Origin of the sequence: Oceanimonas sp. MB9, assembly GCF_011319775.1 — a bacterium.
GTDB classification, from domain to species: Bacteria; Pseudomonadota; Gammaproteobacteria; order Enterobacterales; family Aeromonadaceae; genus Oceanimonas; species Oceanimonas doudoroffii.
Map to the genome: position 1 here is coordinate 1,297,975 of NZ_VFBE01000005.1, position 55,036 is coordinate 1,353,010.

The 55,036-nt window shown below is 58.3% G+C and carries 57 protein-coding genes and 3 tRNA genes (2 of these 60 running past the window's edge); 24 read left to right on the plus strand and 36 right to left on the minus strand.

All coding sequences use genetic code 11. From position 1 onward, the window contains the following. The 3 genes in view from minE to minC are tightly spaced (at most 27 nt apart) and all read right to left on the minus strand, a layout consistent with a single transcriptional unit that may run on beyond the window. Positions 1-70, minus strand: partial view of a cell division topological specificity factor MinE gene (minE, locus tag OJHNALOF_RS09400; RefSeq protein WP_094199329.1) — the beginning only. It extends 209 nt beyond the left edge of the window; only the first 70 of its 279 coding nucleotides appear in the window; the start codon lies at positions 68-70; its stop codon lies off the left edge, out of view. 3 nt (positions 71-73) lie between these two features. After that, a complete protein-coding gene (gene minD, locus OJHNALOF_RS09405; RefSeq protein ID WP_094199328.1) occupies positions 74-886 on the minus strand; it encodes a septum site-determining protein MinD in 813 nt (270 codons plus the stop codon). 27 nt (positions 887-913) lie between these two features. Then, positions 914-1,591 carry a septum site-determining protein MinC gene (gene minC, locus OJHNALOF_RS09410; RefSeq protein ID WP_094199327.1) on the minus strand — a complete coding sequence of 226 codons (678 nt, stop codon included), beginning with the start codon at positions 1,589-1,591 and terminating at the stop codon, positions 914-916. Between the two features lie 108 nt (positions 1,592-1,699). Here minC and OJHNALOF_RS09415 point away from each other — a divergent pair, with 108 nt between their 5' ends. Genes OJHNALOF_RS09415 through OJHNALOF_RS09425 form a run of 3 tightly spaced genes read left to right on the plus strand, consistent with a single transcriptional unit; the run spans position 1,700 to position 3,096 of the window. Continuing rightward, on the plus strand, positions 1,700-1,987 hold the full coding sequence (locus OJHNALOF_RS09415) for a YcgL domain-containing protein (protein ID WP_165661846.1): 288 nt from the start codon (positions 1,700-1,702) through the stop codon (positions 1,985-1,987). 11 nt (positions 1,988-1,998) lie between these two features. Next, entirely contained in the window at positions 1,999-2,661 is a 663-nt protein-coding gene (locus OJHNALOF_RS09420) for a fumarylacetoacetate hydrolase family protein (protein ID WP_165661847.1), read from the plus strand. Further along, on the plus strand, positions 2,662-3,096 hold the full coding sequence (locus OJHNALOF_RS09425; protein ID WP_165661848.1) for a YcgN family cysteine cluster protein: 435 nt from the start codon (positions 2,662-2,664) through the stop codon (positions 3,094-3,096). Between the two features lie 24 nt (positions 3,097-3,120). Here OJHNALOF_RS09425 and dsbB read toward each other — a convergent pair whose 3' ends face one another. After that, positions 3,121-3,633 (minus strand): disulfide bond formation protein DsbB, encoded by a 513-nt coding sequence (dsbB, locus tag OJHNALOF_RS09430; RefSeq protein ID WP_094199323.1) that lies wholly within the window; start codon positions 3,631-3,633, stop codon positions 3,121-3,123. Positions 3,634-3,755: 122 nt separating this feature from the next. On the opposite strand from dsbB, the gene fadR reads away from it, so the two are divergent. Then, entirely contained in the window at positions 3,756-4,469 is a 714-nt protein-coding gene (gene fadR / locus OJHNALOF_RS09435; RefSeq protein ID WP_165661849.1) for a fatty acid metabolism transcriptional regulator FadR, read from the plus strand. Between the two features lie 34 nt (positions 4,470-4,503). Here fadR and OJHNALOF_RS09440 read toward each other — a convergent pair whose 3' ends face one another. The 3 genes from OJHNALOF_RS09440 to OJHNALOF_RS09450 are packed head-to-tail and all read right to left on the minus strand — an operon-like array spanning position 4,504 to position 9,248. Then, positions 4,504-6,027, minus strand: coding sequence for a SpoVR family protein (locus OJHNALOF_RS09440; protein WP_094199321.1), 1,524 nt, complete (start codon positions 6,025-6,027; stop codon positions 4,504-4,506). Positions 6,028-6,035: 8 nt separating this feature from the next. After that, positions 6,036-7,304 carry a YeaH/YhbH family protein gene (locus tag OJHNALOF_RS09445; protein WP_094199320.1) on the minus strand — a complete coding sequence of 423 codons (1,269 nt, stop codon included), beginning with the start codon at positions 7,302-7,304 and terminating at the stop codon, positions 6,036-6,038. Positions 7,305-7,325: 21 nt separating this feature from the next. After that, positions 7,326-9,248, minus strand: coding sequence for a PrkA family serine protein kinase (locus OJHNALOF_RS09450; RefSeq protein ID WP_094199319.1), 1,923 nt, complete (start codon positions 9,246-9,248; stop codon positions 7,326-7,328). A gap of 683 nt (positions 9,249-9,931) precedes the next feature. On the opposite strand from OJHNALOF_RS09450, the gene OJHNALOF_RS09455 reads away from it, so the two are divergent. Beyond that, the gene (locus OJHNALOF_RS09455) at positions 9,932-10,522 is read left to right on the plus strand and encodes an FMN-dependent NADH-azoreductase (RefSeq protein WP_165661850.1); all 591 of its coding nucleotides are present in this window, start codon (positions 9,932-9,934) and stop codon (positions 10,520-10,522) included. Positions 10,523-10,579: 57 nt separating this feature from the next. On the opposite strand, the gene OJHNALOF_RS09460 is transcribed toward OJHNALOF_RS09455, so the two are convergent. Then, positions 10,580-11,884: an aminotransferase class III-fold pyridoxal phosphate-dependent enzyme gene (locus OJHNALOF_RS09460; RefSeq protein ID WP_165661851.1), complete on the minus strand. Its 1,305-nt coding sequence runs from the start codon at positions 11,882-11,884 to the stop codon at positions 10,580-10,582. A gap of 317 nt (positions 11,885-12,201) precedes the next feature. Between OJHNALOF_RS09460 and OJHNALOF_RS09465 the strand changes: the two genes are divergently transcribed. Then, positions 12,202-13,977 carry a cytochrome c peroxidase gene (locus OJHNALOF_RS09465; protein WP_094199316.1) on the plus strand — a complete coding sequence of 592 codons (1,776 nt, stop codon included), beginning with the start codon at positions 12,202-12,204 and terminating at the stop codon, positions 13,975-13,977. A 55-nt stretch (positions 13,978-14,032) separates the two neighbouring features. On the opposite strand, the gene OJHNALOF_RS09470 is transcribed toward OJHNALOF_RS09465, so the two are convergent. The 5 genes from OJHNALOF_RS09470 to OJHNALOF_RS09490 all read right to left on the minus strand — a co-directional run bounded on the left by OJHNALOF_RS09470 (position 14,033) and on the right by OJHNALOF_RS09490 (position 16,743). Then, a tRNA-Val gene (locus tag OJHNALOF_RS09470) sits at positions 14,033-14,109 on the minus strand. Between the two features lie 12 nt (positions 14,110-14,121). Further along, positions 14,122-14,198 (minus strand) — tRNA-Val (locus OJHNALOF_RS09475). A gap of 12 nt (positions 14,199-14,210) precedes the next feature. Then, positions 14,211-14,287: transfer RNA gene (locus tag OJHNALOF_RS09480), tRNA-Val, on the minus strand. A 91-nt stretch (positions 14,288-14,378) separates the two neighbouring features. Continuing rightward, a complete protein-coding gene (locus OJHNALOF_RS09485) occupies positions 14,379-15,410 on the minus strand; it encodes a DUF3080 domain-containing protein (RefSeq protein ID WP_165661852.1) in 1,032 nt (343 codons plus the stop codon). Continuing rightward, the gene (locus tag OJHNALOF_RS09490) at positions 15,355-16,743 is read right to left on the minus strand and encodes an MATE family efflux transporter (RefSeq protein WP_094199314.1); all 1,389 of its coding nucleotides are present in this window, start codon (positions 16,741-16,743) and stop codon (positions 15,355-15,357) included. The genes OJHNALOF_RS09485 and OJHNALOF_RS09490 overlap by 56 nt, the downstream gene beginning before the upstream one ends. A gap of 160 nt (positions 16,744-16,903) precedes the next feature. Here OJHNALOF_RS09490 and OJHNALOF_RS09495 point away from each other — a divergent pair, with 160 nt between their 5' ends. Beyond that, the gene (locus OJHNALOF_RS09495) at positions 16,904-17,512 is read left to right on the plus strand and encodes a riboflavin synthase subunit alpha (RefSeq protein WP_094199313.1); all 609 of its coding nucleotides are present in this window, start codon (positions 16,904-16,906) and stop codon (positions 17,510-17,512) included. 90 nt (positions 17,513-17,602) lie between these two features. Here OJHNALOF_RS09495 and OJHNALOF_RS09500 read toward each other — a convergent pair whose 3' ends face one another. From OJHNALOF_RS09500 to OJHNALOF_RS09510, 3 genes are read right to left on the minus strand one after another with little or no spacing between them, the layout of a single operon-like run. Beyond that, the gene (locus tag OJHNALOF_RS09500; protein WP_094199312.1) at positions 17,603-17,806 is read right to left on the minus strand and encodes a CPXCG motif-containing cysteine-rich protein; all 204 of its coding nucleotides are present in this window, start codon (positions 17,804-17,806) and stop codon (positions 17,603-17,605) included. A 28-nt stretch (positions 17,807-17,834) separates the two neighbouring features. Beyond that, a complete protein-coding gene (locus tag OJHNALOF_RS09505) occupies positions 17,835-18,581 on the minus strand; it encodes a pteridine reductase (protein ID WP_094199311.1) in 747 nt (248 codons plus the stop codon). Between the two features lie 8 nt (positions 18,582-18,589). Then, positions 18,590-19,453 carry a fructosamine kinase family protein gene (locus OJHNALOF_RS09510; RefSeq protein WP_165661853.1) on the minus strand — a complete coding sequence of 288 codons (864 nt, stop codon included), beginning with the start codon at positions 19,451-19,453 and terminating at the stop codon, positions 18,590-18,592. A gap of 87 nt (positions 19,454-19,540) precedes the next feature. Between OJHNALOF_RS09510 and OJHNALOF_RS09515 the strand changes: the two genes are divergently transcribed. The 9 genes from OJHNALOF_RS09515 (at position 19,541) to cobB (ending at position 27,983) form a co-directional block, all read left to right on the plus strand. Next, positions 19,541-19,981, plus strand: a complete 441-nt coding sequence (locus OJHNALOF_RS09515) for a TerB family tellurite resistance protein (protein ID WP_165661854.1) — start codon at positions 19,541-19,543, stop codon at positions 19,979-19,981. Between the two features lie 188 nt (positions 19,982-20,169). Next, positions 20,170-22,104 (plus strand): threonine--tRNA ligase, encoded by a 1,935-nt coding sequence (gene thrS / locus OJHNALOF_RS09520; RefSeq protein ID WP_165661855.1) that lies wholly within the window; start codon positions 20,170-20,172, stop codon positions 22,102-22,104. Continuing rightward, positions 22,101-22,643: a translation initiation factor IF-3 gene (gene infC, locus OJHNALOF_RS09525; protein ID WP_094199307.1), complete on the plus strand. Its 543-nt coding sequence runs from the start codon at positions 22,101-22,103 to the stop codon at positions 22,641-22,643. The genes thrS and infC overlap by 4 nt, the downstream gene beginning before the upstream one ends. Positions 22,644-22,717: 74 nt before the next feature. Further along, entirely contained in the window at positions 22,718-22,915 is a 198-nt protein-coding gene (rpmI, locus tag OJHNALOF_RS09530) for a 50S ribosomal protein L35 (protein WP_094199306.1), read from the plus strand. Between the two features lie 14 nt (positions 22,916-22,929). Beyond that, positions 22,930-23,286 (plus strand): 50S ribosomal protein L20, encoded by a 357-nt coding sequence (gene rplT, locus OJHNALOF_RS09535; RefSeq protein ID WP_094199305.1) that lies wholly within the window; start codon positions 22,930-22,932, stop codon positions 23,284-23,286. Between the two features lie 155 nt (positions 23,287-23,441). Then, positions 23,442-24,425, plus strand: a complete 984-nt coding sequence (gene pheS / locus OJHNALOF_RS09540; protein ID WP_165661856.1) for a phenylalanine--tRNA ligase subunit alpha — start codon at positions 23,442-23,444, stop codon at positions 24,423-24,425. Between the two features lie 15 nt (positions 24,426-24,440). After that, positions 24,441-26,828 (plus strand): phenylalanine--tRNA ligase subunit beta, encoded by a 2,388-nt coding sequence (gene pheT, locus OJHNALOF_RS09545; protein ID WP_165661857.1) that lies wholly within the window; start codon positions 24,441-24,443, stop codon positions 26,826-26,828. 4 nt (positions 26,829-26,832) lie between these two features. Next, positions 26,833-27,135 carry an integration host factor subunit alpha gene (locus tag OJHNALOF_RS09550; protein WP_094199302.1) on the plus strand — a complete coding sequence of 101 codons (303 nt, stop codon included), beginning with the start codon at positions 26,833-26,835 and terminating at the stop codon, positions 27,133-27,135. Between the two features lie 107 nt (positions 27,136-27,242). Next, entirely contained in the window at positions 27,243-27,983 is a 741-nt protein-coding gene (gene cobB / locus OJHNALOF_RS09555; RefSeq protein WP_165661858.1) for a Sir2 family NAD+-dependent deacetylase, read from the plus strand. A 43-nt stretch (positions 27,984-28,026) separates the two neighbouring features. Here cobB and OJHNALOF_RS09560 read toward each other — a convergent pair whose 3' ends face one another. Genes OJHNALOF_RS09560 through potA form a run of 4 tightly spaced genes read right to left on the minus strand, consistent with a single transcriptional unit; the run spans position 28,027 to position 31,789 of the window. Further along, the gene (locus tag OJHNALOF_RS09560) at positions 28,027-29,073 is read right to left on the minus strand and encodes an extracellular solute-binding protein (RefSeq protein ID WP_165661859.1); all 1,047 of its coding nucleotides are present in this window, start codon (positions 29,071-29,073) and stop codon (positions 28,027-28,029) included. 1 nt (position 29,074) lies between these two features. Beyond that, complete coding sequence (potC, locus tag OJHNALOF_RS09565; protein WP_165661860.1) at positions 29,075-29,842, minus strand: spermidine/putrescine ABC transporter permease PotC; 768 nt, start codon at positions 29,840-29,842, stop codon at positions 29,075-29,077. Continuing rightward, a complete protein-coding gene (gene potB, locus OJHNALOF_RS09570) occupies positions 29,839-30,696 on the minus strand; it encodes a spermidine/putrescine ABC transporter permease PotB (RefSeq protein ID WP_094199299.1) in 858 nt (285 codons plus the stop codon). Before potB ends, potC begins: the two co-directional genes overlap by 4 nt. Next, positions 30,683-31,789, minus strand: coding sequence for a spermidine/putrescine ABC transporter ATP-binding protein PotA (gene potA, locus OJHNALOF_RS09575; RefSeq protein ID WP_094199298.1), 1,107 nt, complete (start codon positions 31,787-31,789; stop codon positions 30,683-30,685). Before potA ends, potB begins: the two co-directional genes overlap by 14 nt. A gap of 230 nt (positions 31,790-32,019) precedes the next feature. On the opposite strand from potA, the gene OJHNALOF_RS09580 reads away from it, so the two are divergent. Both OJHNALOF_RS09580 and OJHNALOF_RS09585 read left to right on the plus strand, forming a co-directional pair. After that, positions 32,020-32,775, plus strand: a complete 756-nt coding sequence (locus OJHNALOF_RS09580; protein WP_094199297.1) for a hypothetical protein — start codon at positions 32,020-32,022, stop codon at positions 32,773-32,775. Beyond that, positions 32,772-33,371, plus strand: coding sequence for a DUF2987 domain-containing protein (locus OJHNALOF_RS09585; RefSeq protein ID WP_165661861.1), 600 nt, complete (start codon positions 32,772-32,774; stop codon positions 33,369-33,371). Before OJHNALOF_RS09580 ends, OJHNALOF_RS09585 begins: the two co-directional genes overlap by 4 nt. A gap of 58 nt (positions 33,372-33,429) precedes the next feature. On the opposite strand, the gene ttcA is transcribed toward OJHNALOF_RS09585, so the two are convergent. The 11 genes from ttcA to ccoN all read right to left on the minus strand — a co-directional run bounded on the left by ttcA (position 33,430) and on the right by ccoN (position 43,228). Beyond that, positions 33,430-34,350, minus strand: a complete 921-nt coding sequence (ttcA, locus tag OJHNALOF_RS09590; RefSeq protein WP_370462313.1) for a tRNA 2-thiocytidine(32) synthetase TtcA — start codon at positions 34,348-34,350, stop codon at positions 33,430-33,432. A gap of 66 nt (positions 34,351-34,416) precedes the next feature. Beyond that, on the minus strand, positions 34,417-35,331 hold the full coding sequence (uspE, locus tag OJHNALOF_RS09595; protein ID WP_094199294.1) for a universal stress protein UspE: 915 nt from the start codon (positions 35,329-35,331) through the stop codon (positions 34,417-34,419). Between the two features lie 22 nt (positions 35,332-35,353). Then, positions 35,354-36,097, minus strand: coding sequence for an FNR family transcription factor (locus OJHNALOF_RS09600; protein WP_094199293.1), 744 nt, complete (start codon positions 36,095-36,097; stop codon positions 35,354-35,356). A 63-nt stretch (positions 36,098-36,160) separates the two neighbouring features. Next, positions 36,161-36,844 carry a sulfite exporter TauE/SafE family protein gene (locus OJHNALOF_RS09605; protein WP_165661862.1) on the minus strand — a complete coding sequence of 228 codons (684 nt, stop codon included), beginning with the start codon at positions 36,842-36,844 and terminating at the stop codon, positions 36,161-36,163. Beyond that, entirely contained in the window at positions 36,828-37,040 is a 213-nt protein-coding gene (gene ccoS, locus OJHNALOF_RS09610) for a cbb3-type cytochrome oxidase assembly protein CcoS (protein ID WP_165661863.1), read from the minus strand. The genes OJHNALOF_RS09605 and ccoS overlap by 17 nt, the downstream gene beginning before the upstream one ends. Next, on the minus strand, positions 37,037-39,406 hold the full coding sequence (locus OJHNALOF_RS09615; protein ID WP_165661864.1) for a heavy metal translocating P-type ATPase: 2,370 nt from the start codon (positions 39,404-39,406) through the stop codon (positions 37,037-37,039). Before OJHNALOF_RS09615 ends, ccoS begins: the two co-directional genes overlap by 4 nt. A 2-nt stretch (positions 39,407-39,408) precedes the next feature. After that, positions 39,409-39,894 (minus strand): FixH family protein, encoded by a 486-nt coding sequence (locus OJHNALOF_RS09620; RefSeq protein WP_165661865.1) that lies wholly within the window; start codon positions 39,892-39,894, stop codon positions 39,409-39,411. Between the two features lie 92 nt (positions 39,895-39,986). Further along, positions 39,987-40,955 carry a cytochrome-c oxidase, cbb3-type subunit III gene (gene ccoP / locus OJHNALOF_RS09625; protein ID WP_094199288.1) on the minus strand — a complete coding sequence of 323 codons (969 nt, stop codon included), beginning with the start codon at positions 40,953-40,955 and terminating at the stop codon, positions 39,987-39,989. Further along, positions 40,952-41,167, minus strand: a complete 216-nt coding sequence (locus tag OJHNALOF_RS09630) for a cbb3-type cytochrome c oxidase subunit 3 (RefSeq protein ID WP_165661866.1) — start codon at positions 41,165-41,167, stop codon at positions 40,952-40,954. The genes ccoP and OJHNALOF_RS09630 overlap by 4 nt, the downstream gene beginning before the upstream one ends. An 11-nt stretch (positions 41,168-41,178) precedes the next feature. Next, entirely contained in the window at positions 41,179-41,787 is a 609-nt protein-coding gene (gene ccoO / locus OJHNALOF_RS09635) for a cytochrome-c oxidase, cbb3-type subunit II (RefSeq protein ID WP_094199286.1), read from the minus strand. 16 nt (positions 41,788-41,803) lie between these two features. Continuing rightward, positions 41,804-43,228: a cytochrome-c oxidase, cbb3-type subunit I gene (gene ccoN, locus OJHNALOF_RS09640; RefSeq protein WP_094199285.1), complete on the minus strand. Its 1,425-nt coding sequence runs from the start codon at positions 43,226-43,228 to the stop codon at positions 41,804-41,806. A 311-nt stretch (positions 43,229-43,539) separates the two neighbouring features. Here ccoN and OJHNALOF_RS09645 point away from each other — a divergent pair, with 311 nt between their 5' ends. Next, entirely contained in the window at positions 43,540-44,010 is a 471-nt protein-coding gene (locus OJHNALOF_RS09645; RefSeq protein ID WP_165661867.1) for a hypothetical protein, read from the plus strand. Here OJHNALOF_RS09645 and OJHNALOF_RS09650 read toward each other — a convergent pair. Further along, complete coding sequence (locus OJHNALOF_RS09650) at positions 44,004-44,804, minus strand: dienelactone hydrolase family protein (RefSeq protein ID WP_165661868.1); 801 nt, start codon at positions 44,802-44,804, stop codon at positions 44,004-44,006. The genes OJHNALOF_RS09645 and OJHNALOF_RS09650 overlap by 7 nt on opposite strands. A gap of 123 nt (positions 44,805-44,927) precedes the next feature. Here OJHNALOF_RS09650 and OJHNALOF_RS09655 point away from each other — a divergent pair, with 123 nt between their 5' ends. The 5 genes from OJHNALOF_RS09655 (at position 44,928) to fabA (ending at position 51,998) form a co-directional block, all read left to right on the plus strand. Next, the gene (locus OJHNALOF_RS09655; RefSeq protein ID WP_165661869.1) at positions 44,928-46,220 is read left to right on the plus strand and encodes a site-specific integrase; all 1,293 of its coding nucleotides are present in this window, start codon (positions 44,928-44,930) and stop codon (positions 46,218-46,220) included. A gap of 1,805 nt (positions 46,221-48,025) precedes the next feature. Continuing rightward, complete coding sequence (locus OJHNALOF_RS09660; RefSeq protein WP_094199282.1) at positions 48,026-48,328, plus strand: MTH1187 family thiamine-binding protein; 303 nt, start codon at positions 48,026-48,028, stop codon at positions 48,326-48,328. 229 nt (positions 48,329-48,557) lie between these two features. Beyond that, positions 48,558-49,331, plus strand: coding sequence for a phosphate/phosphite/phosphonate ABC transporter substrate-binding protein (locus OJHNALOF_RS09665; protein WP_165661870.1), 774 nt, complete (start codon positions 48,558-48,560; stop codon positions 49,329-49,331). 89 nt (positions 49,332-49,420) lie between these two features. Continuing rightward, the gene (locus OJHNALOF_RS09670; protein ID WP_165661871.1) at positions 49,421-51,376 is read left to right on the plus strand and encodes a Lon protease family protein; all 1,956 of its coding nucleotides are present in this window, start codon (positions 49,421-49,423) and stop codon (positions 51,374-51,376) included. Between the two features lie 91 nt (positions 51,377-51,467). Next, positions 51,468-51,998: a 3-hydroxyacyl-[acyl-carrier-protein] dehydratase FabA gene (fabA, locus tag OJHNALOF_RS09675; protein ID WP_014292546.1), complete on the plus strand. Its 531-nt coding sequence runs from the start codon at positions 51,468-51,470 to the stop codon at positions 51,996-51,998. A gap of 111 nt (positions 51,999-52,109) precedes the next feature. Here the strand turns inward: fabA and rmf are convergent, their stop codons facing one another. The 4 genes from rmf to rlmKL form a co-directional block, all read right to left on the minus strand. Then, complete coding sequence (rmf, locus tag OJHNALOF_RS09680) at positions 52,110-52,286, minus strand: ribosome modulation factor (protein ID WP_014292547.1); 177 nt, start codon at positions 52,284-52,286, stop codon at positions 52,110-52,112. Positions 52,287-52,547: 261 nt separating this feature from the next. Further along, positions 52,548-54,455: an ABC transporter ATP-binding protein gene (locus tag OJHNALOF_RS09685; protein WP_165661872.1), complete on the minus strand. Its 1,908-nt coding sequence runs from the start codon at positions 54,453-54,455 to the stop codon at positions 52,548-52,550. Further along, a complete protein-coding gene (locus OJHNALOF_RS09690; RefSeq protein ID WP_165661873.1) occupies positions 54,452-54,685 on the minus strand; it encodes a glutaredoxin family protein in 234 nt (77 codons plus the stop codon). The genes OJHNALOF_RS09685 and OJHNALOF_RS09690 overlap by 4 nt, the downstream gene beginning before the upstream one ends. Next, a protein-coding gene (gene rlmKL, locus OJHNALOF_RS09695) for a bifunctional 23S rRNA (guanine(2069)-N(7))-methyltransferase RlmK/23S rRNA (guanine(2445)-N(2))-methyltransferase RlmL (protein WP_165661874.1) crosses the window boundary here: on the minus strand, positions 54,682-55,036 show its end. The gene runs 1,748 nt beyond the window's last position; 355 of the gene's 2,103 nt are visible here — the last part of the coding sequence; the start codon falls outside the window, past its right edge; it ends in the stop codon at positions 54,682-54,684. Before rlmKL ends, OJHNALOF_RS09690 begins: the two co-directional genes overlap by 4 nt.

Consider the following 55,036-nt stretch of genomic DNA (forward strand, 5'->3'; position numbering starts at 1 on the left):
AACGCTCTTTGGCCAGCTTGGCGCTGCTCTGGTTCTTTCTTGAGCTAAAGAAATAGTCCAGTAGAGACATGAGTTAACTCCCAAAAAGTCGGCTGAAAAATCCCTTCTTCCCTTCTTCCAGGAAACGAAACTCCCGCTCTTCACCCAGCAGACGGGCCACGGTGTCGCCATAGGCCTGGCCGGCATCGGACTCTTCGTCCAGGATCACCGGCTCACCGGCGTTGGATGCCTTGAGCACGGCCTGGGATTCGGGGATCACACCCAGCAGCGGAATGGCCAGGATCTCCTGCACGTCTTCCACACTCAGCATGTCGCCCCGGTTAACCCGCTCGGGGGAATAGCGAGTCAGCAACAGGTGCTCCCGAATCGGCTCTAGGCCCTGCTCGGCCCGGCGGGACTTGGAAGAAAGGATGCCCAGAATGCGGTCGGAGTCGCGCACTGAGGACACTTCCGGGTTGGTGGTAACAATGGCCTCGTCGGCAAAGTAGAGCGCCATCAGGGCACCGCTTTCAATACCGGCGGGCGAATCGCAAATGATGTAGTCAAAGCCCATCTCATTGAGATCCCTGATGACTTTTTCCACACCATCGCGGGTGAGGGCTTCCTTGTCGCGGGTTTGCGAGGCGGGCAGAATATAGAGCTGCTCCACCCGCTTGTCGCGGATCAGGGCCTGGTTGAGGTTGGCGTCTCCGTTGATCACATTGACGAAGTCATAGACCACACGGCGTTCACAGCCCATGATCAAGTCGAGATTACGCAGGCCGATGTCAAAATCGATGACCACGGTTTTGTGGCCCAGTTTGGCCAGACCGGTGCTGATGGCTGCGCTGGAGGTGGTCTTGCCTACGCCTCCCTTACCAGAAGTGACGACGATTATCCGTGCCATAAAGTGCGTTCCTAAGTCGAGAAAAATTCAGAGTCTGTCCAGCTTGAGCTGCTCGCCCGCCAGATAGAGGCTGACCGGTTGTTCCCAGTGATCACCTTGCAGACCATCGCTGAGCTGATAGTGGCCGGCGATGGAGACCAGCTCGGGCATCAGTTGTTGACAGTAAATTCGTGCATGTTCGTTGCCCTTGGCTCCGGCCACGGCGCGACCGCGTAACGCGCCATATACATGAATGCTGTCGTCGGCGATGACTTCGGCGCCGTTACTGACCGCACCCAGCACCACCAGGGAGCCGTTAGGAGCGTAAATCTGCTGGCCCGAGCGAACTGGGCCGCGATGCACTCGGGTTCCAGGCTGATTGAGCAGGGCGGGCGAGGGGGAGGTTGCGGCGGCAGGCACCTTGCCGGTGGTCATCACCGCCAGGCCGGCGGCGCGCGCGGCGGCACGGCCCTGATCGTCGAGAATGCCGCTGACACCCACAGGCACCAGCTCCAGCTCGCGAACGACGGCGGCCAGGGCGGTAAAGTCGGGAATGTTTGACAGCTTTTCGATATTGATGACCAGTGGTGCGGCGCGGAAAAATTCCGGCGCCTGTGCGATTTTGTCCTGCAGTTGTTCTCTGACCCGTGCAATATCGGTTGAGGTAATATGCAGTACCGACAGCGTGAAGCTGCTGCCTTTTAATTCAATGCCACGCTCCGCCATAAGCGGTTGTCCCCCAAGGAAAGGTGATCCTTTTTGTTATTGGTCGTGCTGATGTTATAGTCTGCCATCCTGACTGGCAATTAAACCCGACGGATTATAGCAATTTCCATGTTGTGTGCAGTGTATAAAAGCCCCAAAAAGGCAGAGACCTATCTGTTTGTTGAACGGCGCGACGATTTTTCGCGTGTTCCCGCTTCCCTGATGGAGACCTTTGGCACGCCGCAGCTGGCGATGATGCTGAATCTGGCCAACAAGGTTCGACTGGGTATATCCGATATAGACAAGGTGCGTGAGGCCCTGCGAACCCAGGGGTTCTATTTGCAGCTGCCGCCACCCCCCAAAAACCTGCTCAAAGAGCACCTCGCCCGCCAGGTCGCCGAACGCGGCGGTGAATAAGGAGACAGCCCGTGTATCAGCATGTGGATCAGGAAGGTTTTGTCTTGCCCTATGCCACCGGCAAGGTGGTGTGTGTTGGACGCAGTTACCTTGAGCACGCCGCCGAGCTCAATAATCCGGTGCCTGATCAGCCGTTGTTGTTTATCAAGCCCGCCACCAGTCTGGTGCCGCTGGATGAGCCCCTGGTGCTGCCACAAGGGCAGGGCCCGGTGCATCATGAAGCGGAAGTGGCGCTGCTGATCGGCCGCCGCCTGTGCCGGGCATCGGCGACCGACGCCCTCAATGCCGTGGTTGGGGTAGGGTTGGCGCTGGATCTGACGCTGCGTGCGGTGCAAGATCAGCTCAAGGGCAAGGGACAACCCTGGGAGCGGGCCAAGGCCTTTGATGGCAGCTGCCCCGTGGGCCCCTTTGTGGCGCCGGAGCTGTTGTCGCCGTTGCAGCAGCTGGACTTCTCCCTCACCGTCAATGGTGCTTTGCGTCAGCAGGGCAACACCGGAATGATGCTGTGGCCCATGGGCGAGTTGCTGGCCGACATCAGCCACAGCTTTACCCTGATGCCCGGTGACATCGTGTTGACCGGCACGCCCAAGGGGGTGGGTGAACTGCGGGGCGGCGATGTTCTGACGCTGACCCTGGACAACACATTCGACGTTGAGGCGAAGGTAGCAAAGTAAATGCAGGCGAATTTCTGGCAGACCAAAACCCTGGACGACATGACCGACGAGGAATGGGAAGCCCTGTGCGACGGTTGTGGCAAGTGTTGCCTCAACAAGCTTATCGATGAAGACACCGAAGAGCTGGTGCACACCAATGTGGCCTGTGAGCTGCTCAACACTCATAGCTGTGCCTGCAGTGACTATGCCAACCGTTTTGCCCGAGTGCCGGATTGCCTGAAGATTACTCGCGATCAGCTTGATGAGTTTTACTGGTTGCCCTCGACCTGCGCCTACCGGGTATTGGCCGAGGGCAAGTCGCTGCCGTCCTGGCATCCGCTGCGCACCGGTTCGAAAAGCGCCATGCACCGCGCCGGCCAGTCGGTACGGGGCAAGGCGGTGCCGGAATCAAAGGCCGGCGACTGGGAAGATCATATTATTACCTGGGCCAGCTGATGAAACCGGGGCGATATCGTCGCCTCAGCCTTCACGCCTCACCATAGCCGCCACCCGCACACCAATAAAGAACGCCGCCAGGGCGGCCATTCCACCGAAAATGCCCATCAGCCACTGTGGCATCGATAAGCCCAGCCAGTGCCAGTCGATGGACGCACAGTCCCCACTGGGAAAGAACAGGGCCGGCCACCAGGCTTCCAGCTGAAACCAAACGGGAAACTCCGCCACCGTTGAGCACTGGTGAAAGGGAGAAGGATTGAGCTGATAGCCCACGTGCTCCTTTGCCAGCAAAAAACCTTCCACCGAAGCGAACAGCCAGCCCGCCAGCGCGACATGACTGACCACCCGGTGTGCCGGCGCCAGCCAGCCGAGCAGGCCGGCCACGATGATGCCGCAGAGGGCTGCGCGTTGATAAACACACATGACGCAGGGGGCATATCCTTCCAAATACTGGTAGTACAGTGCCGTCAGCAGCAGGCCGGTGCTGGACAGGGTGAGCAGGGCCCAGGCCGGGCGAGAGCGGGAGAACTGGTTCACGCCATTTCCTTTGTTGTTGATGACTGCGGTCGAGAGGGCCGTGCTTGTGACCAACTGGTCGGCTCTGTTATTATTTTGGGCGTTTTTCACCGTTTTTAACCTTTGCAATACAGAGTGGTTTCATGGTCATCAAGGCACAGAGCCCCGCCGGGTTTGCGGAAGAATATATCATAGAGTCCATCTGGAACAGCCGCTTTCCGCCCGGCTCTATTCTGCCAGCAGAGCGTGAGCTGTCGGAGTTGATTGGCGTTACCCGCACCACCTTGCGGGAAGTGCTGCACCGTCTGGCCCGCGATGGCTGGCTGACCATTCGGCACGGCAAACCGACCCGGGTCAACAATTTCTGGGAAACCTCCGGCCTCAACATTCTCGAGACCCTGGCGCGGCTCGATGCCGACAAGCGGCCCGAGCTTATCGAGCACCTGCTCTCGGCTCGCACCCACATCAGCACCATCTTTATTCGCGGTGCCATTCGCCATGATCCCGACGCCGCGCTTCAGGCCCTGGACGGCCATGACGATCTAAACAACGAGGCCGAGGCCTACGCCAGCTATGACTACCGCTTGCATCAGCGCCTGGCCTTTGCTTCTGGCAATCCCATCTACGGACTTATTCTGAACGGCTTTAAAGGTTTGTACTGTCGGGTGGGGCGATACTACTTTTCCCTTGGCGCCGCGCGGGCCCTGGCCGCCGACTATTACCGTGCCCTGGCCGCGCATGTGCGGGCAGGGCAGGCGGAGGACGTGGCGGAGCTGATTCGGGACTATGGCAAGGCGTCGGGTCGTCTGTGGCAGGACATGCGCGAGCAACTGCCCGACACCCTGGTGCAGCCCTAATAAACAACGCCTCTCGATGAGAGGCGTTTTTGGTTCAGGCCTTTGGCTCCTGCTTGGTGGGGCAGCGGCTCAGCAGGGTGCCGCTGCCATCGGCTTCTTCCTGCTCCAGCAACACATCAAAGCCCCACAGCCGGTGCACGTGTTTGATCACCTCATGGCAGGAATCCGACAGAGGAATACGATTGTGGGGAACGTGGCGCAGGGTCAATGAACGGTCTCCCTTGACCTCCACGTTGTACACCTGAATGTTGGGCTCCAGGTTGGACAGGTTGTACTGGTTCGACATGGTCTGGCGCAGGGCCCGGTAGCCGGATTCGTCGTGAATGGCGGAAATCTCCAGATAATTGCGGGTGTCGTCGTCGGCCACGGCGAACAGGTGAAAGTCACGCATGACCTTGGGGGAAAGAAACTGGCTGACGAAACTCTCGTCCTTGAAGTTTTCCATGGCAAAGTGCAGGGTTTTGACCCAGTCGGCTCCTGCGATATCCGGAAACCAGGCCTTGTCTTCCTCGGTGGGCTGCTCGCAGATACGGCGTAGATCCTGAAACATGGCAAAACCCAGGGCGTAAGGGTTGATGCCCGAGTAATACTTGCTGTTATAGGGGGGCTGATATACCACATTGGTATGGCTGTGCAGTATTTCCATCATGAACTTGTCGGTAACCAGGCCCTCGTCGTACATGTGCTGGCAGATGGTGTAATGCCAGAAAGTGGCCCAGCCTTCATTCATGACCTGCGTCTGTTTCTGCGGGTAGAAATACTGGCTTATCTTGCGCACGATGCGCACGATTTCGCGCTGCCAGGGTTCCAGCAGAGGTGCGTGCTTTTCAATAAAATACAGCAGGTTCTCTTCCGGCTCTCGAGGATAACGCAGCTTTTGCTTTTCTTTTGAATCATCCATGCGGGGCAGGGTGCGCCACAATTCATTGACCTGGGTCTGCAGGTAGGCTTCGCGGGCCTTCTGGCGCCGACGCTCTTCCGCCAGTGACAGTTTCTGCGGCCGTTTATAGCGATCCACCCCATAGTTCATCAGGGCATGGCAGCTATCCAGCAGGCTCTCCACCTCGGATACGCCGTACTTTTCTTCGCATTCGGTAATGTAGTGCTTGGCAAACAGCAGGTAATCGATAATCGACTCGGCATCGGTCCAGGTCTTGAACAGGTAGTTGTTCTTGAAAAAGGAGTTGTGGCCATAGCAGGCGTGGGCCATCACCAGCGCCTGCATGGGCATGGTGTTTTCCTCCATCAGGTAGGCGATGCAGGGGTTGGAGTTGATGACGATCTCGTAGGCCAGTCCCATCTGGCCACGCTTGTAGTTTTGCTCGGTCTGAATGAACTTCTTGCCGTAGGACCAATGATGGTAGCCAATAGGCATGCCGATGCTGGAATAGGCATCCATCATCTGTTCGCCGGTAATGATCTCTATCTGGTTGGGGTAGGTATCAAGCCCGTAACTGTTGGCGATTCGGGCAATTTCCTTGTGGTAGGACTCGAGCAAGTCGAAGGTCCAGTCCGGCCCGTCGCTGAGCGGCCGGCGCTTTTTGAGTGCTTGTGCCATGCTTCACCTCACGCCGCCTGTTTCTTGAAAAGTTCCCGGAACACGGGATAGATGTCTTCTACCGAACGTATATGCTCCATGGCAAAGGTCGAGTACTGCCGGGCAATGGACTCGTACTCGTGCCACAGGCTCTGATGGGCCCGGTTGGTAATTTCTATATAGGCGTAATAGCGCACCAGCGGCATGATGTCTTTGTGTAGTAACTGCCGACATAACGGTGAGTCGTCGGCCCAGTTGTCACCATCGGAAGCCTGGGCGGCATAGATATTCCACTGATCCGCCGGATAACGCTCGGCCATGACTTCCTTCATCAGCTGCAGGGCACTGGAGACGATCGTACCGCCGGTTTCCTGGGAGTAGAAAAACTCCTGTTCGTCCACCTCCTTGGCCTGGGTGTGGTGACGAATAAACACCACGTCCACGTTCTTGTAGCTGCGGGTAAGAAACAAATACAGCAGCAGGTAGAACCGTTTGGCCATGTCCTTGGTGGCCTGATCCATGGAGCCGGATACGTCCATCAGGCAAAACATCACCGCCTGGGTTGACGGCACCGGTCGCTTGACGAAGTTGTTGTAGCGCAAGTCGAAGGTGTCGATAAAAGGCACCGCCGCAATACGCCGCTTGAGCTCGGCAATCTCGTCTTCCAGTTGCTGAATGCGGACATAGTTTTCCGCGGGGCGTTTGCCAAGCTCTGCTAGCTCCTGCTCAAGCTCTGCCACGCTTTTCTTCTTGCCCGCCTGCAGGGCGGTGCGCCGAGCCAAGGACTGGCGCAGGGAACGCACCACGTTGATGTTGGCCGGTACGCCATCGGCGGTGTAGCCGGCGCGAAAGGTTTTCATCTCGCTGATCTTGTTAAGCTTGTTTTTCTCCAGGTTGGGCAGCTCAAGGCCATCAAAGAGCAGATCCAGGTATTCTTCCTTGGAGATCTGGAATACAAAATCGTCCTGACCTTCCCCCTGGTTACTGGCTTCCCCTTGGCCAGATCCACCACCACCGCCTCCTGAAGGCCGGTCTACCCGGTCACCGGTTACGAACTGATCGTTTCCCGGATGAACCTGGTCGCGCTGACCTCCCTTGCCGTGATGAAATAGGGGCTCGGAGATGTCCCGGGTGGGAATGGAGACACTCTCGCCCTTGTCGATATCCTGAATGCTGCGTTTGAGCACCGCGTCCGACACCGCCTTTTTGAGCTGTTGTTTGTAGCGGCGGATAAAGCGCTGCCGATTAACAGCGCTCTTGTTGCGGCCATTCAGTCGTCTGTCGATAAAATGCGCCATATTTCCCCCAACTGATTGCCGTCAGCTTGACTTGCGTACCCGCAGGTACCATTCGGACAGCAGACGGACCTGTTTGCGGGTATATCCTTTCTCCATCATGCGATCCACGAAGTCGTCGTGCTTTTTCTGCTCGTCGGCACTGGTTTTCGCATTGAAGGAGATAACCGGCAGCAGCTCTTCGGTATTGGAGAACATCTTCTTCTCGATAACGGTTCTGAGCTTTTCGTAGCTGGTCCAGTTGGGATTTTTGCCTGCATTGTTGGCCCGCGCCCGCAGTACGAAGTTGACGATTTCGTTGCGGAAGTCTTTGGGATTGCTGATGCCCGCAGGTTTCTCAATTTTCTCCAGCTCGGCATTGAGCGCGCTGCGGTCGAACAGTTGGCCGGTATCGGGATCCCGGTATTCCTGATCCTGTATCCAGAAGTCGGCGTAGGTCACGTAACGGTCGAAGATGTTCTGGCCATATTCGGAATAGGACTCGAGGTAGGCGGTCTGAATTTCCTTGCCGATAAACTCGACGTACTTGGGAATCAGATATCCCTTGATGAATTCCAGGTAGCGATCGTGCACTTCCTGGGGGAACTGCTCCCGCTCAATCTGCTGCTCAAGCACATAGAACAGATGCACCGGGTTGGCGGCCACCTCGGCATGGTCAAAGTTGAATACGCGGGACAGGATCTTGAAGGCAAAACGGGTAGACAGGCCGGTCATGCCTTCGTCCACGCCGGCGTAGTCCCGGTATTCCTGATAGGACTTGGCCTTGGGATCCGTGTCTTTAAGGGTTTCACCGTCGTAGACCCGCATCTTGGAATAGATGCTGGAGTTCTCCGGCTCCTTGAGCCGTGACAGCACGGTAAACTGGGCCAGGGTTTCAAGGGTGCCTGGCGCACACTTGGCGGTGGACAGCTCACTGTGGGTCAGCAGCTTCTGGTAGATTTCGACTTCTTCGGTCACTCGCAGGCAATAAGGCACCTTGACGATATAGACCCGGTCAAGGAAGGCCTCGTTGTTCTTGTTGTGCTTGAAGTGCTGCCATTCCGACTCGTTGGAGTGGGCCAGAATGATGCCTTCAAAGGGCAGGGCGGAGAGGCCCTCGGTACCGTTATAGTTTCCTTCCTGGGTCGCGGTCAGCAGCGGGTGCAGTACCTTGATGGGCGCCTTGAACATCTCCACGAATTCCATCATGCCCTGGTTGGCTTTGCACAGGGCACCGGAATAGGAGTAGGCATCGGCATCGTCCTGGGCGTAGTGCTCCAGTTTACGAATGTCGACCTTACCCACCAGTGAAGAAATATCCTGGTTGTTATCATCGCCTGGCTCGGTCTTGGCCACGGCAATCTGGTCGAGCACCGATGGGTAGACCTTTTCAACTCGAAAGCGGGTAATGTCGCCGCCGTAGTCGTGCAGACGCTTGACCGCCCATGGCGACATGATGGGTCTCAGGTAACGACGGGGTATGCCGTATTCCTGCTCCAGCACAGGGCCGTCTTCGTTCATGTCAAACAGGCAGAAGGGATGGTCATTGACCGGCGAGCCCTTGATTCGATAAATGGGCACCTTCTGCATCAGTGCCTTGAGGCATTCGGCCAGAGACGATTTACCGCCACCCACCGGGCCCAGCAGATAGAGGATCTGTTTCTTTTCTTCCAGCCCCTGAGCGGCGTGCTTGAGGTAGGAAACGATTTGTTCAATGCTTTCTTCCATGCCAAAAAAGTCGGCGAAAGCGGGATAGCGGGCGATTACCCGGTTTGAAAACAGCCGGCTATATCGTGGCACCTGGGCGGTGTCAATCATCTCCGGCTCACCAATGGCCATCAGCAACCGCTCGGAAGCGGAGGCATAACAACCCTTGTCATCACGGCACAGGTCGAGGAACTCCTGCAGGCTGTATTCCTCTTCCTTGGCCTTTTCATAGCGCATTTGATAGTGCTCGAAAATACCCATGGTCATTCCCCCCGGTTAACTTTTGGCTTCTGATCAAGACAGAGCCGCGCGCACACACATTTCACATCCTTTACGAATAAGGTTAGTCATGGTTTCGTCATTGTGCTCGTGTAAGGTGCGGAAAAAACAAAGAATTGTGCTTGCCATCGATGTAAAGCCTGACGCGGTAGGGAGTTTTCACATGGAGCCACCTGGGGAAGAGACGGCGGAATGGTTCGAGAGAGTCCATTCACGGTGACGCTGCGATGTCAGATTCGTGTTTTTGTCTAACCATAACGTTAACGTAATGATGATGCGGTGGAAGGTAAATGTCGGGAATATTTATGGTGTTTTACGTTGACTTCACATTTTGCTCCGGTTACAGTGAACCAGCATCACGGTCTAGCCATTCGCTGCACTCAATGAGAGCAAGTCGTTAGACGGTATGCATAGCTCTGTTTAAGCACGTTTCCGTTTGTTTGACCCTCGCCAGCCGAGGGTTTTCTTTTGCCTGAATTTCAGGTTTACGTTGACGTCATGGTTAGATTTCGAATAATGTCTTGGTTCGAATAATTTGAATATCTTGACCGCCAAATTCCTGTTTTATCCCTGCAAAGCCTGCCTTAAGCTGACATCAAGCTAATTACCCCGCCAACAAGCGTTGGTTACACTTATTCAATATTACTGCACCAAGGAGCCAGGCCATGACTCAAACACTGATACTGAAATCCAGCATACTGGGAGAGCACTCCGAATCCGGCCGCCTGCTGGACTATTTCACCTCCCGTGTCGATGAGCCTCAGGTTCGAGTGCGGGATCTGGCCGCCTCGCCGCTGCCGATGCTGGATGGTGAAGGCGCCCAGGCTTTGCGTGGCGGAGATAACCTCAATGAACGTCAGCGTGAATTGCTGGCGCTCTCCGATGAGCTGGTGGCGGAGCTGAAAACCGCGGACCGCGTGGTTATTTCCGCACCCATGTATAACTTTCATGTACCGGTACAGCTCAAAGCCTGGGTCGATCTGATCTGTCGGGCCGGCGTTACCTTCCGTTATACCGAGCAGGGTCCTCAGGGGCTGCTGACCGGCAAGAAGGCAGTGGTGGTATCCACCCGTGGCGGCCAATACCAGGGCAGCGACCTCGATATGATCACGCCTTACATGCGGACTGTGCTCGGGTTTGTGGGGATCCGGGACGTTGAGTTCGTATACGCGGAAAGCCTGGCCATGAGCGGAGAGGGCCGTGAATCTGGGCTGAGTGAGGCTCGCGGCCGGCTGAGCGAGCTGGCCGCCGGCTAAAGTTGATGTCGTAACATGACAAAGGGCTGCTTTTGCAGCCCTTTTTTGTATGCGGGATCATTTAAAGTGTTGGCGAATACAGCGCTCCAGAATGCCGACGGTCTGATCCACATGCTCCTTTTCAAGAATAAGGGGAGGGGACATGGCGATGGCATTGCCCAGGGAGCGCAGCATCAGCCCTTGTTCCCATGCCATGGCTTGTATGTCGGTGCCGGCGGGGGCATCGAATTCCACGGCGGCGATCAGCGAGTAATTGCGAATGTCGATGACGCCGGGCAGGCCTTTCAGGCTGTGCAAACCTCTTTCAAAGTATTGGCTGATTTCGCCATCGGCGGCGCCGCGCTGGTACAGACCGTCCTGTTCATACACATCCAGGGTGGCCATGGCGGCGGCACAGGCGAGGGGATGAGCCGAATAGGTGTAGCCATGGAAGAACTCAACGCCGCTGGCGCTGGCTTCCATGACGGCATCGTAAACATGATCACCGGCCAGCACGGCCCCCATGGGGGCGGCGCCGTTGGTCAGCCCCTTGGCGGTAGTCATGATGTCAGGCTGCACCTGGAACGTCTGGCTGGCAAAGGTCTCGCCGGTACGACCAAAGCCACAGATCACCTCGTCAAAGATAAGCAATATGCCATGTTGATCGCAGATCTCCCGAATGCGCTGCAGGTAACCGACGGGAGGAGGCAATACGCCGCCGGCGCCGCTAATGGGTTCAATAATGACGGCGGCAATACGGCTGGCATCGTGCAGGCGTATGAGTTTTTCCAGCTCGTTGGCCATGTCTATGCCGCCATGCAGGGGCAGACCACGGGAAAAGGCGTTTCGGCGCAGATCCTGAGTATGAGATAAGTGGTCGGTAGGCAGCCACTGGCCAAAGGCCTTGTAGTTGTTGGTGATGCCACCCACCGCGATGCCGCCGAAGTTGACCCCGTGATAACCGCGTTCCCGGCCAATAAACAGCTGGCGCCCGGCCTCTCCTCGGGCGTGGTGGTAGGCCAGGGCCATTTTCAGGGCGGTTTCCACCGACTCAGAGCCGGAATTGGTATAAAACACGCGATTCAGGTTGCCCGGCGCAAGGTGGGCGAGCCGCTCCGACAACTCAAACGCCAGCGGGTGGCCAAAACCGAAGCAGGGGGCATAGTCGAGCTCCCGGGCCTGGCGGGCGATGGCCTCGGCAATATGCGGGTTGCCGTGGCCGGCGTTGCAGCACCAAAGGCCGGCAGTCATGTCCAGGACCTGGCGGTTGTCGTCGGTGATCCAGTGCATGCCTTTGGCACCGGTGAGCATACGGGGACTGGCCTTGAAGCCCTTGTTGGGGGTAAACGGCATCCAGTGGGTGTTCAGGGAGGGGTTGTTCATAGCGGCACTCTCTTGGACTCTTGTGATGGGCGCCCCGGGCGCGGAATGACAACCAGTGTGAACAAAATAACAGGGGGGGAAAATGACGGTGGCTCAATGTTCAGTTTGGCTGACTTCAACATGATAACGATTAAGTGAAGTGAATTATGCCAACATGCAATTCAAATATAAGACAATTAATTTCAAAACCGAGAAATTAACCATGAATACTATGCGGGAAAGTTATCAATAGTGCCATAGTTAGGACTCACTTCGGACCTGTGGCTGGCTAAACTTTTAGGTGGTAGGTCGCTCTACCCCGAAATAAGGAGATTTCCATGACCATAAATAGCCAACCATTGGGTCGGGCGGCAACGTCCACCGATTTACAACCTTCATTACCGCTGAAGTCTTCGGGGAAAAAAATAATCATTAATGTATCCCTGATAACCATGGCGATATTATCGTTTGCTCCCCAAGTTCAATCCCAGGCCGTCACATATACCGAGCAGCAGCAGGCACTGGCTGAATTCGGTAAACATGTATTTTTTGATGAAGATATGTCGACCCCCAGTAATGCTCAGGGCTGTGTATCCTGCCACGATCCCAACCAGGGCTGGACTTTCCCTGATTCTGATACCAACCTGGGTCCGGTGGGAAGCCCCGGTGCACAACCCGATGATCGCGGCAAAATAAAGCCGCCTACCGTGGCGTATGGCAGTTTTGCCCGGCACTTTCAGCCCTGTAATGAAAATAATCCTTTCGGGTTGGTTGAATGGTGCGGGGGGGTGTTCTGGGATGGGCGGGCCGAAGGCACCGGCCCTGTGGGCTCTTACCCCGAAGGGGATGGTGCGGTCAGCGAAACGGTGACCATGGAAAGCCTGCGGTTGCGTAAGATAAGAGTTGGCTGGAACTCGTACATCGATCTGGAGCAGGAATACGCCCCTTTTCTCGGAGCATTGGCCGATCAGGCTTTGAATCCGGCTCAGCCCGGTATTGAACAAAATGCGGGCGAACGCAAGATTTGCATGAAGGTGAAAGGGGCTCACAAGCGACTTTATGAAAAGGCATTTGGGGAGCCGGTAAGTTGTTCCACCAATCCCAATAGGCTTGATCACAAGATGGTGTTCAGGCGTGTAGCCCTGGCGTTGTCCGCCTATCAGGGCTCACCGGATGTCAACTCATTCAGTTCGTTGAGGGATCTTGCCCTGTACCGGGAGCTCGGCTGTAAGGGGGAGGTAGACTTTGCTTCATATGCCTCAACTCAGCTGTGTAACCAGCTGGAAAACGTAAAGCCGGATCAAGCCACCTGGGGTGAGTTTCCCCTGGCCTTTGTGGGTACAGGTTTAAAACCTTACGAGATTAGGGAAATAAACCGCGGCCATGATATTTTTTATGGCATAGAAAGTGCGCCTGACAGCCTAAATGATGGTAACCCTGGCCCTCTTCGCCAAAACGCCAGTGGCCCCATTGTGACGGGTAATCCTCAGTTTGCTGGCAGAGGTATCGCCGCGCTCTGTGTCGCATGCCATGCAGACAGGCCTTTTGTTGATGACGGCACCGAGCCGCGTCAGCTTTATACCGATCAGGGTTATCACAATATCGGCGTCCCCTTTAATCGTGATATTCCCAATACCGTCAAGGGAGAGATCGCAGGTTTGGTGGGGCATGTTAGCCATAACTTCTATAGCGGAACCGAGATTCACCCGGGTGAGTTCCGTTCTCCCACCCTGCGCGAAGTTGCCAAAGGTGAAGAGCCAAATTTCGTCAAGGCATTTGCACATAATGGTTACTTCAAGAGCCTGGAGGGCATCATTCACTTCTACGGCAGCCGCGACCTGAAAAAACGTTGCGACCATGTGCCGGAAGGTGAACGCAGGCCCAATCCGATTCCCTTTGGCAACCCCTTTATTGCCAACTACGACGTGATTGACTCGCCGGTTGCCAATGCGACTGAAGCCGAAGCGCGTGCAAGCGATTGCTGGCCGGAGCCCGAGTTTTTCAATGCCGCGCCCATTGTGGTGGGTCAGTTTGACTTCTATCCCGAAGAAGAAAAGGCGCTGGCTGCCTACATCAGGGCATTGAGCGATACGCACATCGCCGCGACGCCATGATACTGACGAGTCAGGCATAACAAAAAGCCCGCTCGGTGAGCGGGCTTTTGCAATCTGGTGCGTTCTAGTGGATTCGAACCACCGACCCCCACCATGTCAAGGTGGTGCTCTAACCAACTGAGCTAAGAACGCCTGATTTAAAATTGGTGCGTCCTAGTGGATTCGAACCACCGACCCCTACCATGTCAAGGTAGTGCTCTAACCAACTGAGCTAAGGACGCTTATGTAAAAATTGGTGCGTTCTAGTGGATTCGAACCACCGACCCCCACCATGTCAAGGTGGTGCTCTAACCAACTGAGCTAAGAACGCATCGTACCTTCAGGCGCTGCGTATACTAGCCAAGGGGCCGGGGCTGGGCAAGCCTTTTTTCTTCCACAACAACCGGATGGAGAACAATTGCTCATCCCGGTGAAAGATTGCACCGGCGCAGAAAGTCTTGCCATGCCCTGGCGTGCTCCAGGGTCAGGCGACGGTAGCGAACATAGATCTGGCTTTCAAGGCCGGAGGCGTACCAGTTGCGATATTCGGCCATGGCCGAATATCGCTCCGTCGGTGCCGACAGGCTTTGGGCCAGCAGGGGGGCGAGTTGAGCAAAGCGGCGGTCCAGCTCGCTCAGCTGCCCCTGAATGTCCTTAATGTAGTAATGTTCCATGGCATTGCGCAGCCGTTCGGCGTCGGCCTGTCCTGCCGGGTCACAGTCGAACTGGGTCAGTCGTTGCAGAAAGTCGAGGCTTTGCTGCAGGTAATGGGCGGCGCTGTGCAATGAATAATAGAGTTCGCCCAGGTAATGATTGTTATAAAGGCCACCCAGGCGCGAATTGAACTCGGTGGCGTCAATGCCTTTCAGTGAGAGGTGGCCTGCGGCCTGTCGCTGGAGGTCGGCAAACAGGGCAAAGGCGTGGAGGGTTGACTGAAAACCGCGGTGATCCGGCGGCACCGGCCGCTGGCGGGGAGTGAGGGCTGCTCGTATCTCCGGCTCGGCCACCATCATGTTCCAGTGATAGCCGGGCAATAGCGGTGCTTTTTGTTGTTGCAATGCGGCCAGCCAGGCGTGCAACTCGTCATCGTGACTCTGTGCCAGGCAGTCCTCAAGGCCTTGCTGAAAATGCAGGTGGTACAGCAGCACGGCGCCGGCGTTTTGGCTTTTACCAATGGGGCTGTTGTGCTCACTCACCAGCCCCAGCAGCCGGCATTCTCCCAGTTTCAGGGTGTCGAGCAGGCCGGCGCTGACGCGCGGCTGGGGCAATTGCAGTCGGCGCTGGGCAGGCAATGTGGGCAGCGGCGGTGGTTCGCCAAGAGAGGGAGCATCGACTCCCAACACATTGGCGACACGACTCAGGTAGGTGTCAAAGGCGGGTTTAAGAGCCTGCCGGTCATTACACCCCGTCAACCAGAGGCAGGCCAGCAATATTGCGATGATGGACCCGTTCATAAATTTTACGTAACCGCCGAATCAAAAGGATTGCCGCTATGGTCAAGCCTACCAGAAAACCAATCCAGAAGCCGTGAGGGCCCATGGCGGGCACCAGCCAGTCGGTCAGTCCCAGTACCATGCCTACCGGCAGGCCGCACAGCCAGTAGGCCAGCAGGGTAATGTAGAAAATCATCTGGGTGTCTTTGTAACCACGCAGGGCGGCGGCACCAATGACCTGCACCGAGTCGGAAATCTGATACAGAGACGCCAGCAACAGCAGGCTGGCGGCCAGTTCCAGCACGTAATCGTTGTCGGTATAGATACCGCTTATCCAGTACCGGGACAGGGCGGTGGCCAGAGCCGTGCACACCGCCAGCAGGCAACCAAAGACGATGCCCGAGACGCTGGCAACCTTGGCCTGTTCGGCCATGCCTTCGCCCAGGCTGTGTCCCACCCTGATGGTCAGTGCCATGCCAAGGCTCAGTGGCAGCATGAAAATCAGGCTGGAAAAATTGATGGCGATCTGATGCCCGGCCACCACATCGGCCCCCAGTGGAGCCAATAGCAATGCCACCACGGTAAACAGGGTAACTTCGCAGAAAATGGCCATGGCAATAGGGAAGCCAAGGCGGAAAATGCGCCCGATGCGGGCCAGATCCGGGGCGGTAACGGCGGCAAAGACACCGAAGCGGCTAAGCAGGCTGGAGCGTTGTGTATACACCACCATGGCGATCAACATGGCCCAGAATACCAACGCCGAGGCATAACCACAGCCCACGCCGCCGAGCTGGGGCAGGCCGAATTTGCCGTGGATCAGCACATAGTTGGCGGGCACGTTCACCGTCAGGCCAATAAAGCCGATGACCATGGTGGGCCGGGTATGGGACAGGCCTTCACTGAAATTGCGTAGTACCTGATACAGGGCATAGGCGGGCATGCCCCACAGAATGCCGTGCAGGTAGCCGGTGGTTTTCTCTGCCAGCAGGGGTTCTACGTCCATCCAGTGCAGCACCTGGGGCGAGAAATACAGGGCCAGCCAGGCTGGCACCATGACCATCAGGGTAAGCCAGAAACCCTGATGGACGGCGCCGGCCACCTCCGGGTGACGACGGGCGCCGTTGAGTTGCGATATGATGGGGGTGAGTGCCATGACCACCCCCTGCACCAGCAAAATGATCGGCAGCCAGAAGCTTGTGGCCACGGCCACCGCCGCCATATCGGTGGCACTGATCTGGCCGGCCATGACGGTGTCGACAAAACTCATGGTGGTCTGGGCTACCTGCGCCACCAGAATGGGGCCGCACAGCCGCAGCAAATGCCGTGTTTCGGCAAAATATGGGGTGAAAGACATGCTTTTCTCGCTTGGGAATGGCGCCTGAAAACCGGCATTCAGGCCGCTGAATTGAATTCCTGCTGACGACGATGTCGGGTGCATCGTAATATAGCGGGAATATAACGGTTATTCAGGCCGTTTCCCATTATTTTGAACTGTTTTGTGATGGATTTTCGCGATGTTTACCGGAATTGTGCAAGGGCAGGGCATCCTGCTGGATGTGATTGAAAAAACCGATTTTCGCACCCATGTGGTGGCCATGCCGGCCGAGATGCTGCCGGGATTGGCCCTGGGGGCGTCGGTTGCCCATAATGGTTGCTGCCTGACGGTCACGGCCATTGAGGGAGAACAGGTCAGTTTTGACCTGATGCAGGAAACCCTGCGGGTGACCAATCTGGGTCAGCTGAAGCGCGGCGATGGTGTCAACCTGGAACGGGCTGCGCGCTTTGGCGATGATATTGGTGGCCACGCCATGTCGGGGCACATTATGGGGCAGAGCGAACTGCTTGAGCGAGTTGAAACCGAGAGCAACACCATGTTGCGTTTTGCCATGCCCTCCGGTCTTGGCAAATATCTGTTTACCAAGGGGTATATCGGTATTGACGGCATCAGCCTGACCCTGGGGGAGGTGAATAATACAGGCTTTGCCGTGCACCTGATACCGGAAACCCTGGCTCGCACCAACCTGGGGAGGGTACAGCCCGGTTACCTGGCCAATATCGAAGTGGATCCGCAAACCCAGGCCATAGTGGACACCGTGGAGCGGGTAATGGCGAGCCGCGCCTGAAGCAGACAAGAAAAAGCCGGGTATTCCCGGCTTTATTAACATGAAGATGTTATGCCAACATACAAAGGTTAGACATAATACCAGCCCGGTTCAAAAGTACTGCTCGTCATCGGCATCCACGCGAACACGCACCTCATCGCTTAACTCATCTCGCTCAATACAAACATGTATGGCGTTACAACAGGCCTGACAATCTTCGTAATAGTCCTGATCACCTTCGGACGCATCCACCACAAGACGGGTATGATGGCCGCAGTGAGGGCAGACAATGTTTTGCTCAAAATAGTCACGCATATGCAACTCCTTCATGTTGGCGGCGGGCTCAGGCCTCCGGCAGGCTACGGCAGGTGCGGCCGCCATCCAGCGCGATGATCTGACCAGTGAGGTAGGCAGGCCCTTCCAGCAAAAAGGCCACCGTCTCGGCAATTTCTTCCGGCTCACCCAGCCGCCCCATGGGCACCGACTTGAGCACAGTTTGCTTCTGTTGCTCATCCAGCTCGTGCTCGGGCCAGATGATGGCGCCGGGGGCAATGCCATTGACTCGCACCTCGGGAGCCAGCTCCGCCGCAAGCCCTCGGGTCAGGGTGGCCAGGGCATTCTTGGCCATGCTGTAAGGGAGATGATGCTGCAGGCCATTTTTGGCGTGAATATCCACCATATTGACGATAGCCCCCCGTTGCTTTTTCAGCGCCGGCAGCAGGGCCTGGCTCAGTAGCAGCGGGGCAGCGGCATTGGTGGCCGACAGCTCGAGCCATTGGGCCGGGGTGATCTCACCCATGGCGGTGGGATAGAAGGCAGAGGCGTTGTTGACCAGGGCGTCGAGGCGGCCAAAACAGCCCAAGGCCCGATCTGCCAGGGCATTGAGTTCGTCAAGCCGGGTCAGATCCTGTTGCAACAAGTGTACGCTGTCGGGGCGTTCATGATTCAGACTGTCGGCCAGCTCCCTGGCCAGGGCCTCGCTGTGATGAAAATGCAGTACCAGGCGGTATCCCCGCTGGTGAAGGTGACGACTGATTGAGGCTCCAATGCGCCTGGCGGCGCCGGTAATCAACACCACGGGTTGCGGCATGACTTCTCCTAACTGGCGATAATGCGCAGCAAGCTGGTTTTTGCCTGCTGCAGATAAGGGTTCCCAAAGAGATTGACGTGATTGAGCAGGTGATAGAGGTTGTAGATCTCGCGGCGGGCACGGTAACCCTCTTCCCGGGGCCAGACAGCGTCGTAACCCTGGTAAAAGACGCGGGGAAACTGGCCAAACAACTCGGTCATGGCAATATCCGTTTCCCGATCACCAAAATAACTGGCCGGATCAAACAGCACGCCCTGTCGCTCACTGAATCCAAGGTTGCCACGCCATAAATCTCCATGCAACAGACATGCCCGAGGTTGGTGACTGGCAAGGCGGTTTTTGATGGCACCGACAATTTCTTCGATATCGCCAAAATACTGCCCCTTTTCTTCCAGCAACTTCAGTTGCCAGCCTATTCGCTGCTCGGAAAAAAAGGTGGCCCATTTTTTATGCCAGGCATTGGGTTGCACCGTGGTGCCGATAAAATTGTCCTCGTCCCAGCCATACATGGGCTGGGAGCTGCCCTTGTGCAGATGGGCCAGCTGCCGGCCCAGCATGTGCCAGTCCTGCTCTTCGGCACTGCCCAGGGCCAGGTATTCCAATACCAGAAAACTGCTGCTCACCGTGGTGCCACAGCAGACAGGGCGGGGCACCTTCACGGTCTGGGTATTGAGTAAATGCTCAAGGCTGGTCCACTCGGCGCGGAACATATCGACGCCGGCACGGTCATTCAATTTAACGAAAAAGTGGCGGTGGCCATCGCTGACACGAAAGGCCTGGTTGATTTCACCACCACTGAGGGGCTTGCGTTCGGTAATGGCAAATTCGGCGTCAATCGCCTCGCTGATCTGACTGGCAATAACGGGCCACATAAGCGCTTCACTCCACGGTACCGGTTTTGCCACAGTATAGGCCATACGCCGGCGTCGGCCGGCCATCCTCTTCACCATGGAGATAGTATGATAAAACAACTCAAGCAATGGCTGTCCGGCAACCCGGGTGAAACCGCCGCCGAGCTGTCCGAGGAGGCCGCGGTAGCGGCCCTGCTGGTCGAGGTGATGCTGGCCGATGGCAGTGCCAGTGATGCCGAGCAGCGTCGGTTGCAGAGCCTGTTCCGGCGCTTGTTCCGGGACGAGGCACAACAACTGGAACTATGGCTTGAACAGGGCAGGGCACGACAGCAGCAAGCCATTTCCCTGTTTGAATTTACCACTCACCTGCGGGCCCTGCCGGCGACACGACGCGAGGCCATTTTACAGGCCTTGTGGCACATGGCCCTGGCCGATGGCGAACTGGACCAGCAGGAGGAGAGCATCGTGCGTCAGGTGGCGGAGCTGCTCTATATTCCGCACAGCCGCTTTATTCAGCTAAAGCACAGGGCGCAGAAGGGGGCCGACTGAGGCGATGGCGCATGGCGGCCGGTCATGAATTCTGTTAGGCTTTGCGCTCCCGACCTGTGCCGCCGGGTAACACCAATTGCGTGCCAGGCTGGCAAGGTAACGCCAGATGGTCGGGACGGTAAAGCGACAACCTTATTTCACACATACATGTGCGCTTTGGTAGGGTGCACCACTGTCAAGGACATTTCATGCCGACAATTACTCTTCCCGATGGCAGCCAACGCCATTTCGAGCATCCCGTCTCCATCATGGAGGTCGCCCAGGATATCGGCCCGGGCCTGGCCAAGGCCTGCATTGCCGGTCGTATCGATGGTGAGCTGGCGGACGCCTGTGAGCTCATCAGCCATGACGCCAGCCTGTCGATCATCACCGCCAAGGATCAGGATGGCCTCGAGATCATTCGCCACTCCTGCGCCCACCTGCTCGGTCACGCCATCAAGCAACTGTGGCCCGAAACCCGCATGGCCATTGGTCCGGTAATCGACAACGGCTTTTATTACGATGTGGATCTCGAGCACACCCTGACCGAGGAAGACATTCAGAAGCTGGAAGCCCGCATGCTGGAGCTGGCCAAGACCGAATATGCGGTGGTCAAGAAGAAGGTGAGCTGGCAGGAAGCACGGGACACCTTTGCCCGTCGGCATGAGCCGTACAAGATCGAAATCCTCGATCAGAACGTCAGCCAGCACGACAAGCCCGGCCTGTATCATCACGAAGAATACATCGACATGTGCCGGGGCCCTCATGTGCCCAGCATGCGTTTCTGCCAGCATTTCAAGCTACAGAAGGTATCCGGCGCCTACTGGCGTGGCGATTCCAAAAACAAGATGCTGCAGCGCATTTACGGGACCGCCTGGGCCGACAAGAAGGCGCTCAAGGCGTACCTGCTGCAACTGGAAGAAGCCGCCAAGCGCGATCATCGTAAAATCGGCAAGCAGCTCGACCTCTATCACATGCAGGAAGAAGCGCCGGGCATGGTGTTCTGGCACAACGACGGCTGGACCATCTTCCGCGAGCTGGAAACCTTTGTGCGCGACAAGCTGCGGGAATACCAGTACGAAGAGGTCAAGGGCCCCTTCATGATGGACCGGGTGCTGTGGGAGAAGTCCGGCCACTGGGACAAGTACGCCGAAAACATGTTTACCACCCACTCCGAGAACCGGGACTATGCCATCAAGCCGATGAACTGCCCGGGGCATGTGCAGATCTTCAATCAGGGCCTCAAGTCCTACCGGGATCTGCCCCTGCGCATGGCCGAGTTCGGCTGCTGTCATCGCAACGAGCCCAGCGGTGCCCTCCATGGCCTGATGCGGGTGCGTGGTTTTACCCAGGACGACGCCCATATCTTCTGTACCGAAGATCAGATCCAGAGTGAGGTATCAGCCTGTATTCGCATGGTGTACGACACCTACGAGACCTTTGGCTTTACCAATATCGCGGTCAAGCTGTCTACCCGTCCGGAGCAGCGCATCGGCAGCGACGAAATCTGGGACCAGGCCGAGCTGGCTCTGGAAGAAGCACTCAAGGCCTACGGCATCGAATATGAGCTGCAGCCGGGCGAGGGCGCCTTCTACGGTCCCAAAATTGAGTTTACCCTGCACGACTGTCTCAACCGGGCCTGGCAGTGTGGTACCGTTCAGCTCGACTTCGCCCTGCCGGGTCGACTGGGGGCCAGCTACGTGGGTGAAGACAACGAGCGCCACGTGCCGGTGATGATCCACCGCGCCATTCTCGGCTCCATCGAGCGTTTTATCGGTATTCTTATCGAGGAATACGCCGGATTGTTCCCGACCTGGCTGGCTCCCACCCAAGCGGTGGTGCTCAACATTACCGACAATCAGGCCGACTATGCCAAAAACCTGGTCGCGTCACTGAATAATGTTGGCATTCGAGCCCGTGCAGACTTGAGAAATGAAAAAATTGGCTTTAAAATCCGCGAGCATACTCTAAAGCGGGTACCTTTCATGCTGGTGTGCGGCGACAAAGAAGTCGAAGCCGGCAAGGTTGCGGTCCGTACCCGGAAAGGGCAGGATCTCGGTACCTTTGACGTTGAAGAGCTGACAGCGCTCATTCAGCAGGAGATTCAAACCCGCGGAAAGAAAACAGTGGAGGATAGGTTATAAAAGGCGCCAAAAAAGGGGGCAAGCCCGCTCCCCGCAATCGACTGAATGAAGAAATCCGACTGAAAGAAGTTCGTCTGGTCGGCCTGGAAGGTGAAGCATTGGGGGTCGTGTCCATCAATGAGGCACTGAGCGCCGCCAGTGAGGCGGGCGTCGATCTGGTGGAAATCAGTCCCAATGCCGAGCCGCCCGTTTGCCGTATCATGGATTACGGCAAGTTCCTCTACGAGAAGAGCAAGGCCACCAAGGAACAGAAGAAAAAGCAGAAACAAATCCAGGTCAAGGAAGTTAAATTCCGGCCCGGTACCGATGAAGGCGACTATCAGGTAAAGCTACGCAACCTGGTTCGCTTTTTGGAAGAAGGCAACAAGGCCAAAGTCACGCTGCGATTCCGCGGTCGTGAAATGGCCCACCAGGAAATCGGCTTTGATTTGCTTAACCGCATCAAAGGCGATCTCGATGAACTGGCCCTGGTCGAATCCTTTCCCAAGCTGGAAGGTCGTCAGGCCGTCATGGTGCTTGCCCCTAAAAAGAAACAGTAAGGTTCAGCAAGTAGCCGGGCATTACGCCCGGCTCGCCTTGTCTGTTTGATGTTATTAACAATGCGGAGTATTTCATGCCTAAGATGAAATCCAACAAGGGCGCTGCCAAGCGCTTCAAGAAGACCGGCTCTGGTGGTTTCAAGCGCAAGCAGTCCCACCTGCGTCACATCCTCACCAAGAAAAGCACCAAGCGTAAGCGTCAGCTGCGCGGTAAGTGTCTGGTAGCAGCCTGCGACGTTGCCCAGATCAAATCCATGCTGCCCACCGCTTAAGAGGAGAGTGAACAATGCCAAGAGTTAAACGTGGTGTAACTGCGCGCGCGCGTCACAAGAAAATTCTGAAGCAGGCCAAAGGTTATTACGGTGCCCGTTCACGCGTTTATCGCGTTGCCGTGCAGGCCGTTACCAAGGCCGGCCAGTACGCTTACCGCGACCGTCGCCAGAAAAAGCGTCAGTTCCGTCAGCTGTGGATTGCCCGTATCAACGCGGCTTCCCGTCAGAACGGCCTGTCCTACAGCCGCTTCATCGATGGCCTGAAGAAGGCTTCCGTTGAAATCGATCGCAAGATCCTGGCTGACATCGCCGTGCACGACAAGGCCACCTTCACCGCTCTGGTTGCCAAAGCGAAAGAGGCCCTGGCGTAAGCCGGACTTCAATGGTTTTCAAAGGAGGCTACGGCCTCCTTTTTTTATTGACTTCCCCCCGGTTCAGCGGTGGAAGCAACAAGGCATTTCCTTTATTATCAAGGCCTTTTCTATTATTTAGCGTCCGTGTATACGGGCAAGTCAACGAGGAATACATGGATCAGCTGGAAGACGTGATCGTCAAGGCGCAGGCGGAGATCCAGGCTGCCGCCACTGCCGCCGAACTGGATGAAATCCGGGTTCGCTACATGGGCAAGAAGGGCACCTTTACCGAGCAGTCCAAGGCGCTCGGCAAGCTGTCTCCGGAAGAGCGTCCCGCCGCGGGCCAGGCCATCAACCAGGCCAAGCAGGCCGTTAACGACGCGCTCAATAGCAAGCGCGATGCCCTGCAACTGGCCGAGCTCAATGCCAAGCTGGCCGGAGAAACCCTGGATATCAGCCTGCCGGGCCGTCGCCAGGCCAGCGGTGGCCTGCATCCGGTCAGCCGCACCATCAAGCGTATCGAATCGTTTTTTGGCGAGCTGGGTTTTCAAGTGGCCGAGGGTCCGGAAATCGAAGACGATTTCCACAACTTCGATGCGCTGAACATTCCGGCCCATCATCCGGCCCGAGCCGATCACGACACCTTCTATTTCAACCCCAAGCTGATGCTGCGCACCCAGACCTCCGGCGTGCAGATCCGTACCATGGAACAGCAGCAGCCGCCCATTCGCATCATCTCGCCGGGCCGGGTATATCGTAACGACTACGATCAGACCCACACCCCCATGTTCCACCAGGTGGAAGGCCTGCTGGTGGATGAAAACGTCAGCTTCACCCAGCTCAAGGGCGTACTGCACGACTTTCTGCACAACTTTTTTGAAGAAGATCTGCAGATTCGATTCCGTCCGTCCTACTTTCCGTTCACCGAGCCCAGTGCCGAAGTGGACGTGATGGGCAAGAACGGCAAGTGGCTGGAAGTGCTTGGCTGCGGCATGGTGCACCCGAACGTACTGCGCTCGGTAGGCATCGACCCCGAGCGTTACAGCGGCTTTGCCTTTGGCATGGGCGTAGAGCGTCTGACCATGCTGCGTTACGGCGTCAACGATCTGCGTGCCTTCTTCGAAAATGATCTGCGTTTTCTCAAGCAATTCCGGTAAGCGGCAGGAGCAATAATGAAGTTTTCAAAATCATGGCTGGATGAATGGATCAACACCGGTCTTAACGCCGAGGCCCTTGCCGAGCAGATCACCATGGCCGGTCTGGAAGTGGACGGCATCGAGCCGGTGGCCGGCGACTTCAGCCAGGTCGTTGTGGGTGAAGTGGTGGAGTGCGGCCAGCACCCGGACGCCGACAAGCTGCGCGTCACCAAAATCAATGTGGGCGGTGACGAGCTGCTCGACATCGTCTGTGGCGCCCCTAACTGCCGTCAGGGCCTGAAGGTGGCGGTGGCCGTGGTTGGCGCCGTGCTGCCCGGTGATTTCAAAATCAAGAAGGCCAAGCTGCGCGGCCAGCCGTCTCACGGCATGCTGTGCTCCTACGGTGAGCTGGGTATCGATGTGGAGTCCGACGGCATTATCGAGCTGCCCGCCGATGCGCCGGTCGGTACCGACGTGCGTGACTATCTGGCCCTGAACGACGTCATTGTCGAGGTGGATCTGACCCCCAACCGCGCCGACTGCCTGAGTCTCGCCGGCCTGGCTCGGGAAGTGGGAGTGCTCAACAATCAGGATGTGGCCTGGCCCGAGATCGCCGCCGTGCCCGCCGCCATTGACGATCGGCTCGACATTCGCCTGGAAGCGCCCGCCGCCTGTCCCCGTTACCTGGGCCGGGTGGTGAAGAACATCAACGTCAAGGCCGAGACGCCACTGTGGATGCAGGAAAAACTGCGTCGCAGCGGTATTCGCAGCATCGATCCCGTGGTGGACATCACCAATTTCGTGCTGCTGGAATGGGGCCAGCCCATGCACGCCTTTGACCTCAATACCCTGAACGGTGGTATTGTGGTTCGTCAGGCGGAGCAAGGCGAAAAACTGACCCTGCTCGACGGCAACGAAGTGACCCTGAACACCGACACCCTGGTGATTGCCGACAGCGAGCGCCCGGTGGCCATGGCCGGTATCTTTGGTGGCGAAGCCACCGGCGTGACCGAAAATACTCGGCACGTGCTGCTGGAGTGTGCCTTCTTCAGCCCGCTGGCCATTACCGGTCGCGCCCGCAGCTACGGCCTGCATACCGACTCGTCCCACCGCTTTGAGCGGGGCGTGGATTACCGCCTGCAGCACAAGGTGATGGAGCGGGCTACCGCCCTGCTGCTGGACATCTGCGGCGGTGAAGCCGGCCCGGTCATTGAAGCCGTCGCTGACGATCAGCTGCCTCAGGCCGCCACCGTGACCCTGCGCCACGCCAAACTCAACCGCCTCATCGGTATTGACATCGACGCCGGTCAGGTGACTGAAATGCTGACCCGCCTGGGGCTGGAGGTCACCACCACCGCCGAGGGTTGGAACGTGGTAGTGCCGAGCTATCGCTTTGACATTGCCATCGAGGAAGATCTGGTGGAAGAAGTGGCCCGCATCTACGGCTACAACAACATTCCCAATGTCGCTCCTCGGGCCAACCTCTCCATGTCGTCCCACCGTGAGGCGCAACTGCCGCTGAACCGGCTCAAGGATGCCCTGGTGGACGCGGGTTACCAGGAAGCCATCACCTACAGCTTTGTGGATCCGACCCAGCAGCAACTGCTGTTCCCGAACGCCGAGCACATGGTGTTGCCCAACCCCATCGCCGCCGACATGTCTGCCATGCGGGTCTCACTGTGGCCGGGCCTGATCCAGGCCGCGGTCTACAACCAGAACCGCCAGCAGTCGCGTCTGCGTCTGTTCGAACAGGGCCTGACCTTTGTGCCGGACAACACCGCCGAAAACGGCGTGCGCCAGACCCCGGTTCTGGCGGGCCTGATACTGGGCGCCGTGGTGGACGAGCACTGGAGCATGAGCAGCCAGGGTGCCGATTTCTTTGATCTCAAGGGCGACGTGGAAAGCCTGCTGGCCCTCTCCGCCGATGAGTTGGCCTTCAGCGTCGAGCGCGCCGAGCTGGCAGCCCTGCACCCGGGGCAATCCGCTCGGCTGCTGCGTGGCGGTCAGGTAGTGGGTCACTTTGGCGCCCTGCATCCCAGCCTGCTGAAGAAACTCGGCCTCAAGTCTCAGGTGTACCTGTTTGAAATCGAGCTGGCCGCCCTGACCGAACGCCGAGTGCCGAATGCGGTGGAGGTGTCTCGTTTCCCGGCCAACCGCCGCGATCTGGCACTGGTTGTCGATCATAACCTGGCCGCTGCCGATATCCTTGATTTGGTTAGGAAAGTTGGCGGTAACCAGCTGGTTGGCTTAAACTTGTTTGACGTGTACCAGGGCCAGGGCATTGCCGAGGGCAAAAAGAGCCTGGCACTCAGCCTGGTACTGCAGGACACCCAACGGACGTTGGAAGAAAAGGAAATCGCCGACACCGTGGCCCGCATTGTAACGGCGGTTTCCGACGAGTTTAATGCTTCCTTGAGGGATTGAGCTTATGGCGTTAACCAAGGCCGACATAGCAGAGCACCTGTTTACCAAACTTGGCATCAGCAAGCGGGATGCCAAGGACATGGTTGAAGCGTTCTTTGAGGAAATTCGTAGTGCGCTTGAACAGGGTGAACAGGTCAAAATTTCCGGTTTCGGCAATTTTGAACTGCGCAACAAGGGAGAACGCCCCGGGCGCAATCCCAAGACCGGGGAAGACATTCCCATTTCGGCCAGGCGGGTGGTGACCTTTCGCCCGGGGCAGAAGCTCAAGGCCCGGGTGGAGAACGCCACCCTGAACGACGCAGAGTAAAATCAAAGCCAGGCAACCGCCTGGCTTTTTGCGTTTAGACTAAGGCACTATTGGCTCTGCGCCTCACTGGCTGTTAGCCTATGAGGCAGGATGAAATCAGCAGAGGCATGCACAGCGTGCAGAAAGGAAACATCGTGATCCTCACCGGCGCCGGCATTTCCGCCGAGTCCGGCATTCGCACTTTCAGGGCCGCAGACGGCCTGTGGGAAGAGCATCATATCGAAGACGTGGCCACGCCCGAAGGTTACCGCCGTAATCCCGAGCTGGTGCAGCGCTTTTACAATGAAAGGCGCGCACTGTTGCAAACCGTTGCGCCCAATGCGGCCCACCAGGCCCTGGCCCGGCTCGAGGCCGAGTGGCCGGATCGCGTAACCCTGATCACCCAGAACATCGATGATCTGCACGAGCGTGCCGGCAGCCACAATGTGCTGCACATGCACGGCGAGCTGCTCAAGGTGCGCTGCCCCCACAGCAACCAGACCGTCGACTGGAGCGGCGATCTGCGCACCACGGATCTGTGCCATTGCTGCCAGTTTCCCGAGCCGTTGCGCCCTCATGTGGTCTGGTTCGGAGAAATGCCGCTGCTGCTCGATCATATTTACCAGGCCTTGAGTGAAGCCAGCCTGTTCGTTGCCATCGGCACCTCGGGCAATGTCTATCCCGCCGCCGGCTTTGTACACGAGGCGGCCATGCACAACGCCCATACCCTGGAGATCAACCTGCAGCCCAGCGAAATACGCACCCATTTCGATGCCCATCGCTACGGCCCGGCAACCCAGGAAGTCGGAGCCTGGGTGGAGGAGTTACTGACCGGTCTCGCCGGCGCTTCCATTCGGCAACAAGGTTGAATGAACGGCTGAAAAAAAGCCCGCCATTGGCGGGCTTTTTCATTCACTGGGTACGCAGCTTGACCCAGAACTGTTCGTAGATGGCGAGCACTTCATCGCCCAGATCGTCCTGGAAATGGCCGTTCGCCACCACCTCGGCCGAGGGAAACAGCACCGGGTTGTTCGCCACGTCGGCGGGCAACAGCGCCTTGGCCCCTCGATTGGGCACCGCCAGTCCCAGCTCGGTAATGATCTGTGCGGCGACTTCGGGCCGCATCAGATAATCCAGAAAACGGTGCGCGGCGTCCACGGAGCGGGCGTTGGCGGGAATGGCGGCACTGTCCACCCAGAAGATGGCGCCTTCCTCGGGATAAACATATTCCAGATTGAGGCCGTCCTGCTGGGTCTTGTAAGCCTGATCGCTCCACAACAGGCCGATGCTGGTTTCACCGGTCACATAAGGCATGCGCGGGTTGTCGGAGTTATACAGCAGCACATTGTCTTGCAGCGCCACCAGCTTGTCATAAGCGGCGGCCACCTCCTGGCCATCCTTGCTGTTGGCGGAATGCCCCAGGGTCAGCAGTGCCATCTGGAAATTTTCGCGAATGTCGTCGGTCAGCATCAGCTGGCCGTTGAAATCACTGTTCCACAAATCGGCCCAGCCGGCCACGCTGGCATCAGGCAGCTCGTCCCGGTTAACGGCAATTGCGGTGCTGCCAAAGGCATAGGGCATGCTGTAGGTATTGCCCTTGTCGAAATCCCGATCCAGCAGGGCAGAGTCCAGCTGGCCGAAGTGGGGCAGTTGGCTCTTGTCGAGGGGCTGCAGCATGTTCTCCCGGGCCATTTTGCTCAGCATGTAGCTGGACGGAAAAATCACGTCATAGCTTTCCCTGGCACCGCTGGTCTGCAGCAGCTTGAGCTTGGCATAGAGCGCCTCGTTGGAGTCAAAACTGGCGTAATCCACCGCCACGCCGGTTTCCTTGGTAAAGGCCTGCAACACGGCCTCGGGCAGGTATTCGGCCCAGGCGTACACGGCCAGGCGCTCCTGGGCCACGGAAAAGGCGGGCAGGGTGGCCAGGGCCACCGCCAGCGAGTAAGTGCGAATCTTCATATCAGCGTTTGTCCCTTAACAGTAATTGAGAAATCACCACCAGAATCAGTGATACCACCAGCATCAGGGTGGCCAGTGCATTGACCTCGGGGGAAACTCCCACCTTGACCATGGAATAAATGCGCAGCGGCAGAATGTCATAACCCGGCCCGGTCACGAAGGAGCTGACGATGACGTCATCCAGCGACAGGGTAAAGCTGAGCAGCCAGCCCGCGGCGATGGCCGGCAGTGCCAGCGGCAGCAGAATGCGCCGGAAAATCACCGCTTCGCCGGCGCCCAGATCCCGCGCCGCTTCTATGATGCGCACATCAAAGCCCCTGAGCCGGGAAAATACCGTGATCACCACAAAGGGCAGGCAAAAGGTGACGTGGGCAAACAGCAGTGACCAGAACCCCAGCGACACGCCAATGACCACGAACAGCGCCAGCAGCGAAATGGCCATGACGATATCCGGTGACATCATCACCACAAACAGCATGCCCCCCACGAAGCGTTTGCCACGAAAGCGGTAACGGTACAGCGCCACCGCCGCCAGGGTGCCGATCAGGGTGGCGACACTGGCGGACAGCAGGGCCACCGTCAGCGAGTGGCGCGCTGCCTCAAGTAGGGCGGTGTTGCCGGCCAGCCGCTGATACCAGTCCAGGGTAAAACCGTCCCAGCGAATGCCAAAGCGGGACTGGTTAAAGGAGTTCACCACCAGCACACCAATGGGGATATACAGGTAGGCAAACACCAGCAACAGCAATGCGCCTTTCAGCCATCTGGTCATTCGGCCTCTCCCTTGTTGTTCAGCAGCCGGCCGGCCTGGTAGTAAATCAGCATCAGGGTCGCCATCAGCACCGTCAGGGTCACGCTGGTGGCGGCGCCAAAGGGCCAGTCACGAATGTTAAGGAACTGGGTCTTGATGATGTTGCCGATCAACAAGTGCTTGGCCCCGCCCAGCAGATCCGAGATGTAAAACATGCCCAGCGCCGGCAGAAACACCAGCAGACAGCCGGCAACGATGCCCGGCAGGGTCAGCGGCAACACCACTCGCACAAAGCGGGGCAGGGGACCGGCCCCCAGATCCCGCGCCGCCTCCAGCAGGCGGCCGTCCAGCTTTTCGATGGCCGCATACAGCGGCAGGATCATGAACGGCAGCAGGATATACACCAGGCCGATGATCACCGCCGCCTCGGTAAACACGATGCGCAGCGGCTGCTCGATAATGCCCAGTGACAACAGCGTCTGGTTGAGCAGGCCCTTGGTGCCCAGCACCGCCTTGAGCGCATAGGTGCGGATCAGCGAGTTGGTCCAGAACGGCACTATCACCAGAAACAGCAAAACCGGGCGCCAGGCCTTGGGCAGCCCCGCCACCACAAAGGCAAAGGGGTAGCCGATCAGCAGACACAGCAGGGTGGCGAGGCCGGCCATCATCAGGGAATGCCACAGCACCTTGATGTACATGGGATCAAGCAGCCGGGCATAGTTCTCCGGGGTCAACACCAGGCTCACCAGGCTGGCGTGATCCCGGGTCAGAAAGCTGGTGCCGATGATCATCAAATTGGGCAGAAACACGAACAGCAGCAGCCAGCCCACAATCAGGCCCACCGCCAGGTTGCGAAAGCCGTTAGTGTTGTTCATGGGGCAGCACCACCTCCCAGCCATCCACCCAGCTCACCGACACCCGCTGATCCAGGGCGTAGTCGGTGCCGGCATCGTCTTCGTCGAAAAACTCGGAGATCAGGATCTCGCCGCCGGCGTCGAGCTGCACCCGGGACTCAAGGGTGGCCCCCTTGTACTGGCGATCGAGAATACGCCCGTTCACTCCCGCAGCCGCCTGCTCAGTTCCTTGGGCCGACATACGCAGATCTTCCGGGCGCAGCAATACACACACCCGATCGCCCGGGCTGAACGGATGACGGCTGTGCACCAGGCAGTCACGGCCTTCCACCCGGGCGTGCCAGCGCCCCTGTTCGGCGGGGGCCAGCAGCTCGCCATCGAGAATGTTGATTTCGCCGATAAAACGGGCGACGAACAGGTTGGCGGGGGCTTCGTAAATGTCCCGGGGCGACCCCTGCTGCACCACACGGCCACCCTGCATCACCAGAATGCGATCGGACATCGACAGCGCTTCTTCCTGATCGTGGGTCACAAACACAAAGGTTATGCCCAGCCGACGCTGCAGCGCCTTCAGCTCCACCTGCATTTGCCGGCGCAGCTTGTAGTCAAGGGCACTGAGCGACTCGTCCAGCAGCAACACCCGCGGGCGGTTGACCACCGCCCGGGCAATGGCGATACGCTGCTGCTGACCACCGGAGAGCTGATGGGGATAACGGTCGGCCATCTGCTCCAGCTGCACCATGGCCAGGGCTTCCTGCACTCGCGGGGCGATGTCGGCGGCGGGCACCTTTTGCATGCGCAGGCCAAAGGCCACATTGTCGAAAATGGTCATGTGGGGAAACAGGGCATAGCTCTGAAACACGGTGTTGACATGACGCTGCTCCGCGGGCACCGCGGTAATGTCATCGCCGGCGAGAAAAATACGGCCGCCGTCGGCCGACTCCAGCCCGGCAATCAGCCTGAGCACCGTGGTTTTACCACAGCCGGAAGGACCCAGCAGGGTGACAAATTCACCATCGTAGATAGACAGATCCAGGTGTTCGATGATGGTCTTGCCGCCGAAGGACTTGCTGATGCCGGCAAGGGTGACAATGGGAGCTTTGTGTTCGGCCATGTGCCTGAATGCACCTCGATAGGAACGCCCGGCGTTCACAGGGAAAGGAAAGCGCGCATTCTAGGACTCGTCCGGCATGAAGCAAAGCAAATAAAAATTGCCGCAACAAACGGTTTTGTTGTTTGCGAAGCCGTTGAATGTGCGCAACTTTTAACCGGCTCACAACGGGTTACGAGAGCCGGCCGATGCCGCTATAATGGCCGCATTCCCTGAACCAGAAATCGTATTTGATGAACGAACCCGAATCTTCCCGCCTGCAGCAGTCGCTGCAACACGGATTTTCCCTTGCTCCCAAGGCGGTGCTGCAGGAAGGCTGGCAGCGCATTTACGGCGCCAAGCTGACCATGGTGATGGCCGCCATCGGCGTGGCCGGCAGCTGGCTGCTGCTCAATCACCTGCTGCTGACCGTGGCCGGTGATAGCGAGACCGGCGACTGGCGTGCCAGCCTGCTGGGCCTGCTGATTTCCATGATCATGGCACCCATGAGCGGCGGCCTCGACATGATGGGCATTCACCGGGCGGTGGAAAGACCCATTCGCGCCAATCAGATTTTTGATTATTTCCGTTATGTGCTGCCGCTGGCGGTGGCCAGCCTGATCATGGGCTTTATGACCAGCCTGTTCCTGCCCCTGGGGGCAGCATTTGGCCTGCCGGCGGTGCTGGCCATGTTGCCCACCCTGGTGCTGAGCGTGGCGCTGATGTTTGTTTTTCCGCTGATCCTGGAAAAAGGCCTGAGCCCGTTTCAGGCCATTCTGGTGTCTCTGCGGCTGTTCGCCCGCCAGTGGCTCAACCTGATTGCCATTCATCTGATACTGGTGGCGCTGTTTATGGCCGCCGTACTCAGCTTTGGCATTGGCCTGGTATGGGTGGCGCCGCTGTACATGGTGGTCAAGGGCATCATTTACCGGGAAGCCTGCGGCGTTCGTGGCGCCGGTGACGCCACCGCCCCGGCTTCCTCACCTTCAAGGGATCATTTCGAGGCATGAAATCCGTACTGTTTGGGGCCGCGCTGGCCCTGCTGGCCGTTCCGGCCCACGCCGACGCGCTCAATCTGGGTTACAGCGGTTTTTACAAGCACCTGGATACCGTGGCCGACGCCGAAGTCGAGCACGCCACCCTGGGTTTTTACCTCAGCCGCAACGACGGCGAGGGCTGGTGCACCATTCATCACGGCTCGGTTGAGGTTGCCGGCCAACCACGGGGCGAAGTGACCGTTCTGCCCCATGGTGAATTCGTGTTGCCCTTTGACAAGCAGCTGGATCTGGACAAGGCCGTGGTCCGACTCGACGTGGATCAGCCGGAGCGCTGTGAAATCTCCATTCAAATTCAGACCCTGCTGCCGGCAGGCGAGGTGCAGGCGGCACAGCTGCGTGCCATTCGCGATGAAATGCAGGCCTTGCTGCAGGAAATGGCCGGCTGGCCGGGGCGCTATTTTGTGCCGAGCATCAAGGGCGTGCAATTACAGCCGCTGAGCGGGCAAGAGCTTATTCAGGGCCTGAACAAACTGTCTCTGGATGATGCCGCACTGACCGGTAATGGCAACTGGCAGATTCCCGCCACTCGGGTCACGCCCTGGTTGTAACCCCGGCACTGGGAAGCCAGGCTACATCAGCAAAAAAGGCGCCTCGGCGCCTTTTTTATTACTTCACTTCAAGCACCTGCAGGCGCTCGCCCAGCTCGGGGGCGTCGTCATCATCCTGCTCAAAACGAGGAGCAACGTCGGGCTTGTCAAAACCGATGTCGCCGCCGTCGATTACGCCGGACTCGCTGTTAATGCTTTTAAAGTCAAACTGCTGATGATCCATCAGGTGCGACGGCACCAGGTTTTGCACCGAGCGGAACATGCTTTCAATGCGGCCGGGAAAACGCTTGTCCCAATCCTGCAGCATGGTCTTGATGGCCTGGCGTTGCAGGTTTTCCTGGGAGCCGCACAGGTTGCACGGAATAATGGGAAATTCCCGGGCCTCGGCGTAGCGTACCAGATCCTTTTCCTTGGCATAGGCCAGGGGACGGATCACCACGTGTTTACCGTCATCGCTCACCAGCTTGGGAGGCATCGACTTCATGGTGCCGCCATAGAACATGTTGAGCAGCAGGGTTTCCAGAATGTCGTCCCTGTGGTGGCCAAGGGCAATCTTGGTGGCCCCCAGCTCGGTGGCGGTGCGATAGAGAATGCCCCGGCGCAGCCGCGAGCACAGTGAGCAGGTGGTTTTGCCTTCCGGAACCTTGTCCTTGACGATGGAGTAGGTGTCTTCCTCGACGATTTTGTACTCCACCCCCAGGCCGTCCAGGTAGGCGGGCAGCACATGCTCGGGAAAGCCGGGCTGCTTCTGATCCAGGTTGACCGCTACAATCTCGAAACGAATGGGGGCGTGGGCCTGCAGGTTCTGCAGAATGTCGAGCATGGCATAGCTGTCCTTGCCGCCCGACAGGCACACCATGACCCTGTCACCGTCTTCAATCATATTGAAGTCGGCGATGGCCTCACCCACGTTGCGACGCAGCCGCTTTTGCAGCTTGTTGAAGTTATAGACTTGCTTGGCGGTTTGAACAGACATGATGCCCCCGGCGAAAAAACTGGGGGCTATTATAGTGACTGGCGCCTTGAGGGCAAGGCGCCTGAGGGATCAGTCGGTGTCGGGGCGCAGCACCAGCACGTCGCAGCTGAGCTTGTCGATCACGTGCTCGGCGGTATTGCCAAGCAGCGCCGCCGCCATGCCGGTGCGGCCCACCGAGCCCAGAATCACCAGGCTGGCGTCAATGGCATCGGCACAGTTAGGAATGACTTCCTCTGCGAGGCCCTCGTGCAGGTGCAGGCTGTCGGACTCCAGGTTAAAACGCACCGCATATTCATACAGGGCCCGCTCATGGTGTTTTTTTACCGCCGCATTGTAGGCGTGAGGGTCAAAGTCGGGCAGCTCCAGCGCCATGTTCACCGGAGTGATGGGGTAGGCGTTGACCAGGTGCAGGGTGGCGGAAAGCAGCCGCGCCACTTCGGCGCTCTCGCCGATGATTTTTTCATTCAGCGCTTCCTGGGCCTTGTCGTCGCTGCAGCAGTTGACCGCGGCCAGCACGGTACCACCCATGGGCCAGTCCCGCTCCTTGACCAACAGCACCGGGCAGGGACACTTGCGCAGCAGGTGCCAGTCGGTGGGGGTAAAGATAAAGGACTGGATCATGGCGTGCTTGTGGGTGCTTTTCACCACCAGATCGTGGCCCTGCTCCTGTACCTGCTGAATGATCGCCTCAAAGGGCCGGCTGTGCCACACCACCCGCACATGAAAGCTGATTTTGCTGTCGGCGTAAGGCTCAAGCAGGGTCCTGAGCCACTCCTCCTTGCCCTGCACCACCCCTTCGCGCATTTCGTCCCGCTCTTCACTGGAGAGCATGGAGGTCATCTCGTAGGAAAAGTCGTAAATGGGCAAAAACAGGGTGATGGCGGCGTTTTCCTGCAGCGCCGCCACCGACACCGCCCGGTGCAGGGCGGGCTGGGCCTCGGCGACCGGGTCGATAACCACCAGAATATGTTGATACTTGATCATAGACACCTCCTTGTGGTGTGGATCAGTCTGCGTCCGGCGCACCTGCCAGGCAGGCCAGCTCGGGTTGCTTGAGAATACGAATGTACTTGCCGTCTACCGCTATCATGCCATTTTTCTGAAAACGGCCCAGCAGCCGGCTCACGGTTTCCACCGTCAGTCCGAGATAGTTGCCGATTTCGCCGCGGGTCATGGTCAGACGAAACTCCCGGGGGGAAAAGCCGCGCTGGGCAAAGCGGGTCGACAACCCGTGCAGAAAGGCGGCCAGCCGCTCTTCGGCGGTTTTCTTGGACAACAGCAATATCATCTGCTGATCACCGTTAATTTCGTTGCTCATCAGTCGCATGATCTGCTGTCTGAGCCGGGGCATCTTGCCCGACAGCTCGTCCAGTACCTCATAGGGAATCTCGCACACCATGGCCGTTTCCAGCGCCTGGGCAAAGGAAGGGTGGGCCCCGGTGTTGATGGCGTCGAACCCCACCAGATCCCCGGCCAGGTGAAAGGCGGTGATCTGCTCGTCTCCCTGCTCGGTGAGGGTGTAGGACTTGACGGTGCCGGCGCGAATCGCATAAAGCGATTTCAGCGGCTGACCGGCCTTGAAAAGCTCTTCTCCTTTCTGAATGGGCTTTTTGCGCTCGATGATGTCGTCCAGCTGATCCAGCTCGTCGGAATTAAGGCCCAGGGGAATGCACAACTGGCTGATGCTGCAGTCCTGGCAGTGAATGGCGCGACCTGTGGCGGATTTGCCGGCTTTTATTATGTTACCCATGTGCTCCGTCGCTTGTGTGTAATCCAACCTGAATCATAGCACCAATAAAAACCGGTTAATAGTTCACGAAAGCAGCGACAACGCCTGATACAGGCTGAATAAACCGTAGCAAATCAACAGGATGCCCGAAGCTCGACGAAAGCCGGCATGGTTCAGCCAGTGCCTGAGCGACCCGGCCAGGCCACCCAGTGCCAGCAGGGTGGGCAGGGTGCCGAGACCAAACAACGCCATCACCAGGGCGCCTTCGGCGGCGCCGCCAGACACCGCGCTCCAGGTCAGTGCCGAATACACCAGGCCGCAGGGCAGCCAACCCCAGATCATGCCGAAGGGCAGGGCGGCAAGGGGGTGGCGAAAGGGCACAAAACGCCCGGCCAGCGGCTTGATATGACACCACAGGCCATTGCCGAGCCGCTCCAGGGCCAGCAGGCCGTTCCACCAGCGTGCCAGATACAAGCCCAGCAACACCATCATCAGCCCGGCCAGCAGCCGCAGCCACAAGAGCCCCTGTTTGCCCAGGCTGATGTCGGCAAGTCCCGCGAACACGCCCCCCACCAAGGCACCGGCCAGGGCATAGCTGCCAATGCGGCCGGCGTTGTAACCAAGCAGATACAGCCACTGCCAGCGCCGCTGAGACTGAGGAATGGCCATGGAAAAGGCCGCCGCTACCCCGCCGCACATGGCAATGCAGTGGCCGGCGCCAAGCAGCCCGATCAGCAGGGCCGCTACGGGATCAAGCTGACCGGTCATCATTATCCTTGCGCGAGTCGTGATGCTGGGCGCGGCGATGGGCACCGTCGTCGTCATCAAACAAGATATTGTTGCCTTGCCGATCCAGATCCTCGAACTGGTTGCTTCTTACCGACCAGAAAAACACCGCCACGGCCACCGCCAGCAAAATCAGGGCAATGGGCAGGATCAGGTACCAGATGGTGTCACCATTCATAACCGGGATAACCTCAGGGAGTTGGAAATAACGATCAGCGAGCTGGCCGACATGCCCAGCATGGCGAACCAGGGCGAGACCTGACCGGCCGCCGCCAGCGGCAGCACCACCAGGTTATAGCCCAGGGCCCAGCCGAAATTCTGCTTGATCACCCGCCGGGCGGCCGCCGCAATGCGGCGGGCCATCAGCAGGCGGTCGAGGGAGTCCCCCAGTAAAATGGCATCGGCACTGTTTTTGGCAATGTCGGTGCCGCCGGCCATGGCAAAGGACACATGGGCACCGGCCAGCACGGGGGCATCGTTGATGCCGTCCCCCACCATCAGGCAGACGTCGCCCCGTTCGGCGCGGGCACGCAGATACGCCAGTTTGTCGTCGGGGGTGGCGCTTTTTTCGAGTTCGGTTACCCCGAGCACCTTCGCCACCCGATCCGCCTGGCCGGAGCCGTCACCGGTGAGAATGGTGGTGGCCAGGCCCTGCTCGTGGCAGCGGGCGATCAGGGCGGCGGCCTCATCCCGCAGGGGATCCATCAGGGTAAAGCGAGCTGCCAGGCCGTGCTCTCCGGCAAGATAAACGCACAGCTCGCTGTCCTGGTGGCCGGGATTCAGCCAGGGGCCGCTGCCCAGCCGCCATGTCTCGCCGTCGATCACACCACTGACGCCCCGACCCACGTGGTTTCGCCGTTGGCTCACCGGAATGCCGGCATCACAATACGGGGCAAAGGCACGGGCGATGGGGTGCTCGGAGCCGCTTTCCAGGGCGGCGGCCAGCGCCAGGACCTGCTTCTTGTCCATGGCGCCGAGCAGGGTAACCTCGGTCAGTGCCACCTTGCCCCGGGTCAGGGTGCCGGTCTTGTCAAACACCATGCGGGTGGTGCGGGGCAAGGTGTCGAGCACGTGACCCCGGCGCACCAGCACGCCGCCCTGGGTCAGCCGGGAGGTGGCCACGGTCAGCGCCGTGGGGGTGGCCAGTGACAGCGCACAGGGGCAGGTGGCCACCAGCACCGACAGCATCACCCAGAAGGCGCGGTCGGCATCGAGCTGCAGCCACACCAGGTAGGTGGCGAGGGTGGCCAGCAACAGCGCCGCCACAAAATAGCGGGACAGCTGATCCGCCAGCACCGCCACCCTGGGCTTTTCCAGCAGGGCGTCGTCCTGGGCCCGCAAAATTTCTGAGACGCGGGCATCGGCCAGGCCTCGGCTGACACGAATGCGCAGTGGTGACTCCACATTGGTGGTGCCGGCAAACACCGGCTCACCCGGGCGGCGCGACACCGGCAAATGCTCACCGGTCAGCATGGACTCGTCCACGCTGGTGTGGCCCTCGATAATGTCACCGTCGGCGGGGATCACCGCACCGGGCGATACCCGTACCACCTGGCCGGGCAGCAGGGTGCGGGCGGCCACTTCCTGCTCGTCACCGTCGCTTTCCAGCCGGGCCAGCATGGGAATATGGTGAGTGAGGTTGGCGGTGGTTTCCGAGGCCCGGCGCTTGGCCCGCATTTCCAGAAAGCGGCCGGTGAGCAGCAGAAACGCAAACATCGACACGCACTCGTAATAGACCTCACCGGTCGCGGTCACGGTGGCATAGACAGAGGCGACAAAGGCGAACAGCATGGCCAGCGACACCGGCAAGTCCATGTTCAGCGCCCGGTTTTTCAGCCCTCGCCAGGCATTGCGGTAAAAGGGCTGGGCGGAGTAGGCCATCACCGGCACCGACAGCCACAGGCTGACCCAGCGAAACAGCTGCACCAGGCCGGGATCAATGTCGGGAAACAGGTCTTCATAGAGGGCGAAACCCACCATCATCACCTGCATGCTGGCAAGCCCGGCCAGGCCCATGCGCAACAGGTAGGATTTTACCTCGCGGTTGTATTCCTGCTCCTGCTGATGGGGCTGGAACGGCCGGGCCTGATAGCCGATATGGGCAAAACCGGCCAGCAGGGTGCTGAGCCGGGTCTGTTGCGGATCCCAGCGCAACCGGGCCCGCTCGGTAGTGGTGTTGACCTGGATAAGCATCACCCCCGGCAGCTGGGCCAGGTGGCGCTCAATCAGCCAGGCACAGGCGGCGCAGGTCAGGCCGCCGATGGACAACTGCACTTCGCGAATGTCGTCGCGTTGTACCACAAAGTCCTGCTGAATGTCGTCCAAATCATAATGCTGCAGCCGGCGCAGCTCATCGGGCACCGCCTCGGCCTTGGGCGGGGTACTGGTTCTGTGCTGATAATAACTGCCGAGGCCGCAGTCGATGATGGTTTCGGCCACCGCCTGACAACCGGGGCAGCAGAACTGGCGGGGTTCCCCTTCCAGCACGGCACTGAAGCCGGCCGCCGCCGGAACCGGCTCGCCACAATGGAAACAGCCGACCATGCTTACTGACCGGCTCGGATCACGAGTTTGTCGGCAATGGGCAGGCGAATGCGCTGCTGCATGCGCCAGCGCCGGTCAAAGGCTTCCAGCTGCAGGTTCCACAACCCGTTCAGCAGTGCGTGATCCGGGCGGAAGCGGTAGACGCCGGCGGCATCGGTGGTGAGCAGGGCCTGTACGTCCTGCTCGGCCAGGGTGGGGTGGGTAAAGCGCAGTCGCACCGGCTCCCCCTCGGTGTGCTCGCCCTGCATGCGCAGGGTGATCTGGCCGTCGGCATAACCGAGCTCGGCCATCAGGCCCAGTCGCTCTGCTTCCTTGAGCTCACTCAGATCCTGGTTAATGGCGCGGCCTTTTTTGTAGTAGTCATCCACCACCATGGTATCGGCATTGGTGCTTGCCAGGTGCAGGGTATAGAGGCTGGCCACCACGGCGCACAGGGGCAGCACGATCAAAAACCAGGGCCAGAATTGCTGATACCAGGGACGATGCATAACGGGAATTCCTACTGCGAAAAAAGTCGACGGCTAATATAACAAAAAAAGCCCCGCAAGCGGGGCTTTCTGTCCAAGCCCGGCGGGCTTTATCAGTCGTTCAGGCTGTAGATGTAAGACGCCAGCAGATGCACCTTGTCTTCGCCCAGAATTTCATTCCAGGCGGGCATGACACCGGCGCGGCCATGACGAATGGAGTCTTCCACCGCGGCACGGGAGCCGCCGTAAAGCCAGATGTTGTCGGTCAGGTTGGGCGCGCCCATGGCGGGGTTACCTTTGCCGTCCATGCCGTGACAGGCGGCACACATGGCGAACCGGGCCTGGCCTTTCTGGGCCTCTACGGGATCCACTTTACGGCCGGACAGGCTCAGCACGTAGGAAGTGACTTCCTGTACGCCTTGCTCACCGAGGCTGTCGCCCCAGGCGGGCATGGCGCCCTTGCGGCCGTGCATGATGGTGGCCTTGATGGCTTCCGGGGTGCCGCCGTAGAGCCAGTCGGCATCCGCCAGGTTGGGGAAACCACGGGCACCACGGGCGTCGGAGCCATGACACTGGGCACAGTTCTGCAGGAACAGGCGTTGGCCCACTTTGGTGGCCTCTTCGTCCTGGGCGATATCGGCAATGGCACGGTAGCTGCTGCCATCGGCCTCATAGGCCAGCTCGCGGAACTTGGCACCGAAGACCTCGTCGGCCTTGACCATCTCACGCTCGTACTGCACCAGGCGGCCTTCTTCACGGGCGGCGGCGGAGGCGGCGCGAGACTCTTCCAGGGAACGAATGTCCTGGTTGGAGCTCTGCCAGCCCAGCAGACCCTTGAAGTTGCCCAGGCCCGGATACAGAGCCAGGTAGATCAGGGAAAACACCACCATGATAATGAACATGTAGCTCCACCACTTGGGCAGAGGGTTGTTCAGTTCGGAGATGCCGTCATAGGTGTGCCCGGTGGGCGCCCCTTCTTCCATTCCCATCTTGTCTTTGTTACACCAGATGAGCAGCGTCAGGCAGCCAAAAATGGTGCCCAGGCTGATCACGGTGACAAATATGCTCAGAAAAGTATTCATTTTTTGTTAGCTCCTGCGCGATCCTGCTCAGTACCCCGGCGCGGCTTGTTGCGCTCATCCTCGTCAAAGATGGATTGAGCAGCATCGTCAAACTTACCCTTTCTGCGTTTGCTAAAGGCCCACCAAACGATGCCTGCAAACAACACCAGCAGGGCCAGGGTCTGAAAGCTGATCAGCATGGGCTTGAGGGCTTCCAAGGTACTGAGATCCATATCGACTCCGGTTATTTAAGGGCGTGTCCCAGGGACTGCAGATAGGCGATGACGGCATCCATTTCGGTTTTGCCCTTCACGGCCGCTTCGGCACCTTCAATGTCGGCGTCGGTGTACGGAACACCAAAGTTGTCGCGGAAAACGCGCAGCTTCTCGGCAGTATGCTTGCCATCCAGCACATTGGTTTCCAGCCAGGGGAACGCCGGCATGTTGGACTCGGGCACCACATCACGCGGATTCAGCAGGTGCACACGGTGCCACTCGTCAGAGTAACGGCCGCCCACCCGGGCCAGATCCGGACCGGTACGCTTGGAGCCCCACAGGAAGGGGTGCTCCCACACGCTTTCACCGGCCACGGAGTAGTGACCATAACGCTCGGTTTCGGCACGGAACGGACGGATCATCTGGCTGTGACACACGGTACAACCTTCACGGATGTAGATGTCACGGCCTTCCATTTCCAGTGCGGTGTAGGGACGCAGGCCCTCTACCGGCTCGTTGGTCTGCTGCTGAAAGAACAGCGGCACGATTTCAACCAGGCCACCAAAGCTGATGGCCACAACGGTCAGGATTGCCAACCAGGTGACATTCTTTTCGACCAGTTCATGACGGTTTTGCATTCACGAGTCTCCTAAATCAGGCCGGTTGGGCAATGGCTTGCAGGGAGCCTTTCGGCGCCTTGATGGTACGGTAGGTGTTGTACAGCATCAGCAGCATGCCGGTGACAAAGAAGACGCCGCCCAGGAAACGTACAAAGTAGAACGGGTAGGACGCCTGCAGACCTTCAACAAAGCTGTAGGTCAGGGTGCCGTCTTCGTTCACCGCACGCCACATCAGGCCCTGCATCACACCACTGATCCACATGGCCACGATGTACAGCACGGTACCGATGGTGGCGAGCCAGAAGTGGGTGTTGATCAGCGTCAGGCTGTACATACGCTGCTGACCGAACAGGTTGGGGATCAGGTGGTAAACGGAGCCGATGGAGATCATGGCCACCCAGCCCAGGGCACCGGAGTGCACGTGACCCACGGTCCAGTCGGTGTAGTGGGACAGGGCGTTTACGGTCTTGATCGCCATCATCGGGCCTTCAAAGGTGGACATGCCGTAGAACGACAGGGACACGATCAGGAAGCGCAAAACGGGATCGTAACGCAGTTTGTGCCAGGCGCCGGACAGGGTCATGATGCCGTTGATCATGCCACCCCAGGACGGTACGAACAGGATCAGGGACATGACCATGCCCAGAGACTGGGCCCAGTCGGGCAGGGCGGTGTAGTGCAGGTGGTGCGGGCCGGCCCAGATATACAGGGTGATCAGCGCCCAGAAGTGCACGATGGACAGACGATAAGAGTAAACCGGACGACCGGCCTGCTTGGGTACAAAGTAATACATCATGCCCAGGAAGCCGGCGGTCAGCAGGAAGCCCACTGCGTTGTGACCGTACCACCACTGGATCATGGCGTCGGCCGCACCGGAGTACACCGAGTAGGACTTCATGCCGCTGACCGGAATGGCCAGGCTGTTAACGATGTGCAGCACCGCCACGGTCAGAATGAAGCCGCCGTAGAACCAGTTGGCCACATAGATGTGGGAGGTCACGCGCTTGTACATGGTGCCAAAGAAGACGATGGCATAAGACACCCACACCACGGCAATGGCGATGTCGATCGGCCACTCCAGCTCGGCGTATTCCTTGCTCGAGGTGTAGCCCATGGGCAGGGTGATGATCGCCGAGACGATGATTGCCTGCCAGCCCCAGAATACAAAGGAGGCCAGCGGACCACCGAACAGGCGAACCTGACAGGTGCGTTGCACCACGTAAAAGGACGTTGCCATCAGCGCGCTGACACCAAAGGCAAAAATTACCGCGTTGGTGTGCAACGGACGCAGGCGGCTGTAGGTCAGCCAGGGTGTTTCGAAGTTGAGGGCAGGCCAGATCAGCTGTGCTGCGATCAGCACACCCAACGACATACCTACAACGCCCCAGATCACGGTCATGACCGTAAACTGACGAACTACGGTGTAGTTGTAGTTTGGTTGATTATTAGTTTGACTCATCGTTATAGTTCCGCTTCCACTGCTGTTATTCAGGTTTTGTGCTCACGGTTTAGGTGCTCACATCGGAAGGATTAAGTGTTACCGGTTTCTCTTATCGTGGCTTTGGCGCGCACCAGAATTCGTTAACTCTTTGTTAACAAAGCAAAGGCACCCCCCCAAAACCGGCACAGATGATAAATGAGTGGCTGCCAAAAAAACAGTATAAACAGTAATATGATTACCCCTTTAGCCCGCCCATAGGGCATAACGACGCGTGTTGATCGAGATCAAGCAAGCCTCGTAACTGACCCCGAAACAGGAAGAGTTATTTCATGAGAGACCGGCTGACTGGCCCAAAAATGGTGCAAATTCTGGTGGTCATGGTCGTTTTGTCGGCGGCCTTCTGGCTGCGTACCTGCGGTACGGAGCAGCAAACGACCGAAAACGTCGAGGAAAAACTTGATTACTGTGATGTAAGTCACAATGAATGTCGGCAGGAACAAGGGGGGCTGACCGCCACCGCCCGCCTTAAAGCCGACAAGCTGCAGGCGGAATCGCCCTTTGAACTGAACATTACCTTTTCAGATCCGAGTGTGACCATTGTGCGCAGCGTGCTGGAAGGAGAAACCATGTACATGGGTACCCTGCCGGCCCTGCTGCAGCCCGCTGGCAAAGGGCGGTGGCAGGGGCAGGCGCTGGTAGGCAGCTGCACCGAGGCCCGCATGCTGTGGGCCTGGGTGGTGGAGGTGGAATACCTGGGCCAACCGCAGACCTACCGCTTTCTGTTTGAAGTGCGTCACTGAGCGGACTCATTCTCCGGCTCAAGTTTTTCCTTCAAGAACGTCTGTAATCGCTGCCAGGAGTCCCTATCCGCGGCCTGGTTGTATGCCAGTGGCAGGCCAAACTCGGCGGCGGTGCGATCGGCATCGGGATTGGTGAAGGCGTGCAGGGCGCCTTCGTAGTTCACCAGCAGGTGGTCGGCATTGGCATTCATCATTTCCTCACGAAAGGCCGTTACCTGCTCGGCCGGCACCAGAGGATCGGCGGCGCCGTTGAACACCGCAATGGCCACCGGGCTGTGAGCAGGCAGGGGATCCGCCTTGGGAGCCAGGGAGCCATGGAAGCTGGCTACCGCCTGCAGCTGGGCGCCGGCCCGGGCCATGTGCAGCACCACACCACCGCCATAACAATAACCGATGGCGGCCAGTCGGCTGCCATCGACCCGTGAATCGGCGGCCAGCAGGGCGAGGGCGGCATTAAAGCGTTGCTCGGCTTTCGGCAGAGACGCCAGCGAAGCCTTGGCAAAGGCGCCGGCCTGATCCGGGTGGGTGGCGGTCTTGCCGTCACCGTACATGTCGATGGCAAAGGCGGCATAACCCAGCTCGGCCAGCATGCGAGCGCGCTCGCGCACATAGTCGTTGTGTCCCCACCATTCATGCACCACCAGCACGCCGGGCAGGGGGGCCGGGGCGGCATCATCCAGGGCGAGATAACCGCGATAGGTCTTGCCGTTGACCTCGTAGCGGCGCTCTTCGGTTATCAGGCCGGCCTGCACGGCAAAGGTCATCAGGGTCAGCAACAACAACAGGGGCTTCATGGCATGGGCTCCGTCAGTGAGTGAATATAAAGCATAGAGCAGCCCACCGGCGTACGGCGCATTGCCGAAACCTGGATTTATCGACATTATGCGCACACCACTCGTTCTGACCCTTCGCACACCATGGATACGCCACCGGTTTTTCCCCTGTTTGACGCTCCGCAATTTCTGGAAGAAGGCAACAGTGCCGTCAATCAGCATATTGCCGACATCACCCTGAACCGGGTGCCCGACGCCGCCTTTATTTATGAACATGCCATGGAATGGCTGCTGGAAAGCCGCCACAGCGAGAACAACTACAAGACCTACCGCAGCGAGCTCACCACCTTTTTGCACTGGTGCCTGGAGGTGGAGCAGATTTCACCCACAGAGGTAACCCGCCGCACCATGAATCGATATGTGGATTATTGCCAGGCACCACCACGGGCGCTGATTGCCTACCGTAATGTGGCCCAGTTCGTGGCCGATCGGGAGCTGGGCGAGCGCCGGCCCAACCCACTGTGGCGCCCGTTTCTCGGCAAGAAGATCGACGGCATCGAACAACCGTATCGGCTCAGCGACAAGGCCCTGAAAACCAAGATGGCGGTATTGTCTTCCTTTTATAGCTACCTCATTAATGAGGAAGTCACCGAGCGCAACCCGGCCACCATGTGGATGCGTCACAGCCGCTTTGGCAGTGCGGCCCCTTTGGTGGCAGGACACAATGAAGAAGACGAGGTTAGGGTGTTCAGCGACCTGCAGTGGTCCTATGTCATGAACACCGCCCGGCAGCTGGCCGAAGTTGCACCCGAGCGCCACGAGCGTACCCTGTTTCTGGTGTCGCTGATGTACGGCTGTTACCTGCGGATTTCGGAAGTGGCCGCCAGGCCGGGCTTTTCCCCGGTGATGAGCCAGTTTCGGCGGGATACCAAAACCGGAATTTGGAGCTTTTACATTCCCGTGAGCAAGGGCGGAAAAAAGCGCACCGTGGCCGTGTCCCGCGAGCTGCTGGACGCGCTAAAACGCTATCGCGCTCACCTGGGGCTGTCGCCACTGCCTGCGCCCAATGACACCACTCCATTGTTTGTGCGCCACCGGGCCGCCGGGCGAGGGCGGGATCAGGGCATGGTGAATGCCAATCTGGGCATTCGCCAGTTGCGTGAGTTGCTGAATGAGCTGCTGACCGCCGCCGCCGATGCCGCCATGGCCGACGGTTTTGACCAGGATGCCGGTGAAATGCGTACACTCACCGTGCATGGCATTCGTCACACCGGCATTACCCACGACATCAACTACAACGGCCGGCCACTGTCTCACGTGCAGGCCGATGCCGGCCACGACAGCATCGACACCACCTCGCAATATCTGCACACCGGCAAGGTTGAGCGTCACGAAAGTGCCGCCAACAAACGACTGGACCGGTTACGAGAGCAGTAGATAACAACGCCAGCAGGGGAGAGCTAATGCAGGTCAAGGGCATCGTTACCATTCGACCTGCTTCTTAAAGGTGCTTGACGTCAGAGGGGATTGTTAGCCCGATGGGTAACTCAAGCACAGGGGCAGGGTGGTCGTAAATCATCCAGTCGAAGCCCGCCTTGGAGCAACCTTGGGTGGGTTGTAGTTACCCGAGCAAACGGTTTGAAGCCAGGCATGGCAGGGGAGCCGCATTTTTCTCTGGCGAAGGGGGGAATACCGTAGATGCAGGCGTAGCGACCACGCCACACTGCAATCACTTGAAGTCGGGTCGCAACTGAACAGTTGAAAACCATGGATAACCGTGGAAAACAACAGTGACAGGCATACCGTGATTTGCCCACAAGAAGGCTGCCTTGACTGTGGACTGAGAAAACGCAACTGGGGAAAGCCTGACAGGTTAATTTATGCTGTCTCAATGCCGATAATACAGTTTATCGGCATTTGGTGTTAAGGCCCTACACGGACCAGTTCTCCATCTTACTGCTGGGCCTGGTGCGAGTGGGTATATTAAAGGCTCACCAACCCAGGCAGGGATCCTCCATAAAACAGTGCATTTTAAAGAGCATGAAGGTGAGATAATTCAGCTATTTTATGCTTTCGCTTACCGAAATACGATTGAGGTTTGCATGATGACACCGTTGAACAACCAGATATTTCACTCCAATCACACCTGGTCATCTGGGCCGGCTGCCGCTGGTGTTATCTGGCTACCATTATGATTCTTGTACCGTGGTCGGCTAGGTGTTCTCTCATCCATCGAATACGAGCTGACAGCCGGTTATCCATCCTTTACCACTGAAGTCACAACGACATCAGCGATCACCTGATAAAGAACTGAAAGCCGACAACAACCTCAAACGGGTTGCCACCGGCTCAGGCCGAGAATCGGTAATGAACATGACTCGGCTATAGGGGCGAACAATTCCGCCTTTACAGACTATCAGTCACGCCGTTCCACAGATTAACTTCTTGCATCGCGCGTTAGCGATCGGCTCCTCGCGAATCGGAAGCGCGTCTGTTACAGCCCCCTGGAACACCTTTTCTTGATTGCTGTATTGTGGGGTTTGTGCCGCGCGTTTTCGCGCAGACGACCTTAAAGAGCATTACCACAGGCTTACACAGAGACATACGTTATTGACTGTTTGGCATTGCAGCCGGTGCCGGTTGGTCCGGCCGCAAGTGAGGGAGTGACGATCGCAGGGTGAAACTCTCATGAAACCCACGATATTGCCTGCAGCCTTGAGCTTACAAATTGTACATTTAACATAATATACATTATGCGAAGTAAGAGATAGATTGACTTAACAGTCCGAAACCCAGCGCTCAGTATCTTCTTTAGCTGCTCTGTGCCAGCAAACCATTCATCTGTAGATATCACTGTCTTACCCGTCGTAGACCAATAAGAAAACATTGTTGCGTTCATGGCTACGCGTTCAAGCCCATTGCAACTTAATCCAGGTCGAGCAAGCACACCCTGTACGAGAACAGGCAAATACAAATGCTCAGGAGAATATGACGGCAGCTCAGAAAACTGTTGGCTACGTTCAGCGGAAACAACCGCAGCCTCAGCCGTTTGCTTCTGACGCTGTTTTTGTGCCCGTGCTTGCTTGGCCTTGAGCTTAGCTCTCTTGGCGCGTTTAACATAAATAAAAAGATACCTCTCACTGGCCAACCCAAACTCCCAATCTGGCCCTTGTGGCCCAGCCGTGCTTTGGCTCGAATGGCATGTGTTTAACGCAACGATTCATTCTTACCAAGGAGCTGTTATGTACGTTTTAATGGATATCATGGTGTCGCCCGGCGGCGTTGGTGTGTCGGTGTCGCCTTACGTGGCCATGTGTCAGCAGATTTTTGAAGACGCCGGCCTGGTGCACACCATGCATGGCTATGGCACCAATGTGGAAGGCGAATGGGATGACGTCATGGCGGCGGTCAAGCGCTGCCATGAAACCCTGCACGACGCCGGTGCCGTGCGCATTACCAGCCATATCAAGCTGGGCACCCGCAACGACCGCGACCAGACCATGGCCGACAAGGTCACCAGCGTGCAGCAAAAGCTGGGCGGTTAACGCGATAAAGCGTCATCACTAGGCAATGTCAGGGAGTGCCGTTTCCGACCGGATCTGGCAACCCTGATGTTGCTCCCCATGGCACCTTAACCAGCATTTTGTCCTGCCCGGTCTCAAATATTCCCGAGGCTACACTTGAGCCTTTAGTGAATTATTCTGAAAATATTACCTAAACCGCCGTTTGTTTACTTGCGGGCAGGCGCTGTTTACACTCTTCGCCTGATTTTTCTTGACCCTGTTCACCCGCAAAGGAGACATCGTGCGCCTGATCGCCAGCCTGCCCTGGTACGACTTGCCCCCGGCCCGTGATGGCCTGAATGCCTTCTGGGAGGTATTGCGTGGCGAGCTGAAGCACATCGGCGCCCTGCCCTTACCCTCAGCCCTTGAGCGCGATATGCCGCTGATTGATCAATGGGCCCACGCCGGTTTGCTGTTGAGCCAGTGTTGCGGGCCGGACTTGTTTACGCCGGCGGCCCGCCACCTGGTGCCCATCGCCCGACCTGTATTTATGGATCTCGACTGCAACCCCGGTGATTACTACAGCCATATCGTCACGACAAACCGGCTGCTGCCGACGCGGCCCCGGCTGGTGGTGAATGCTCCCAGCTCCCGTTCCGGCTGCGCCGCGCTCTATGAATGGCTGCGCCGGCAACGGGTTGAGCCCGGCAGCGTGCTGATCAGCGGCGCCCATGCCCAAAGCCTGGAATGGTTGCGACACGGCCGTGCCGATGTGGCCGCCATCGACGCCCACAGCTGGCCGCTGCTCAATACTCAGGGGCTGCACATTATCGGCCGCAGCGAGCCTGCGCCCTCGCCACCCTTTGTGATGCATCGGGGCGCGCCGGTAACCCGGCAGTGCATGCATGCCGCGCTGATTGCGACCATTGCCAAAGCCGGTGAGGCCATTGGCATTGCCGGGGTGCAACCGGCGGAACGAGAAAGCTATAGCCCCATCGTTCATGATCCCGCTACTCAGGCGGTCGGTTGCGCGACGCTTTGCTGAGCACAACCGGCAGAATATTGCCGGGCCGGCTGTAACCGCGGGCCGGCTGAAGTATACTGGCCTCATCTGTCCCAAGAACGAGTGAACCAGTGCAACCACTGAGCCCGGCCGAGCTGGCCCCCGCATTCTCCTTACCCGAACTCACCACCTTGAACGACGCGGCTCCCCTGCCCTTCAGCGCCTTGCAACAGCGGGCCGACTCGGCCTTTGCCACCTTGTCGGGGCTGAACAGCGTCAATCCCATTCTGCTGCTGAACGGCTTCGCCGGCATGGATGTGGAAGAGCTGGTGCAGGATCTGGTCAAGCGCCACGCCAATCACGCCGATCTGTTCGACCTCTGTTACGCCGAAAACCTGCATCACCCGCAAAAGCCCATCTGGCTGCGGCTGAAGGCCGGCACCGGCATCGAGTTCTGCGAGCTGGTGGGTCAACTGCTGGAGCTGAGTTCCCGCCACCTGGAGGCGGAGCACATTGTTGAGCGCATTCTTAAAAAGCAGGGCCAGGATGAAAAGGTAGCCGACTACCTGTCTGACCTGGCCCAGCACGTGGCCGCTGGCGGTGGCTTTAGTCATCCGGTACTGATCAACCTCATGGTGCACCGCTTTGACAGCACCATTCCCATCGTGCATGCCCGTCAGTTCACACCGGAGCAGCTGTTTGGCGCCATTCACTTTCAGACCGAGCAGGGCTCGGTGTTCAGTCATCATCATTTACTGGAGCCCGGACTTATTCATCGTGCCAATGGCGGCTACCTCATTGTGCCCATTGAAGAGCTGCTGGATCAGCCCGGCCTCTGGTTCCGGCTGAAAAACGCCCTGGCCACGCAACGGGTGGAGTGGAGCCGGCCCAATGAGATGGCGGCGTTCTACTTTCAGCCCGAGCCGCCGCCCCTGGACGTGCACCTGATTTTGGTGGGGGATCGTCTGGCGGTGGCCGAGCTGCACATGCTTGATCGCGAGCTCGACACCCTGGCATTTCTGCGCGCCGATATCATTCCCGAGTGGAACGCTCAGGACGATCTGCCGTCCTACCTGGGTTACCTGTCGCACCTGCGCCACAAGCACGGCCTGCGCAACATGGACGCCGGCGCCGTAGCCCGGTTGTGCCGCTACGGCAGCCGCATCACCGATCATCAGCACCGGTTGTCATTGGTGGAGTCTCAGCTGGTGGCCATGATGCAGCTGGCAGACGTGATTGCCGCCCGGGAACAAAGCGAACTCATTACCGAGCAGCACCTGCGGCTGGCTCAGGAAGAGCAGGATCATCGCCTCAACTTTCTGGTGGAGCAGTCGGATCTGGGCGTTCGCGATGGCCAGTTTCTGCTGCAGACCAAAGGCCGGGAAGTGGGGCAGATCAATGGCCTGTCGGTCATTCAGATTGCCGGTCACCCCTATGACTTCGGCGAGCCGGTGCGTCTGACTGCGACCGTGCACCTGGGTGACGGCGACGTGGCCGACATCGAGCGCAAGGCCGATCTGGCCGGGCATATTCATGCCAAGGCAATGATGATCATTCACGGTTATCTGGCCAACCTGTTTGGTGCCGAGCACCCCTCGCCGCTCTCGGCCAATCTGGTGTTTGAGCAGTCCTACCATGAAATCGATGGGGACAGCGCGGCCCTGGCCGGCCTTTGTGCGCTGATCTCGGCCCTGGGTCGTGAGCCCATCTATCAGCACTTTGCCATTACCGGCGCGGTGGATCAGTTCGGCAATGTGCAGCCGGTGGGCGGCGTGAACGAAAAGATCGAAGGCTTTTACCGGCTGTGCCGACTACAGGGACTCACCGGCGAGCAAGGTGTGTTGATCCCGGCCAGCAACCGCCTGCAGCTCAACCTGTCGGATGAGGTGGCCGGTGCGGTGGCCGAGGGGCGTTTTCATATTCATCCGGTCGCCCGGGTGGAAGACGCCATTGCCCTGTTGATGGGTTGCGAAGCGGGCAAGGTGGATGACCCCCATACCCTGTTCGGGCGCATTCGTGAACGTCTGGACGACCTTAACGGTCATACCGTTGAGAGCGGTTTTTGGCGCCGATTGTTGCGTCGATGACAGATCGGACTTGTCGGGCGCACAGCTGTTCGCTAAAGTGACGCCAATTTTACACCCGGGCCCCGTGCCCGATGAAAAACGGAAGAGTGGAATGCCTTCACAAAAAGAACTGGGTAAACACAGCTTTACCAGAGAAGAACTGCTGGCGTGCAGCCAGGGCGAGCTGTTTGGTCCTGGCAACAGTCAGCTGCCCGCCCCCAACATGCTGATGATGGATCGCATCGTGCACATCAGTGACGAGGGTGGCGAGCACGGCAAGGGCGAAATCCTGGCCGAGCTGGATATCACTCCCGACCTGTGGTTTTTTGACTGCCACTTCCCCGGCGACCCGGTGATGCCCGGCTGCCTGGGACTGGATGCCATGTGGCAGCTGGTTGGCTTCTTCCTGGGCTGGAAAGGTGGTCCCGGCAAGGGCCGCGCCCTGGGCGTGGGTGAAGTGAAATTCACCGGCCAGATCCTGCCGACCGCCAAAAAAGTGACCTACAAGATCACCCTGAAGCGGGTGATCTGGCGCAAGCTCATTATGGGCATCGCCGACGGCGTGGTGGAAGTGGATGGCCGTCCCATCTACGAAGCCAAGGATCTGAAAGTGGGTCTGTTTACCGACACCTCCACTTTCTGAGGCTACGCCAATATCAATGTAAAGCCCCGCACCTGCGGGGCTTTTTCATGGCACTGTAATGATGAAGGCCCCGCAAGTGCGGGGCCTTTTTGTTGATGATGAATGCATTACTTACTTGATGAAGAGGCCGGAACCTTTGTCTTCCATGGCATCTCGCCAGCCGCCAAGCCAATGGCCTTTAGCGTCAAAATCATTGTAGGGGCACTGCTCTTTGGAACGTCCACTGACTCCGGCTTGGTAACCGCGGGTACGCGCTCTTTCCAGACGGTCACGTTTTTGTCTCTTCATAGGTATTACCCTCGTTTAATCAACAAAAAGTGCACGGCGTTTCGTTCTGCCGCTCTTTAGAAATAGTTGAGTTGCGTACCGATCTCAAGGGTTAATTTTAGAGCATAGGCCAGTCTGACTATTTAGCGACTGATATTTATGAAGTTTTGATGAAGCAGGGAAACACCGAAGTGTGACCCTGATCACCTTAAAGAAAACGGGGTGATAAAAATGCCGGCTCACAGGCCGGCATACATATTCGCACTTGAGTGAAAAAACGGCTCAACCGGCAGATAACTCTTCCAGCTCTTCCCAACGGGCAAAGGCTTCTTCCAGCTCGTTTTCTACCGTCGCCAATTGCTGCAGCTTGCCCTGGGTCACGTCTTCGGCCTGGGTGAAAAAGTCTGGGCCGTTGATTTCTTCCTGCAGGGCTTCAATCTGCTGCTCCAGTTGCTCAAGGCGCGCCGGCAGGCCGTTGAGTTCCTGTTGCTGTTTATAAGACAGTTTTTTGCCAGACGCAGGTTTGGGCTTCTGGGACTTGGCCGGTGCCGCGGTTTCCGCCCTGACCGGCGCCGGCGTGGCCACGGGTTGCCGACTACGCTGAGCCAGCATGTCCTGATAACCGCCCACAAACTCTTCCACCCCGCCCTTGCCGTCAAAGGTCCAGCAATGAGTGGCGGTGTTGTCGATAAAGTCCCGGTCGTGACTCACCAGCAGCAGGGTACCCTGATAATCGGCCAGCAGCTCTTCCAGCAGCTCCAGGGTTTCCACATCCAGATCGTTAGTCGGTTCGTCGAGCACCAGCAGGTTGCTGGGTTTCAGAAACAGCCGGGCCAGCAGCAGGCGGTTTTTCTCACCACCCGACAGCGCCTTCACTGGCGTGCGGGCGCGCTTGGGCTCAAACAAAAAGTCCTGCAAATAGCCCAGCACATGGCGCGACTTGCCGCCCACTTCCACTTCCTGCTTGCCATCGGCCAGGTTGTCCATCACGGTGCGCTCGGGATCGAGCTGCTCCCGGTACTGATCGAAATAGGCCACGTCCAGCTTGGTGCCGCACTTCAGGCTGCCCTGCTTGGGCTGCAGCCGGCCCAGCAACAGCTTGATCAGGGTACTCTTGCCGCAACCGTTGGGGCCAACCAGGGCAATTTTGTCGCCCCGCTGCACCAGGGCGGAAAAGTCGGTAATAAGCGGCTTGCCTTCGTAGTCAAAGCCAAGGTGCTCGGCTTCAAACACGATCTTGCCCGAACGGCGCACATCATCCAGGGTGACCGACACCTTGCCCAGGCTTTCCCGGCGCTGACTGCGTTCATTGCGCAGGGCCTTGAGTGCCCTTACCCGGCCTTCGTTACGGGTGCGGCGGGCCTTGATGCCCTGGCGGATCCAGGCTTCTTCCTGGGCCAACCGTTTGTCGAACAGGGCGTTCTGCTCCGCTTCCACCCGCAGGGCTTCTTCCTTGTTGACCAGGTAATCGTCGTAATTGCCCGGCCAGCTCGAGAGTTTGCCCCGATCGAGGTCGAGAATGCGGGTGGCCATCTTGCGTATAAAGGCGCGGTCGTGGCTGATAAACACAATGGCGCCGCGAAACTCCACCAGAAAGTTTTCCAGCCAGGCGATGGCGTCAATATCCAGGTGGTTGGTGGGTTCGTCCAGCAGCAAAATATCGGGATCATTGGCCAGGGCCCGGGCCAGGGCCACCTTGCGCAGCCAGCCACCGGACAAGTCCTGCAGCCGGGTGTCACCGTTCAGGCCCAGCAGGGTCAGGCTCTGGTTGATGCGGGTATCAAACTGCCAGCCGTTGGCATGCTCTACCTGCTCCTGCAGCCGCATCAGTTCGTTCATGGCTTTTTCGGAACTGTCGTGGCTGACTTTTTCCAGCTGGTGATGATAACGGGCCAGCAGCTCGCCCAGCTCGGCCAGGCCGGCGGAGACATAGTCAAACACCGTTTGATCATCGTCCACCTGGGGCGGATCTTGCTCCAGCCGGGCGATCACCACGTCCTGCTGCACCTGGCGACGACCGTCATCAAGCTGAATGTCGCCGGCGATCACCTTCATCAGGGTAGACTTGCCGGCACCGTTGCGGCCGACGATACACAGCCGCTCGCCGGCCTGAATGTTAAGCTCAACCCCATCCAGCAACGGCGCATCGCCGTAAGCCAGCAGGGCATTTTGCAGGGTAAGCAGACTCATGATGGTTCCCGGTTAAATGCAATAAGGTCATCGGCATCAAAGGGCCAGTCCAGCTCGGCACCGTCGGCCCGGCGCAACACCGGAATACGAATGCGGTAGGCCTCAAGCCACTGGTCGTTGTCGATGATGTCTTTTATTTCGGTGGCCGCGGCCAGGCCGGTCTGTTCAAGCAGGCCCCAGGCCTGCTCGCACAGATGACAGCCGTCGGTGGAAAACAGCGTCAGGCTCATTGGTCACTCCAGCGAATTTCCCAGCAGTTGTGGATCTGCGGGTTGCGGGCAAAATCTTTCGGCAGGGTCGAACGGGTAATGTCTTTCGCGCTCAGGCCGAGGGCCGCCAGGCCGTCCGTGTCCATTTTGAAATTGCGTTTGTTATTGGAGAACACCAGCAGGCCGCCCTTGCGCAGGTGCTTGCTCAGCAGGAGCAACAGCTCCAGGTGATCCCGCTGCACATCAAAGCTGTCTTCCATGCGCTTGGAGTTGGAGAAGGTCGGCGGATCGGCAAAGATCAGATCGTAATCGCCGTCACTTTTCGCCAGCCAGCTCAGGCAGTCGGCCTGCACATACTGGTGCCGGCGGCCG

Coding starts and splice junctions, on each gene's coding strand:
- OJHNALOF_RS09585 (WP_165661861.1), top strand. CDS start 32,772: ATGAAATCCGTACTGTTTGGGGCCGCGCTGGCCCTGCTGGCCGTTCCG.
- OJHNALOF_RS09560 (WP_165661859.1), bottom strand. CDS start 29,073: ATGAAGATTCGCACTTACTCGCTGGCGGTGGCCCTGGCCACCCTGCCC.
- OJHNALOF_RS09580 (WP_094199297.1), top strand. CDS start 32,020: ATGAACGAACCCGAATCTTCCCGCCTGCAGCAGTCGCTGCAACACGGA.
- OJHNALOF_RS09460 (WP_165661851.1), bottom strand. CDS start 11,884: ATGAACAACCCCTCCCTGAACACCCACTGGATGCCGTTTACCCCCAAC.
- OJHNALOF_RS09465 (WP_094199316.1), top strand. CDS start 12,202: ATGACCATAAATAGCCAACCATTGGGTCGGGCGGCAACGTCCACCGAT.
- OJHNALOF_RS09660 (WP_094199282.1), top strand. CDS start 48,026: ATGTACGTTTTAATGGATATCATGGTGTCGCCCGGCGGCGTTGGTGTG.
- OJHNALOF_RS09615 (WP_165661864.1), bottom strand. CDS start 39,406: ATGGTCGGCTGTTTCCATTGTGGCGAGCCGGTTCCGGCGGCGGCCGGC.
- potC (WP_165661860.1), bottom strand. CDS start 29,842: ATGACCAGATGGCTGAAAGGCGCATTGCTGTTGCTGGTGTTTGCCTAC.
- OJHNALOF_RS09445 (WP_094199320.1), bottom strand. CDS start 7,304: ATGGCGCATTTTATCGACAGACGACTGAATGGCCGCAACAAGAGCGCT.
- OJHNALOF_RS09690 (WP_165661873.1), bottom strand. CDS start 54,685: ATGAGCCTGACGCTGTTTTCCACCGACGGCTGTCATCTGTGCGAGCAG.
- OJHNALOF_RS09605 (WP_165661862.1), bottom strand. CDS start 36,844: ATGACCGGTCAGCTTGATCCCGTAGCGGCCCTGCTGATCGGGCTGCTT.
- OJHNALOF_RS09440 (WP_094199321.1), bottom strand. CDS start 6,027: ATGGCACAAGCACTCAAAAAGCGCCGGCCGCTCAGCGACGGGCCGGAC.
- OJHNALOF_RS09505 (WP_094199311.1), bottom strand. CDS start 18,581: ATGCCGCAACCCGTGGTGTTGATTACCGGCGCCGCCAGGCGCATTGGA.
- ccoO (WP_094199286.1), bottom strand. CDS start 41,787: ATGCAAAACCGTCATGAACTGGTCGAAAAGAATGTCACCTGGTTGGCA.
- OJHNALOF_RS09510 (WP_165661853.1), bottom strand. CDS start 19,453: ATGTGGCCCGTTATTGCCAGTCAGATCAGCGAGGCGATTGACGCCGAA.
- pheT (WP_165661857.1), top strand. CDS start 24,441: ATGAAGTTTTCAAAATCATGGCTGGATGAATGGATCAACACCGGTCTT.
- OJHNALOF_RS09550 (WP_094199302.1), top strand. CDS start 26,833: ATGGCGTTAACCAAGGCCGACATAGCAGAGCACCTGTTTACCAAACTT.
- OJHNALOF_RS09490 (WP_094199314.1), bottom strand. CDS start 16,743: ATGTCTTTCACCCCATATTTTGCCGAAACACGGCATTTGCTGCGGCTG.
- rplT (WP_094199305.1), top strand. CDS start 22,930: ATGCCAAGAGTTAAACGTGGTGTAACTGCGCGCGCGCGTCACAAGAAA.
- OJHNALOF_RS09495 (WP_094199313.1), top strand. CDS start 16,904: ATGTTTACCGGAATTGTGCAAGGGCAGGGCATCCTGCTGGATGTGATT.
- OJHNALOF_RS09630 (WP_165661866.1), bottom strand. CDS start 41,167: ATGGATCTCAGTACCTTGGAAGCCCTCAAGCCCATGCTGATCAGCTTT.
- OJHNALOF_RS09500 (WP_094199312.1), bottom strand. CDS start 17,806: ATGCGTGACTATTTTGAGCAAAACATTGTCTGCCCTCACTGCGGCCAT.
- OJHNALOF_RS09655 (WP_165661869.1), top strand. CDS start 44,928: ATGGATACGCCACCGGTTTTTCCCCTGTTTGACGCTCCGCAATTTCTG.
- pheS (WP_165661856.1), top strand. CDS start 23,442: ATGGATCAGCTGGAAGACGTGATCGTCAAGGCGCAGGCGGAGATCCAG.
- uspE (WP_094199294.1), bottom strand. CDS start 35,331: ATGATCAAGTATCAACATATTCTGGTGGTTATCGACCCGGTCGCCGAG.
- OJHNALOF_RS09645 (WP_165661867.1), top strand. CDS start 43,540: ATGAGAGACCGGCTGACTGGCCCAAAAATGGTGCAAATTCTGGTGGTC.
- OJHNALOF_RS09515 (WP_165661854.1), top strand. CDS start 19,541: ATGATAAAACAACTCAAGCAATGGCTGTCCGGCAACCCGGGTGAAACC.
- minD (WP_094199328.1), bottom strand. CDS start 886: ATGGCACGGATAATCGTCGTCACTTCTGGTAAGGGAGGCGTAGGCAAG.
- OJHNALOF_RS09425 (WP_165661848.1), top strand. CDS start 2,662: ATGCAGGCGAATTTCTGGCAGACCAAAACCCTGGACGACATGACCGAC.
- ccoN (WP_094199285.1), bottom strand. CDS start 43,228: ATGAGTCAAACTAATAATCAACCAAACTACAACTACACCGTAGTTCGT.
- potB (WP_094199299.1), bottom strand. CDS start 30,696: ATGAACAACACTAACGGCTTTCGCAACCTGGCGGTGGGCCTGATTGTG.
- OJHNALOF_RS09450 (WP_094199319.1), bottom strand. CDS start 9,248: ATGGGTATTTTCGAGCACTATCAAATGCGCTATGAAAAGGCCAAGGAA.
- OJHNALOF_RS09650 (WP_165661868.1), bottom strand. CDS start 44,804: ATGAAGCCCCTGTTGTTGTTGCTGACCCTGATGACCTTTGCCGTGCAG.
- potA (WP_094199298.1), bottom strand. CDS start 31,789: ATGGCCGAACACAAAGCTCCCATTGTCACCCTTGCCGGCATCAGCAAG.
- fadR (WP_165661849.1), top strand. CDS start 3,756: ATGGTCATCAAGGCACAGAGCCCCGCCGGGTTTGCGGAAGAATATATC.
- cobB (WP_165661858.1), top strand. CDS start 27,243: ATGCACAGCGTGCAGAAAGGAAACATCGTGATCCTCACCGGCGCCGGC.
- OJHNALOF_RS09600 (WP_094199293.1), bottom strand. CDS start 36,097: ATGGGTAACATAATAAAAGCCGGCAAATCCGCCACAGGTCGCGCCATT.
- rpmI (WP_094199306.1), top strand. CDS start 22,718: ATGCCTAAGATGAAATCCAACAAGGGCGCTGCCAAGCGCTTCAAGAAG.
- thrS (WP_165661855.1), top strand. CDS start 20,170: ATGCCGACAATTACTCTTCCCGATGGCAGCCAACGCCATTTCGAGCAT.
- ccoS (WP_165661863.1), bottom strand. CDS start 37,040: ATGAATGGTGACACCATCTGGTACCTGATCCTGCCCATTGCCCTGATT.
- OJHNALOF_RS09620 (WP_165661865.1), bottom strand. CDS start 39,894: ATGCATCGTCCCTGGTATCAGCAATTCTGGCCCTGGTTTTTGATCGTG.
- OJHNALOF_RS09415 (WP_165661846.1), top strand. CDS start 1,700: ATGTTGTGTGCAGTGTATAAAAGCCCCAAAAAGGCAGAGACCTATCTG.
- rmf (WP_014292547.1), bottom strand. CDS start 52,286: ATGAAGAGACAAAAACGTGACCGTCTGGAAAGAGCGCGTACCCGCGGT.
- OJHNALOF_RS09685 (WP_165661872.1), bottom strand. CDS start 54,455: ATGAGTCTGCTTACCCTGCAAAATGCCCTGCTGGCTTACGGCGATGCG.
- fabA (WP_014292546.1), top strand. CDS start 51,468: ATGCCTTCACAAAAAGAACTGGGTAAACACAGCTTTACCAGAGAAGAA.
- minC (WP_094199327.1), bottom strand. CDS start 1,591: ATGGCGGAGCGTGGCATTGAATTAAAAGGCAGCAGCTTCACGCTGTCG.
- ccoP (WP_094199288.1), bottom strand. CDS start 40,955: ATGAATACTTTTCTGAGCATATTTGTCACCGTGATCAGCCTGGGCACC.
- OJHNALOF_RS09455 (WP_165661850.1), top strand. CDS start 9,932: ATGACTCAAACACTGATACTGAAATCCAGCATACTGGGAGAGCACTCC.
- OJHNALOF_RS09485 (WP_165661852.1), bottom strand. CDS start 15,410: ATGAACGGGTCCATCATCGCAATATTGCTGGCCTGCCTCTGGTTGACG.